General features: G+C 41.9%; 32 protein-coding genes and 1 tRNA gene. 10 read left to right on the top strand and 23 right to left on the bottom strand.

What is annotated here, in order from left to right; all coding sequences use genetic code 11:
- The 11 genes from AB6T38_RS18800 to AB6T38_RS18750 all read right to left on the bottom strand — a co-directional run.
- Positions 1-108: GTP-binding protein (locus AB6T38_RS18800; protein ID WP_208454991.1), on the bottom strand; the 108-nt coding region annotated here is incomplete at its 3' end.
- A 63-nt stretch (positions 109-171) separates the two neighbouring features.
- On the bottom strand, positions 172-2,274 hold the full coding sequence (gene fusA / locus AB6T38_RS18795) for an elongation factor G (RefSeq protein ID WP_372548756.1): 2,103 nt from the start codon (positions 2,272-2,274) through the stop codon (positions 172-174).
- Positions 2,275-2,298: 24 nt separating this feature from the next.
- Entirely contained in the window at positions 2,299-2,769 is a 471-nt protein-coding gene (gene rpsG / locus AB6T38_RS18790; protein ID WP_216049829.1) for a 30S ribosomal protein S7, read from the bottom strand.
- 77 nt (positions 2,770-2,846) lie between these two features.
- Positions 2,847-3,221 (bottom strand): 30S ribosomal protein S12, encoded by a 375-nt coding sequence (gene rpsL, locus AB6T38_RS18785; protein ID WP_008845957.1) that lies wholly within the window; start codon positions 3,219-3,221, stop codon positions 2,847-2,849.
- Between the two features lie 188 nt (positions 3,222-3,409).
- Positions 3,410-7,591, bottom strand: coding sequence for a DNA-directed RNA polymerase subunit beta' (rpoC, locus tag AB6T38_RS18780; protein ID WP_372548755.1), 4,182 nt, complete (start codon positions 7,589-7,591; stop codon positions 3,410-3,412).
- An 88-nt stretch (positions 7,592-7,679) separates the two neighbouring features.
- Entirely contained in the window at positions 7,680-11,714 is a 4,035-nt protein-coding gene (gene rpoB, locus AB6T38_RS18775; protein WP_372548754.1) for a DNA-directed RNA polymerase subunit beta, read from the bottom strand.
- Positions 11,715-11,999: 285 nt separating this feature from the next.
- Positions 12,000-12,371, bottom strand: a complete 372-nt coding sequence (rplL, locus tag AB6T38_RS18770; protein ID WP_372548753.1) for a 50S ribosomal protein L7/L12 — start codon at positions 12,369-12,371, stop codon at positions 12,000-12,002.
- A gap of 57 nt (positions 12,372-12,428) precedes the next feature.
- Positions 12,429-12,947 carry a 50S ribosomal protein L10 gene (gene rplJ / locus AB6T38_RS18765; RefSeq protein WP_372548752.1) on the bottom strand — a complete coding sequence of 173 codons (519 nt, stop codon included), beginning with the start codon at positions 12,945-12,947 and terminating at the stop codon, positions 12,429-12,431.
- A gap of 348 nt (positions 12,948-13,295) precedes the next feature.
- Positions 13,296-13,994, bottom strand: a complete 699-nt coding sequence (rplA, locus tag AB6T38_RS18760) for a 50S ribosomal protein L1 (protein WP_303475513.1) — start codon at positions 13,992-13,994, stop codon at positions 13,296-13,298.
- A 3-nt stretch (positions 13,995-13,997) separates the two neighbouring features.
- Positions 13,998-14,426: a 50S ribosomal protein L11 gene (rplK, locus tag AB6T38_RS18755; RefSeq protein WP_348492444.1), complete on the bottom strand. Its 429-nt coding sequence runs from the start codon at positions 14,424-14,426 to the stop codon at positions 13,998-14,000.
- Between the two features lie 256 nt (positions 14,427-14,682).
- Positions 14,683-15,210: a hypothetical protein gene (locus AB6T38_RS18750; RefSeq protein WP_372548751.1), complete on the bottom strand. Its 528-nt coding sequence runs from the start codon at positions 15,208-15,210 to the stop codon at positions 14,683-14,685.
- 286 nt (positions 15,211-15,496) lie between these two features.
- Here AB6T38_RS18750 and AB6T38_RS18745 point away from each other — a divergent pair, with 286 nt between their 5' ends.
- The 6 genes from AB6T38_RS18745 to AB6T38_RS18720 all read left to right on the top strand — a co-directional run bounded on the left by AB6T38_RS18745 (position 15,497) and on the right by AB6T38_RS18720 (position 24,160).
- Positions 15,497-17,977: a S8 family serine peptidase gene (locus tag AB6T38_RS18745; RefSeq protein WP_372548750.1), complete on the top strand. Its 2,481-nt coding sequence runs from the start codon at positions 15,497-15,499 to the stop codon at positions 17,975-17,977.
- Positions 17,978-18,060: 83 nt separating this feature from the next.
- The gene (locus AB6T38_RS18740) at positions 18,061-18,888 is read left to right on the top strand and encodes a DUF6689 family protein (protein WP_372548749.1); all 828 of its coding nucleotides are present in this window, start codon (positions 18,061-18,063) and stop codon (positions 18,886-18,888) included.
- A 37-nt stretch (positions 18,889-18,925) separates the two neighbouring features.
- A complete protein-coding gene (locus tag AB6T38_RS18735) occupies positions 18,926-19,759 on the top strand; it encodes an FHA domain-containing protein (protein ID WP_372548748.1) in 834 nt (277 codons plus the stop codon).
- Positions 19,760-19,795: 36 nt separating this feature from the next.
- The gene (locus tag AB6T38_RS18730) at positions 19,796-22,843 is read left to right on the top strand and encodes a protein kinase (protein ID WP_372548747.1); all 3,048 of its coding nucleotides are present in this window, start codon (positions 19,796-19,798) and stop codon (positions 22,841-22,843) included.
- On the top strand, positions 22,836-23,531 hold the full coding sequence (locus AB6T38_RS18725) for a sensor histidine kinase (RefSeq protein WP_372548746.1): 696 nt from the start codon (positions 22,836-22,838) through the stop codon (positions 23,529-23,531). Before AB6T38_RS18730 ends, AB6T38_RS18725 begins: the two co-directional genes overlap by 8 nt.
- Positions 23,528-24,160: a response regulator gene (locus AB6T38_RS18720; RefSeq protein ID WP_372548745.1), complete on the top strand. Its 633-nt coding sequence runs from the start codon at positions 23,528-23,530 to the stop codon at positions 24,158-24,160. Before AB6T38_RS18725 ends, AB6T38_RS18720 begins: the two co-directional genes overlap by 4 nt.
- A 6-nt stretch (positions 24,161-24,166) precedes the next feature.
- Here AB6T38_RS18720 and AB6T38_RS18715 read toward each other — a convergent pair whose 3' ends face one another.
- Positions 24,167-26,623: a S8 family serine peptidase gene (locus AB6T38_RS18715; RefSeq protein WP_372548744.1), complete on the bottom strand. Its 2,457-nt coding sequence runs from the start codon at positions 26,621-26,623 to the stop codon at positions 24,167-24,169.
- A 181-nt stretch (positions 26,624-26,804) separates the two neighbouring features.
- Positions 26,805-27,311, bottom strand: a complete 507-nt coding sequence (locus AB6T38_RS18710; RefSeq protein ID WP_372548743.1) for a hypothetical protein — start codon at positions 27,309-27,311, stop codon at positions 26,805-26,807.
- 499 nt (positions 27,312-27,810) lie between these two features.
- Here AB6T38_RS18710 and AB6T38_RS18705 point away from each other — a divergent pair, with 499 nt between their 5' ends.
- The gene (locus tag AB6T38_RS18705) at positions 27,811-29,496 is read left to right on the top strand and encodes a glucan biosynthesis protein (protein WP_372548742.1); all 1,686 of its coding nucleotides are present in this window, start codon (positions 27,811-27,813) and stop codon (positions 29,494-29,496) included.
- A 19-nt stretch (positions 29,497-29,515) separates the two neighbouring features.
- Positions 29,516-31,450, top strand: a complete 1,935-nt coding sequence (gene mdoH, locus AB6T38_RS18700) for a glucans biosynthesis glucosyltransferase MdoH (RefSeq protein WP_372548758.1) — start codon at positions 29,516-29,518, stop codon at positions 31,448-31,450.
- Positions 31,451-31,981: 531 nt separating this feature from the next.
- Here mdoH and nusG read toward each other — a convergent pair.
- The 6 genes from nusG to AB6T38_RS18670 all read right to left on the bottom strand — a co-directional run bounded on the left by nusG (position 31,982) and on the right by AB6T38_RS18670 (position 36,418).
- Positions 31,982-32,518 (bottom strand): transcription termination/antitermination protein NusG, encoded by a 537-nt coding sequence (gene nusG, locus AB6T38_RS18695; RefSeq protein ID WP_348492440.1) that lies wholly within the window; start codon positions 32,516-32,518, stop codon positions 31,982-31,984.
- Between the two features lie 3 nt (positions 32,519-32,521).
- Positions 32,522-32,899: a preprotein translocase subunit SecE gene (secE, locus tag AB6T38_RS18690; protein WP_372548741.1), complete on the bottom strand. Its 378-nt coding sequence runs from the start codon at positions 32,897-32,899 to the stop codon at positions 32,522-32,524.
- Positions 32,900-32,986: 87 nt separating this feature from the next.
- Positions 32,987-33,063: transfer RNA gene (locus AB6T38_RS18685), tRNA-Trp, on the bottom strand.
- Between the two features lie 438 nt (positions 33,064-33,501).
- Entirely contained in the window at positions 33,502-35,343 is a 1,842-nt protein-coding gene (locus AB6T38_RS18680) for an ABC transporter ATP-binding protein (RefSeq protein WP_372548740.1), read from the bottom strand.
- Between the two features lie 18 nt (positions 35,344-35,361).
- Entirely contained in the window at positions 35,362-35,973 is a 612-nt protein-coding gene (locus tag AB6T38_RS18675; protein WP_372548739.1) for an RraA family protein, read from the bottom strand.
- Positions 35,974-36,001: 28 nt separating this feature from the next.
- Complete coding sequence (locus AB6T38_RS18670) at positions 36,002-36,418, bottom strand: MAPEG family protein (protein WP_372548738.1); 417 nt, start codon at positions 36,416-36,418, stop codon at positions 36,002-36,004.
- Positions 36,419-36,725: 307 nt separating this feature from the next.
- Between AB6T38_RS18670 and AB6T38_RS18665 the strand changes: the two genes are divergently transcribed.
- The gene (locus AB6T38_RS18665) at positions 36,726-38,948 is read left to right on the top strand and encodes a M13-type metalloendopeptidase (RefSeq protein WP_372548737.1); all 2,223 of its coding nucleotides are present in this window, start codon (positions 36,726-36,728) and stop codon (positions 38,946-38,948) included.
- Between the two features lie 56 nt (positions 38,949-39,004).
- On the opposite strand, the gene dbpA is transcribed toward AB6T38_RS18665, so the two are convergent.
- From dbpA to pyrC, 4 genes are read right to left on the bottom strand one after another with little or no spacing between them, the layout of a single operon-like run.
- Positions 39,005-40,381 (bottom strand): ATP-dependent RNA helicase DbpA, encoded by a 1,377-nt coding sequence (gene dbpA, locus AB6T38_RS18660; RefSeq protein WP_372548736.1) that lies wholly within the window; start codon positions 40,379-40,381, stop codon positions 39,005-39,007.
- Between the two features lie 35 nt (positions 40,382-40,416).
- The gene (locus AB6T38_RS18655) at positions 40,417-41,106 is read right to left on the bottom strand and encodes a crotonase/enoyl-CoA hydratase family protein (RefSeq protein WP_372548735.1); all 690 of its coding nucleotides are present in this window, start codon (positions 41,104-41,106) and stop codon (positions 40,417-40,419) included.
- Positions 41,107-41,118: 12 nt separating this feature from the next.
- Positions 41,119-41,916 (bottom strand): substrate-binding periplasmic protein, encoded by a 798-nt coding sequence (locus AB6T38_RS18650; RefSeq protein WP_372548734.1) that lies wholly within the window; start codon positions 41,914-41,916, stop codon positions 41,119-41,121.
- Positions 41,917-41,966: 50 nt separating this feature from the next.
- Positions 41,967-43,004, bottom strand: a complete 1,038-nt coding sequence (gene pyrC, locus AB6T38_RS18645; RefSeq protein WP_372548733.1) for a dihydroorotase — start codon at positions 43,002-43,004, stop codon at positions 41,967-41,969.
- A gap of 151 nt (positions 43,005-43,155) precedes the next feature.
- Here pyrC and AB6T38_RS18640 point away from each other — a divergent pair, with 151 nt between their 5' ends.
- Entirely contained in the window at positions 43,156-44,883 is a 1,728-nt protein-coding gene (locus AB6T38_RS18640) for a lysophospholipid acyltransferase family protein (protein WP_372548757.1), read from the top strand.
- Positions 44,884-44,914 lie beyond the last annotated feature (31 nt).

Raw genomic sequence — 44,914 nt, 5'->3', positions numbered from 1 at the left:
AAGAACTGTAGTGATTGCAGCTGTTAGCGTGGTTTTACCATGGTCAACGTGACCAATTGTACCAACGTTTACATGGGGTTTCGTACGTTCAAACTTTTCTTTAGCCATTTTTCTCGTTTCCTAATTTAAAAGTCCGACCCTGTAACAGACCGGACCGAACCTTCATTTAGATTAATTTCTTGCTTCAACTATTGCTTTAGTCACATTATTGGGTGCTTCAGCATAATTAAAGAATTCCATAGAATATGAAGCTCGCCCCTGCGTTGCGCTTCGCAATGCAGTAGCATAGCCAAACATTTCAGAAAGAGGAACCTTAGCACGTACAATTTTTATACCCGCCACACCTTCATCCATGCCATCAATTACGCCGCGACGACGATTTAAGTCACCAACGACATCACCCATCCAATCTTCTGGAGTGGTGACTTCAACTTTCATAGTCGGCTCAAGCAATACAGGATTCGCAATTTCTACGCCTTCCCTAAAGCCCATTGAACCGGCTATCTTAAACGCCATTTCTGAAGAGTCAACATCATGGAATGACCCATCAAACAAAGTGACTTTGACATCTAGCACGGGATACCCAGCTAAAACACCATTTTGCATTTGTTCTTGGATACCCTTATCTACTGATGGAATATACTCTTTAGGAACGATACCGCCCACTATTTCATTCACAAACTCGTAGCCCGCACCTTCTTCATTTGGCTCGATCTTCAACCAAACATGCCCATATTGGCCACGTCCACCTGATTGACGAACAAATTTACCTTCCACTTCCACACTTTTGCGAATTGTCTCTCGATATGCAACCTGAGGTTTACCCACATTACATTCAACATTAAATTCACGCTTCATGCGGTCAACAATGATGTCCAAATGCAATTCTCCCATTCCTGAGATAATTGTTTGTCCAGACTCTTCATCAGTTTTTACGCGGAAAGAAGGATCTTCTGCGGCAAGTTTACCCAAAGCAACACTCATTTTATCTTGGTCAGCTTGAGAACGAGGCTCAACCGCAATGGAAATTACCGGTTCAGGGAATTCCATACGTTCAAGGGTAATAATGTGGTTAGGATCACACAAAGTATCTCCAGTCGTCACATCTTTCATTCCAATTGCTGCTGCGATATCACCAGCGCGCACTTCTTTTAACTCTTCGCGGTCTTTAGCATGCATCTGCACGATTCGACCAAAGCGTTCACGTTTACCTTTTACAGCGTTGTAAACAGCATCACCTGTATTTACCACACCGGAATAACAACGGAAGAACGTTAATGTGCCAACAAATGGGTCAGTGGCAATTTTAAATGCTAAGGCAGAAAACGGTTCGCTATCGTCTGCATGACGTTCAGCTTCTGTTTCATTCTTATCACTAAGTACACCAGTGATTGCAGGAACATCAACAGGTGCGGGCAAAAACTCGATTACAGAATCAAGAACTGCCTGAACACCTTTATTTTTAAATGCTGAACCACAGGTCGCCACCACAATTTCATTGTTAAGTGTACGAATTCGTAATCCAGTTTTAATTTCTTCCTCGGAAAGCTCTTCGCCTTCCAAATATTTATTCATCAGTTCATCAGAAGCTTCCGCAGCTGCTTCAACCATTTCAGTGCGAAGTTCATTCGCCCGATCCAGTAAATCTGCAGGAACGTCTTCATATAAGAACGTCATACCTTGATCAGCTTCATTCCAATTAATGGCTTTCATCTTGATCAGATCAATAACGCCTTTGAAGTTCTCTTCAGCACCAATGTTCAATTGAATAGGTACGCAAGTGGCCCCTAAACGATTGTTAATTTGCTCAACTACACGATCGAAGTCAGCACCTGTACGGTCCATTTTGTTGACAAATACCATGCGCGGAACACGGTACTTATCAGCTTGGCGCCATACAGTCTCAGATTGGGGTTCAACACCCGATGAGCCACAAAATACAACCACTGCGCCATCTAATACTCGTAATGAGCGTTCAACTTCAATGGTGAAGTCTACGTGCCCAGGCGTATCGATGATATTGATTCTGTGCTGATCATACTGTTTTTGCATGCCAGACCAGAAACAAGTGGTTGCTGCGGAGGTAATTGTAATCCCCCGCTCTTGCTCTTGCTCCATCCAATCCATGGTAGCAGCGCCATCATGGACTTCACCAATCTTGTGAGACAAGCCGGTATAAAACAAAACGCGCTCAGTCGTCGTCGTTTTGCCCGCGTCAACGTGAGCAACGATTCCGATATTACGATAGCGTTCAATAGGATGTTTACGAGCCATTTAGTCCTCTCTAAGACGCTTTGACTACCAACGGTAGTGTGCGAACGCTTTGTTCGCTTCAGCCATACGGTGAACGTCTTCACGTTTCTTAACCGCAGAGCCTCTGTTCTCAGACGCATCTAGCATTTCAGCTGCTAGGCGTTGAGCCATTGATTTCTCACCACGTTTACGTGCTGCATCAACCATCCAACGCATACCTAATGCATTACGACGTACAGGACGAACTTCTACTGGTACTTGGTACGTAGAACCACCAACACGACGAGACTTAACTTCGACTGTAGGGCGGATGTTGTCCAATGCTTCTTCGAATACATCTAGGTGAGCTTTACTGGTTTTTTCAGCAACGATGTCTAACGCACCGTAAACAATTTTTTCAGCAGTAGATTTTTTACCATCCAACATGACAACGTTCATGAATTTGGCAAGTAATTGTGATCCGAACTTAGGATCTGGTAGGATTTTTCGTTGACCTACAACTCGTCTTCTTGGCATCTTAATATTCTCCGTGGGAATTCAGGTATAACCCAAAACTCAAAATTTAATAGTTTGGCCTTACTAACGGAGAACCGTTAAGACTTAGGCCTTTTTGCGCCGTATTTAGAACGGGCTTGTCTACGGTCGTTTACGCCTGCGCAGTCTAAAGTACCGCGAACAGTGTGGTAACGAACACCTGGTAAATCTTTAACACGACCACCACGAATAAGAACAACACTGTGCTCTTGTAGGTTGTGACCTTCACCACCGATGTATGAAGAAACTTCAAAACCGTTGGTTAAACGAACACGGCATACTTTACGTAAAGCTGAGTTCGGCTTCTTAGGCGTGGTGGTATATACGCGAGTACATACGCCACGTTTCTGTGGGCAAGCCTGTAAGGCAGCGACGTTGCTTTTTTCAACGGGCTTCTTACGAGGAGAGCGCACTAACTGGTTAACTGTTGCCATTAACTAGGGCTCCTGGTTAATAAAAAACTACTATTTTGCCCGTTTTACCGAGCGCTGAAAGCGAAAAATCCGCGACCAAAATATTGCATTAGCAAATTTCGGGTCGCGGAATTCTATAGATCATAAAACAAACTGTCAAGAAAAGTCTTTGACTAACCGTAGCTAGCCAAAGAAATTCTTAAATATTGTTACTCGTCGCTAGAACTATTACCAGCTTCTGCGTTTAGCGCTTCAGTTAGGGCAAGCTCTGCTTCAGAGGCTGATACTGAGGTTTCTTCAACCATCATAGCAGCTTGTTTCATTTTCGCTCGGTTCTGGTGGTATGAGAAACCGGTTCCTGCTGGAATCAAACGACCAACAATAACGTTTTCTTTCAGACCACGTAACTCATCTTCTTTACCTTGCACTGCTGCTTCGGTAAGAACACGAGTTGTTTCTTGGAACGAGGCTGCTGAAATGAATGATTCAGTAGATAGTGAAGCTTTGGTAATACCAAGCAGCTGTGTCTCATACTGAGCAGGGATTTTGCCCTGTTTCTCAATTTCACGGTTAGCAACTCTAACGTTCGCAACTTCAACTTGCTCGCCTTCAAGGAACTGAGTATCACCTGGGTGAGTAATCAAACACTTACGCAACATCTGACGAATAACAACTTCGATGTGCTTATCGTTAATTTTAACCCCTTGTAGACGGTAAACTTCTTGAACTTCGTTAACAATGTAGTTAGCTACTGCACTGATACCACGAAGACGCAAGATGTCATGTGGTGACTCTGGACCATCGGCGATAACTTCGCCTTTCTCCACAGATTCACCTTCAAACACATTAAGCTGACGCCATTTAGGGATCATTTCTTCGTAATGATCGCCTTCTTTAGGTGTGATAACTAAACGCTTCTTACCTTTAGTTTCTTTACCGAAGCCGATAGTACCGGAAACTTCAGCAAGAATTGCAGGCTCTTTAGGCTTACGTGCTTCGAACAAGTCAGCAACACGCGGCAGACCACCGGTGATGTCTCGAGTTTTCGAACTTTCCTGAGGTATACGTGCTAACACGTCACCTTCACGGGCCGCCATACCATCTGATGCTTCGATTGTAGTAAAGCTAGGCAGACGAATTTCCTGCAAACCAACTTCATCACTTTCTAGGATAAGTTTAGGCTCTTTCGCATTCGCTTTGGTCAAATCTTTAACCACGATACGCGTTAGACCGGTTAACTCATCTTGTTGCATTTCGGTATTCGAATCATCAACATCAGCAAAGCTAATTTTCGCTTTACGTTCAGTGATAATTGGATGCGAATGCGGATCCCAGTTAGCGATAATATCGCCAGCACTAATTGCCGCGTTATCGTCAACAGAAAGGATTGCACCGTAAGGCACTTTATAACGTTCTTTTTCACGACCTTGGTCGTCAATTACAGTTAATTCAGTTGAACGTGAAACGATAACAACTTTGTCGTCAGCGTTACGTACATACTTAGCATTATGTAATTTCAATGTACCTGTAGTTTTAACTTGTACACTGTTCTCAGCAGATGCTCTAGATGCAGCTCCACCGATATGGAACGTACGCATGGTTAACTGTGTACCAGGTTCACCGATAGACTGTGCGGCGATAACACCCACAGATTCACCGAAGCCAACCATGTGTCCACGAGCCAAGTCACGTCCGTAACATCTTGCACAAACACCGAAGTCGTTGTCACAAGTGATTACTGAGCGAACCAAAATTTGGTCAACTGAGTTCACTTCTAGCATGTCAACCAAACCTTCATCTAGCAGAGTATTACGCTCTACTAAGACATCGTTAGTGCCTGGTTTAATAACATCTTCTGCTACAACACGACCCAATACGCGTTCGCGCAATGGTTCTACAACGTCACCACCTTCGATAAGAGGAGTCATTTTCACCCCGTCGAATGTGCCACAGTCTTCAGTGTTGATAACTAAATCTTGTGCAACATCAACCAAACGACGAGTTAAGTAACCCGAGTTAGCTGTTTTCAATGCCGTATCGGCCAAACCTTTACGAGCACCGTGAGTAGAGATAAAGTACTGAAGTACGTTTAGACCTTCACGGAAGTTCGCGGTAATTGGCGTTTCAATGATTGAACCATCTGGTTTCGCCATCAGACCACGCATACCCGCCAACTGACGAATCTGAGCGGCACTACCACGAGCACCAGAGTCAGCCATCATAAACACTGAGTTGAAAGAGTCTTGCTCTTCCATTTCACCGTCACGATTTTTAACTGATTCTTTAGATAGGTTCGACATCATCGCTTTAGCAACGTCTTCGTTTGCACGAGACCAAATATCGATAACTTTGTTGTAACGCTCACCAGCTGTAACTAGACCTGATTGGAACTGTTCTTGAATTTCGAACACTTCTTCTTCAGCGGCTTCAATGATGTCTTTCTTAGCATCAGGGATAACCATATCATCGATACCAACAGATGCACCCGCGATCATCGCGTAGTGGAAACCGGTATACATGATTTGGTCAGCAGCGATTACGGTATCTTTCAATCCAAGCACACGGTAACAAGCGTTCAACAAACGTGAAATCTGCTTTTTACCCATAGGTTGGTTGATAATTTCGAAAGGCAAACCTTTAGGCAAAATCAATGAGAAAATCGCGCGACCAACTGTGGTATCAGTCAGAGTCACTTTTTCTTTCTTGCTACCATCAGAATCTACATCATATTCAGTGATACGTACTTTAACGCGAGCATGAAGTTCAGCATTACCAGTACGGTAAGCTTTTTCAGCTTCGTGTGGGCTGGTGAATACCATGCCTTCACCCAAACCATTTACACGGTCACGAGTAAGGTAGTACAAACCTAATACAACATCCTGTGAAGGAACGATGATTGGCTCACCATTAGCAGGAGACAAAATGTTATTGGTAGACATCATCAAGGCACGAGCTTCAAGCTGTGCTTCGATTGTCAACGGTACGTGTACCGCCATTTGGTCACCATCGAAGTCAGCGTTGTACGCCGCACACACTAGTGGGTGCAACTGTATCGCTTTACCTTCGATCAAAATTGGTTCGAACGCCTGTATACCCAAACGGTGAAGAGTAGGTGCACGGTTAAGTAGAACTGGATGTTCACGGATAACGTCATCTAGAACGTCCCATACTTCCGGTGCTTCACGCTCTACTAATTTCTTAGCCGCTTTAATCGTTGTTGCAAGACCACGGCCTTCTAATTTTCCATAGATGAACGGCTTGAACAATTCCAATGCCATTTTTTTAGGAAGTCCACACTGATGTAGACGAAGAGTAGGACCAACGGTAATTACAGAACGACCAGAGTAGTCAACACGTTTACCGAGTAAGTTCTGACGGAAACGACCTTGTTTACCTTTGATCATATCTGCCAAAGATTTAAGAGGACGTTTGTTAGAACCGGTAATAGCACGGCCACGACGACCATTATCAAGAAGTGCATCAACCGCTTCTTGTAACATACGTTTTTCGTTGCGCACAATGATATCAGGTGCAGCAAGGTCTAGAAGACGCTTCAAACGGTTGTTACGGTTGATAACACGACGGTATAAATCGTTCAAATCTGAAGTCGCAAAACGACCGCCATCTAGTGGTACCAATGGACGCAAATCCGGTGGTAAAACTGGCAGTACTGTCATGATCATCCACTCAGGCTTGTTACCTGATTGTTGGAATGACTCTAACAACTTCAAACGTTTAGTAATTTTCTTACGCTTAGTTTCAGAATTGATACTTGGCAATTCTTCTCGCATCGCAGCAACATCAGCGTCAACATCAAGTACTTTAAGCAATTCGAAAACCGCTTCTGCACCCATTTTAGCTTCAAACTCATCGCCATGCTCTTCTAACGAGTCAAGGTACTCTTCTTCAGTAAGAAGTTGAGAACGCTCAAGGGTCGTCATACCAGGTTCGGTAACAACATAGGATTCGAAATAAAGCACACGCTCGATATCACGCAATGTCATGTCTAACATCAAACCGATGCGAGACGGCAATGATTTTAGGAACCAAATGTGGGCAACTGGGCTAGCCAGTTCAATGTGACCCATACGCTCACGACGTACTTTGGTCAATGTCACTTCTACGCCACATTTTTCACAAATCACACCACGGTGTTTAAGGCGTTTGTATTTACCACACAAACACTCATAGTCTTTAACCGGACCAAAGATGCGGGCACAGAAAAGGCCATCGCGCTCTGGTTTAAACGTACGATAGTTAATGGTTTCAGGTTTTTTAACCTCACCAAAAGACCACGAACGGACCATGTCCGGAGAAGCAAGACCGATTCGAATATTATCGAATTCTTCGGTTTTGTTCTGTTGCTTAAGAAACTTTAATAAGTCTTTCACTTTTTTCTCCCAGCGGAGTGGTGTTACAAAACCTGACTAGCCAGTTTAGCTAGTCAGGCTCTCTTTTCTTTCGATCAATCAGAGTTAACTAATCGTTTTGCTCTTCTAATTCGATGTTGATACCTAGAGAGCGGATTTCTTTCAACAATACGTTGAAGGATTCCGGCATACCAGGTTCCATACGGTGATCACCATCCACAATGTTTTTATACATTTTGGTACGGCCATTCACGTCATCGGATTTCACAGTTAGCATTTCTTGCAAGGTATAAGCAGCACCGTATGCTTCTAGTGCCCACACTTCCATCTCTCCGAAACGCTGTCCACCAAATTGAGCTTTACCACCCAATGGTTGCTGTGTAACCAAGCTGTAAGAACCCGTTGAACGTGCATGCATTTTGTCATCAACCAAGTGGTTAAGTTTCAGCATGTACATGTAACCTACAGTTACAGGACGTTCAAACGAACGGCCAGTACGGCCATCAAACAACGTGATCTGTCCACTTTCTGGAATATCAGCCAACAGTAACAAGTCTTTAATTTCTCGTTCAGTTGCACCATCGAACACAGGTGTTGCAATTGGAACACCCTTACGTAAGTTTTCAGCAAGACGTTTGACTTCTTCATCAGTGAAGTTATCAATATCAACCTCTTGGTGAGACTTACCTGAGCTATAAACTTCTTTCAAGAAGCTTCTTAACTTAGCTAATTCTTCGTGCTCTTTAACCATACGGTCAATCTTCACACCCAAACCATGAGCAGCCATGCCCAAGTGGGTTTCTAGAATCTGACCGATGTTCATCCGCGAAGGTACACCAAGTGGGTTAAGTACGATGTCAACAGGAGTACCGTTTGCATCATAAGGCATATCTTCCACTGGTTGGATAGTCGAGATAACACCTTTGTTACCGTGACGACCAGCCATTTTATCACCAGGCTGGATATGACGCTTAACCGCCAAATAAACTTTAACAATCTTCAACACGCCCGGCGCAAGATCATCACCTTGGGTGATTTTGCGACGTTTGATTTCAAACTTGTTATCGAAATCAAGTTTAATTTCACTGTGTTGTTCAGCGATTTGATCAAGTTCTAATTGTGCGTCTTCGTCTTGTAACGTTAGATCAAACCACTTTTCACGAGGCATGCTGTCAAGTTTAGCTTGCTCAATACCACTGCGTAGTAATAGGTTTGTCGCACGAGCAAAGATACCATCGGCTAAAATACCGAACTCATCACCCAAGTCTTTTTTGACTTGACGTAATTGCATATCTTCGATTTCAAGAGCACGTTTATCTTTTTCAACACCATCACGGGTGAAAACTTGAACGTCAATAACAGTACCGTGAACAGAGTTAGGTACACGCAAAGAAGTATCTTTAACGTCTGACGCTTTTTCACCAAAAATGGCTCTTAGTAGTTTTTCTTCTGGAGTCAGTTGGGTTTCGCCTTTAGGCGTCACTTTACCAACTAAGATGTCGCCACCTTTAACTTCAGCACCAATATAAACCACACCAGACTCATCCAGCTTACCAAGCGCAGATTCACCAACATTAGGTATATCAGCACTGATTTCTTCTGGACCAAGCTTAGTATCACGAGCAATACAGCTAAGTTCTTGTATGTGGATAGTAGTGAAGCGATCTTCTTGGGCTACACGCTCAGAAATAAGGATAGAATCCTCAAAGTTATAACCATTCCAAGGCATAAATGCGATACGCATATTTTGACCTAACGCCAACTCACCTAAATCGGTAGAAGGGCCATCGGCCAACACGTCACCCGTAACAATAGGATCACCTACGTTACAAGTTGGTTTTTGGTTAATACAAGTATTCTGGTTAGAACGGGTGTATTTAGTTAGGTTGTAGATATCAATACCTGCTTCGCCAGCAGCCATTTCTTCTTCATTTACCTTAATTACTATGCGACTCGCGTCAACATAGTCAACTGTACCACCACGTTTAGCGATAATAGTTACACCTGAATCAACAGCAACTGTTTTCTCCATACCTGTACCAACTAAAGGCTTATCAGCTTTTAGCGTAGGTACTGCTTGACGTTGCATGTTAGCACCCATCAATGCGCGGTTAGCATCATCGTGTTCTAGGAACGGGATAATTGACGCCGCTACAGATACGATTTGCTGTGGAGAAACGTCCATGTACTTGATGTCTTCAATTTGCATCAAAGTAGTCTCACCACGGTAGCGGCAAGGGATAAGCTCTTCAGTTAGTTTACCATCATCGTCTAATACAACGTTTGCCTGTGCTATTGCAAATTGACCTTCTTCAATAGCAGAAAGGTAATCGATATCGTCAGTAACAACGCCGTCAACAATTTTACGATACGGAGTTTCAAGGAAACCAAAGTCATTGGTACGGGCAAAACTCGAAAGAGAGTTGATCAAACCGATGTTTGGACCTTCAGGAGTTTCAATTGGACAAACACGACCATAATGAGTCGGGTGTACGTCACGTACTTCGAAACCTGCGCGTTCACGTGTCAAACCACCCGGGCCTAATGCAGAAATACGACGTTTGTGCGTCACTTCTGAAAGCGGGTTGTTTTGATCCATAAACTGAGACAATTGGCTTGAACCAAAGAACTCTTTAACCGCTGCCGAAATTGGCTTAGCGTTTATCAAATCCTGAGGCATGATAGCGTCAAGATCACCTAAACTTAGGCGCTCTTTAACAGCACGTTCAACACGTACTAAACCAACTCGGAATTGGTTTTCAGCCATTTCACCAACAGAACGGATACGACGGTTACCTAAGTGGTCGATATCATCCACTTCATCTTTACCATCACGGATGGTAATCAATTGCTTCATTACAGCAATGATATCTTCTTTATCTAGTGTACCTTCGCCGATCAACTCTTCGCGACCAAGACGACGGTTGAACTTCATTCTACCTACAGCAGACAAGTCATAACGATCATCTGAGAAGAATAAGTTACCAAACAAGGTTTCAGCGGCATCTTTAGTTGGTGGCTCACCAGGACGCATCATGCGATAAATTTCAACTAAGGCTTCAAGGCGATTAGTTGAGCTATCAATACGTAGGGTGTCTGAAATATATGCACCGTGATCTAACTCATTAATGTAAAGTGTATCGAATGAGGTAAGGTCTGAGGCTAATAACGCTTCAAGTGATTCCACTGTCAGTTCGTCATTCGCAGCAACAATTACTTCACCGGTTTCTTCATTAATGTAGTCTTTAGCGATTACACGACCTACAAGGAACTCAGCAGGTACTTCTAATTCAGTCACTTTAGCTTTTTCAAGAGCACGAGTATGACGAGCAGAAATACGACGACCGGTTTCTACTAGAACATTTCCTTCGCCATCTAAGATGTCAAACTGAGCAGTTTCACCACGCAGACGCTCAGGAACAATGTCCATCATGAATTTATCATCCACTATCTTGATAAGATCTTTTTCAAAGAACACATCAAGAATTTCTTCAGTGGGCATTTCCAATGCACGTAACATGATAGTCGCAGGTAATTTACGGCGACGATCGATACGAACATATAAATTATCTTTCGGGTCAAATTCGAAGTCTAACCAAGAGCCACGGTAAGGAATAACACGTGCGTTATAAAGCACTTTACCTGATGAGTGTGTTTTTCCTTTATCATGATCGAAGAACACACCAGGTGAACGGTGAAGTTGAGACACGATTACGCGCTCAGTTCCATTGATCACAAAAGTACCGTTTTCGGTCATGAGTGGTATTTCACCCATGTAAACTTCTTGCTCTTTGATATCCTTAACCGTTCCAGGAGCGGCTTCTTTATCGAACAATACTAGACGGAGTTTTACCCTTAGTGGCGCAGAAAAAGTGACACCGCGGATTTGACATTCTTTAACGTCAAAAACTGGCTCACCTAACCGGTAGCTCACATATTGTAATTCAGAATTACCTGAATAACTTTTTATGGGGAAAACTGATCTAAAAGCAGCTTCTAGTCCATAATGACCGTCAACATCGATATCGATAAACTTCTTAAAAGAATCGAGCTGGATTGAAAGAAGGTAAGGTATCTCTAATACCTGCGGGCGTTTGCCAAAATCCTTACGGATACGTTTCTTTTCGCTATTGGAGTAAACCATGGGTTCCTCAGCATTCTGATTTTTGACCCAACTTGCTTAGTAAAGCGCTTTTACTAAACAAACTTCAAGCACCCTTTGCGGCGTGATTTTCAAGCATACACCAATTTTTCTAAAGTTTTAACACTTAACTTATTGGTTTTATGTCACTTTTCAAACACGTTTGCGCATCAAATCGAAGGATAGTTCTAAAGGGTATAAATGCCCTATCCTACAGCGCAAAAAGGCTGGTGATTAAATAATCACCAGCCCGAGCCTTTTCAGGCAAGTAATCTGTCAACAGACAAATTACTTAAGTTCCACTTCTGCGCCAGCTGCTTCAAGTTCAGCTTTAAGTGCTTCAGCTTCTTCTTTAGCCAAACCTTCTTTGATAGCTTTAGGTGCTGATTCAACAACATCTTTAGCTTCTTTAAGACCTAGGCCAGTTGCGCCACGTACTGCTTTGATAACAGCAACTTTATTGCCACCGAAAGAAGTCATTACAACGTCAAATTCTGTTTGCTCTGCAGCAGCTTCAGCAGCTACAGCAGGACCAGCAACAGCAACAGCTGCTGCAGCAGAAACGTTAAATTTTTCTTCAGCTGCTTCGATTAACTCAACCAATTCCATAACTGGCATTTCAGCAATCGCGTTTAATATATCATCTTTAGTTAGAGCCATTTTCTCTAAACTCCTGGGGTTAAATGTTAAAAAATTTGTTAATGCCAAACACGAAAATTATTTTTCGTCTTTGATCGCCGCCAATACACGCACAAACTTGCCTGGAACTTCGTTGATTGTACGAACGAATTTCTCGGCAGGTGCTTTGAAGGTAGCAAGTAATTTTGCTAGTGCTTCGTCGCGAGTTGGAAGTGAAGCAACTGCATCCAATTTTTCTGGACCCAATAAACCACTACCAATTGAAAGCGCTGTTACTTTAAGCTTGTCATTTTCTTTAGCGAAATCTTTAAATAGACGTGCTGCACCGCCAGGTGCGTCTAAAGAGAATCCGTAAATCAAAGGACCAGTTAAAGCTTCATCTAGATCAGAAAACTTACTGTCTGCTAAACCACGTTTTGCAAGTGTATTACGTACAACTTTAAGAAATACGCCTTGCTCACGAGCTTTAACACGCAGGTCAGTTAGTTCTGAAACTTCCATCCCACGGTATTCAGCGACGGCAACGGATAGAGCTTGAGATGCAACTTCACTTACTTCTGCTACGATCTCTTTTTTTGCTGCTAAACCTAGTGCCACTGAGTTCACCTCTTGTTAACTGAATGCAATATCATCATGATTTCACATCCAGAGTTCCAGATTGATAAACCGTTGAATATTGCCAAACAATATTCGCTGACTTACCGCTCTACGGTGTTCGTTTCCCCAGAGAGTCTGAGTCGAAATCACCGTCTGCGCAGGCATTTTACGTATTAAGCGAAATATTTAATGTAAGTGCTCTCTTACTTCACCTACTATTTCGCACCTGCGGTCTTGGACGGGAGCATGTATTTAACTTAGTTAAAAACAGCTCCAACCCATAACCTTTAGAGAGATGAGCAATTGCTCATAAGCCAATTACGATAAACGAGTTATCAAATTGGTAATTTATTTCAAGCCTAGGCTAACTGGATCAAGTGTTACACCAGCACCCATAGTGGTACTTAGGCTAACTTTCTTGAAGAATGTACCTTTAGCAGAAGAAGGCTTAGCTTTCTTCAATGCTTCTAGCAATGCATCAAGGTTTTCTTGAATCTGATTTGCTTCAAACGCAATTTTACCAATGCTTGCATGGATAATTCCGTTTTTGTCGTTTCTGTAACGAACCTGACCAGCTTTAGCATTTTTAACAGCTGTTGCTACGTCTGGTGTTACTGTGCCAGTTTTAGGGTTAGGCATAAGTCCACGAGGACCTAAGATTTGACCTAACTGACCAACAACGCGCATTGCATCTGGAGAAGCAACAACTACGTCAAAGTTCATTTCGCCTTTCTTAACTAGGTCAGCAAGATCTTCCATACCAACGATGTCAGCACCAGCTTCTTTAGCTGCTTCTGCGTTAGCGCCTTGAGTAAATACTGCAACGCGTACTTCTTTACCAGTACCGTTTGGAAGCACTGTAGCGCCACGAACGTTTTGGTCAGATTTACGAGCATCAATACCCAGGTTAACTGAAACATCTACACTTTCAGCAAACTTTGCAGTAGCTAATTCTTTTAACAAAGCAACTGCTTCATTAATTTCGTATTCTTTAGTTGCGTCAACTTTCTCGCGAATAGTGCGCATACGTTTAGTTAATTTAGCCATGTCTTATCCCTCTACTACCAAGCCCATGCTGCGTGCAGAGCCAGCGATGGTACGAACAGCTGCATCAAGATCGGCTGCAGTCAGGTCAGGTTCTTTAGTTTTCGCAATTTCTTCTAATTGCGCGCGCGTCACTTTACCCACTTTCTCAGTGTTAGGACGGCCAGAACCACTCTTAATACCGGCTGCTTTCTTCAATAAGAAAGATGCAGGTGGAGTTTTGGTTTCAAAGGTAAATGAACGGTCTTCATAAACAGTGATAACTACAGGTACTGGAGCACCTTTTTCAAGGCTATCTGTAGATGCGTTAAACGCTTTACAGAATTCCATGATGTTAACACCTTTAGCACCTAATGCAGGACCAACTGGTGGACTAGGGTTAGCAGAACCAGCTGCAACCTGAAGCTTAATTAAGCCTGTGATTTTCTTAGCCATTTTCTCTCTCTCAAATTTGGGTCTATCGCCTCGCAAAACATAGAGATTGTTTGCTCAATCGGCTTCCCATAAAAATTAACGGTCGCGAATTATAGATTACATATTTACACTACGCAACCCTTAATTAAAGTTTTAAGTAAATTATATGGCTTCGTGTTGATTGCTATGAAAACCCATCAGTATTTACTAGCTTTAGTACTATTTAATTCTCTAGCAAGGAATTGTTTAATCACACCTAGTGAATAATAAAAACCGGCTATTCACCTTTTATACCTTGCTGTTTAGAAAAGTAGACTTGTTTTGCTTGATACATCTCGAGTAGCCGCTGCTTCAGTTCCGGATTACTTTCAATTAATTTTTCAGCGTAAGCCAATGACGCTTTCTTTTCTTGTTGAACTTGCATGGCAACATCATCATCCGATGGTAAAGCGACTCGGGCTCGCATGGCAATCTCTGTCAATTTTGACTTTCTGGCTAAAAAATATTGCGGATAACAGGCTCTTTGGGTAATTCTTCCAGCCCCTTCTCTTGGTATATTTTTACACTTAACTTTAAATTTAGGATCTTCTACCAAGTCGTTAAAAGCATCGTAAAAATCAAGTTCGGTTTTGGCCATTTGCTGTCTGTAATAATATAATGGCTTGGTCCCAACCACTTCAACCTTTTCAACCTCTTCTTGTAGCTCTTTATCTTTGCTGTGTTGCTCCGCTAAAGAAGGCAAAGCCATTATCAGCAGCCCCACCAACATAGATAATGATTTAAAGTTCACCTTGTGGCTCAACATTCATTTATTCCTTTAACGTTTACCCTGGTTGAGCCTGTAACCCCATCCCACCAAACTATCTCTGCAACCTAGTTTATATAAGGATGCTATTTATTTTTCATCAATGCTATTGGATGTTAATGACAGCGTCAAATTGCCTACTCAAGTTTGCTTTTTCTAAACTCTAGCCCCTAGGTGTTTTTTTCAATTTATAGGGTGAACCCCCTATTTTCGTTCAATTAACAAACGGTCAAGATGAATACATCGTCATTCATGTGGAATGACTAGCCTTTTGTTGGAGAATAATATGAAAAAGTACACACTCACGGCTATAGCAACAGCGATGTTAAGTTTATCTGCAAATTCGGTAAAAGCTGAGGCCTTAATAGGGGAACAATTAACAGACTCTCTTATTACCTTAACTGAAAACCAAAGTATTATGGCGGTCGTTACCTTTGACCAATTGGACCCAGTGACGGAAAGCCAACTAAATCAAATATTGTCCCTCGGCATTACTGATGGCGTGCAGTTTAAATCATTACCTATCATGGGTGTGGTTGCTACCAAGGCTCAAATTGAGCAATTGGCCCAACTAGATAATGTAGTTTCTATTTTTGCCAACCGTAAAATGCAATATTACAACGCAGATGCTAGACAAATTACTAGCGTTGCCGACCTACAAACCACAGATTTTGAACAACGTAATGGCATTACCTACACAGGTAAAGGTGTCACTATTATGGTCAACGATTCAGGAGTCGACGCCTCTCACCAAGACATCTTCTTTGGTGATACCGTAGTAGAAAATGTACAAGCGTTAACCCATTCATCAGTCATCAGTGTTACCGGCGTAACCGATGGAACCACCCTTAAAGGTCAAATCAATACCGACACTAACTCTGGGCACGGTACACACGTAGCTGGGACAATTGCCGGTAATGGTGTGATGTCTGGTGGTAAATATGTTGGCGCAGCTCCGGATGCAGACATCATCGGCTATGGTTCAGGCGGGGGTCTCTTCTTGCTTGACACTATTGGTGGTTTCGATTTCGCAATTAGCAATATTTATAGCTATGACAACCCAATCAAAATCGTTAGTAACTCTTGGGGATCAAGCGGCAAATATGAACCACTTGGACCTGTTTCTGTCGCCACCTATAAAGCCCACAAACTAGGCATAATGAGCGTGTTCGCAGCAGGTAACAGTGGCTCAGGTGAAGATACCAATAACCCTTACGCGCAAATTCCTTGGGGTTTATCAGTGGGTGCCGGTGATAAATTTGGCAAACTTGCTGACTTTTCATCAAGAGGCTTTAAGGGCGAAAGTGGCGAATTTACCATGCCTGATGGAGAAACTTGGACATATAATAATGAAGTTTCCATCGTTGCCCCAGGTGTAGATATAATCTCTACTCGCGCTGTAACTAACTTAGCGGCGAATGGCGGAGATGCTGACCTTGAAGCCATCGAAACTGAGTACCTACCTTTTTATACAATGATTTCTGGTACGTCCATGGCCACTCCTCACGTATCCGGTATTATTGCTCTAATGTTAGAGGCTAACCCTAACTTAGATAACCTAGAAATCATCAAAATTTTACAAGAAACCGCTACAAATATGCCTGGGCACGAGCGTTGGGAAGTGGGCGGTGGTTATATCAATGCACGTTCAGCCGTTGCAGCTGCTTTAGATTACGATATGAATCACAGTGTGACAGTGAACAACTTAGTAGACAAAACCTTTAACGCCAACGCAAATGTGGCGGTTAGCGACAGAACAGAACAAGTTGAGTTATTTTATGCACCTGTGGGTGACCCAGATATTCAGTATTTTGAAGTCTACCCTGGCACCTCCATTGTCAAAGCTAGTGCAAGCACAGCGGCAAACTTAACCAAATTAGTATTAGTTGCGCCAGATGGAACCGAGTATTTCGGTAATTTGACCACCCCAGTATTAGAAGAAAACATGCGTGTATCAGCGCCAGGTGTAGCAGGAACATGGGGCATATATGCCTATGGCTTAACCTCACTGTCAGGTGTAGATGCTGATCCACTGGACGTTACCAATGGCCCAGGTATCCCAGAGTTTTTTGATGTGGAAGTTGCCTTCGAAATGAGTGGTGGTTATGACGGTCTTGACGATATTGATGGTCATCCCCAACAAGGGGCCATTGAATTTGCCATTAGCGAGCGTTTGATGGACAGCATTAGCGATGATCGTTTTTACCCAGATAGTGCACTGAAAAGAAAAGACTTTGCACGTTATGCAGTAATGGGCGGTGCAGTACGTCAATATCGCGATTTATTGAATGAACCAACCCTAGGAGTAAGCGGTGTATCTTCGTTAGATAAACCTTACATGGCGTCGGTAATGGCTGACGGTGGCGCTTTGAAAGACAATTTGCGCACTCAAAGTCCAATCTTGCTGTCTAAATCTGGTAATGCTGCGCCTTATTCCAAAGTTGAAAAACTAGATATGGCTTATGCCTTAGTACAGATGTTGGGATTACAATCTGAAGCTGAAGCTTTTGATCCAGAGCAAGAAATTGTTGTTGATTACCAAGGTCAACAAGTTGTCTTAGCAGACCAAGATGAGATAGCTGATGAGATGAAAGGTTATGTGCAATTAGCAATTAACCTATCTTTGGTTAATGTCTCATTTGGGATTGAACAAGATCCATTTGACCTAGAACCCACTTTAACGGCTCAATTCAACCCAACGACGACAATAACTAGAGCCCATTATGCTGAACTTACATCAAGATTGTATCTAAACTACTTCTTATAAGTGCATTGGTTGGTGGTCAGCAATTGTGCAGGCCACCAATTTCAGATAATGTAGGGATTCAGTAATTTTCGAGGAATTTTGTTATGCGAGTTAGTCATATATACCGAGTTGTTATGGTATGGGTTATGGTTTGTTTTGCTTGCACTAGCTTAGCGCAAACTGTCACTCCAATTTCAACAAGCGTTGATGGGGATACGTTAAAGGCAAAATTACAGGTAACATCTCAGATAGAGATTGATCTAACCCTGGAGTTTGAAAAAAGCGTAGGCCTAAGTAGTGACAATATAGACATTAGCGCCACTTTAGTTAACGTTAATGACCTTAATATTCTTAACCGCTTGCCAATAAACGATGTTTCAATTTTTTCTTCTTTTCCTGTAGTGGTCTCGATTTCACCCAAAACCCAAGAAGGCTTTGCCTTTGAAGGACTAGCCAGTGTTGAACTATACACTAAAGCAATCAGTTATCAGTCTTCTATGCCTGCTAGATTGTTTACCTCACATGATGGCGGTGATTTTGAAGATATTACCTCTATGGTTTCAGCGGGAAGTATTCGTGCTCGTGGCAATACTGGACGCTTTTCTGAGTTTATGATTTTGTTAGACGAACGTGATAACGATGACATCATCGCCGATAAGCTAACTCAATTGGAAGATACCCTAGATGATAACCAGAGTAGTTTGAGTGGCGTATTGTTGTCTAGTCTGCAAACCAGCATTGCTAGTTTAGATAATGCTGTGATGCTAGAAAACTACAGTTCAGCGTTAACTTTAGTGGAAAGTTTAATTGCGACGGTAGAACAAGCAGACAGTATCTCTAGTGTTTGGCGTTCATCTAATGACTTAGTTAACTTAAAGGGCGAATTGTTAACCCATTTAGTCGCCTTACGTTACAGCTTACGAGTACTTTAAGCTGACAATATAAGTCCGCAACAAAGGAATTATAACCATGCCACTGCAAGTGAATATATCTACTCAATCTGGCTGGGTGAAAGAACACATCCTGTTTGAGGGTAAGGACTATTCAATTGGCCGCTCAGATGATGCCGATGTGATTGTAGAACACCCTCAGGTTTCTCGTAATCATGCGAGACTATCCTCAAGTGAGGACAACCAATGGGTATTTCAAGACACCAGCAGCAGTGGCAGTTTTTATCTCGGTAAGCAAGTTAACTCGTTGCAGTTAGATTCCGAAAACGTCATCCAATTAGGGCCAGCGGCCTGTCGATTTAAGAAATTGACGCACCAACAACTTACAGCCCTAAACAGTCAATCGGAATGGCGCAAGAATCAACTTCAACATTTAAGTAAACAATTTAGTAATTGTGCCAATAGCCAAGATTTATTGCAGACCACCCAACATTGTTTGATTCAAACCCTAGGTTGTGAGCGAGCTGCACTAATTTTAATTAATGAAGACAAAAGTTTACAACAATGTTTAGGCTTTGAAGCCTGGATGCAGAACAAAGACTTCAGTGGTAGTAGAAGCATTATTGAACGCTGTCTTGAACGACGCGAACCATTAGCCATTGGTACCGTACAAGATGACCAACACCTCTCTCAGCAGTACAGTGTAATTAAAAATAATATACAAGCTGCCATGTGTGTCCCAGTTTATATTAGCGAAAACATTCAAGCCGTTTTATACGCCGACAACACCACTGGTAAACAGTATTTTACGCAAACAGATATCACTTTAATTGAATCTTTTGCAAATTTATTATCTTTACGTTTGTTATTTCAGTCTATAGAACATAATATTTCACTAGCACGTAACCACTAATCCTTATTCAAGAGGGTTCTCTACTGGAGTGGCTAGTTGACTGAACGCAGCATTCAGAACGCAAATAATCTGGACACCCAGCCTTTTTCCGCCGCGCCCAAAATAAATAAAGGTGAGCTACTCGCGAACCGATTTAGCATTATAAAATCATTGGGGAATGGCGCCCAAGCTGATGTCTATCTAGCTTTTGACCAATTACTTGAGATTGAAGTCGCGATTAAAGTCGTGGAGTCTGCCGTCCAAGATCCACTCACCTTAAATACCGTTAGAAATGAAGTTCTAATTGCCAGGAAACTACAGCACCCTAATATCATTCAGGTATTCGATGTATTTGAAGACTGTGGTTTATTATTTTTCACCATGGAATACATTGAGGGCGAAGCTTTATTTAAACGGTTAACCCAGCCAATTAGTGAGTCTTTGTTTGAACAATGGAGCTTACAACTATTTCAAGCGCTGTTTATCTGCCAACAAGCGAATGTCAAACACGGTGATATCAAACCTGATAATATACTAATCGATGCACAAAACCAGTTAAGACTCATCGATTTTGGAATTGGTCAAAGTCACGATAGTCAATTGCAAACCAGTGGCCACAAAGAATATTCAGCACCGGAAGTCATTCATACAGGCCAATCTAGTACCCAATCTGAAATTTTCAGTGCCGGTAAAGTAGTAGCGGCTATGTTATCTGCCGTGCAACCTGAAAGTGCTGACAAAAAAGCCCGTAAATGGACGCAAATACAACAGAAGTTTATTGAAAAATTAACTCATCTACATCCTCAAAAGCGACCGACAATAGATCTTGCCATTGCTTTCTACGAAGGTAAAAATACCAAATCAGCTATAGCCAACAAATCGATAAAATATTCTATCCTGTCAATAATCGTTATTTGCTCACTCTTATTATTGTCACAATTATTGCCAGAAAAGGTGTCATTACCGGATAAAGTGATACAACTGGCCGTTGTAAATGAGGATAATTCGGAATTATTAGACAAATTTACACAGTTATTGATATTACCTCTTAAGGCTGAGCCAACACTGGCGTTGAGTTCGAATTATCATACCCAAAAAGTCATAGGTAATTTATCCCTTCACCCTACAAGTACACCGGAAGACAGGGTGGAGTTAGCCACTACCTTAGGTTTAGACGCAATGATATTATTGTCTATTGCCACTATTGAAAACGACGACTTTTTAATTACCGCTAGGGTTTCCGTCTACCCTGAAGATATCTCCTTGTTTGAAGTAACCCAATCAGTCAACGCCGACTCATTGCCAGAGGATTTTGCATTTTTTTCTCAGCGCATCCATAAACAACTGTCTAGCTATTTAAGCAGCGCCAGTTCATTTGATAACAATCAACAGGATACCGCTGCTGGAACCTATTATTTAGCCGCCGAAAAAGCTTTCTATGATTTCGACATTGAGAATACCCGAGAAAACCTTAACCGCCTGTTTGATTTATCTGGCAAAGATCAATATTGGCGTCTCAAAGGCCGGTTGTTAGAAGCTGAATTAAATGAAGACTTAATGCTTGCGCAACAAAGCATTGAGAAACTAGTTGAACTGTTCCCCGATAGAGCCGATTTACTCGCCAAAAGAGCGGATATTTATCAATGGGCAGATCAAAATGGTTTGGCAATTCAAGACTACCAGTCAGCACTGCAAATAACCCCCAATGACGGCCAACTTTGGTTTGAATTGGCCAAACTTAAAGTTATCACTGGGCATATACGCTCAGCCATTAAAAATGAGCTAACCCGAGCGTTAATAACCTACCGACTAACCGGAGACAAAGCGGGTGAAGCTTTGGTGCTCAATGCGTATGGTGTCGCCCACCTAAGGTTATCTGAGTACGATGTCGCACAACGTTATTTCGAAGACTCATTGCTCATCCGAGACGCTAAAAACTTCCCCATGGAAAGAGCTAATACCTTAGCCAATTTTGCCAATGCAGCAGCCATAAACGGACAGTTTCAAGTCGCTAAAGGTGCCTTAGAAGAAGCCTCAAGATTACTTGAACAAACAGGAAATGTAACTGAACAAGCGCATATTTTTGATACCCTAGGTTTTTTGCATGAAGAGCAAGGTATATATTATGAAGCCCTTAAATACTACAAATCAGGCTTAGACTTAAGGGTGTCCAAAAGCACCAGCATCGAACAAGCAGAAAGTATGAGTAATGTCGCCTACATGCACTTTTTAACTGGCGAGTTCTCCTTAGCTGACATTTATTGGCAGCAAGCCAGTGCTTTATTTGGTAAAAGTAAAAACTTCTCCCATCAAATGCGGACTTGGCAAAACCTTGCTCAGCTGAGTCTAGCAAAAGGCGATAATCTTGCGGCAAAACGTTATCTGCAACTCGTGTCCGAAAAGAGCGACGCTGGCAGCCAACAAGAGCTTATGATTAATAGCTTGTTATACAGCTATTATCTATTTGCCAATGGCGACCTTAGCGGCGCAATTGAAAAAACCATCCTGGCCAAAGATATTGCAAAGTTAACGGATGATAGTCGTGCTTTGACGGAACTATTCTTGTGGCAAGGAGAGATTTGTTTAAAAATTGCAGATGCAAAGTGTTTGCAAGAACAACTCACCCAGGCGAAGTCAATTGTGTCTGAAAGTATGTTGGAACAACAAGCTGTACTCATATGGCTTGAGTTTGGCTTGGCGACATTCAATTCCGATTTAGCACCAAGTGAACCAAAGCAACTACTCGACCAGCTAAATCAAATATCTATACCAATTATTACCGAAATGAAAATATTGCTGGATATTCAAGAACGGCTTAAACTTCCTAAAAATAGTCAAATCATGCAAAAATTAGAAGCCATGATTAAGCCCATTTATTATCAACAATATATGAATTTGTTATACATTCAGGCGCGATTTGGCGAAAATAAAAATTCACTGAAGCAACAACTCGTTTCCCATCCAAATTATTGGCGAAATCATTTATATTATTCGCAGATTGAGGGCAAACAAGCACAGCAAAAATACCAAGAGCTAACCGAAAAATGGCTGTCTCAATTAACCGAAGAGCAGGCACAAGCCTATCAGGAATACTACCTTGAGTGATGAAAGCCTAGTTAAACTACTGAATAAAATACAACAACAACAGCAGTTGTTACAAAACCAGCTTAACAACGAACAGCAATCCTTAAGCCAACTAGCAAAGCGCCTTTGGGCACAGCAAGAATCTGAAAAAGCCCGTTTATCACGGGAACTACACGACGGCGTTGGACAATTATTAACGGGCCTAACAAGGCGCTTGCAAGGGTTATCTCAACAGTACCCTGAACTCCTCGAGTTAATCGAGATATCCGAATTGGCACTTTCAGACGTCAGGCAGCTCTCTCGCTTAATGAGCCCCACGATCCTCGACGACCTAGGGCTCATTCCAGCAATAAAATGGTTAAGTCGAAGCCTGTTTGAACATGAAAATATTGATATTGAATTGCAATTGCCAGAAAAAGTCACCGCGAGTAAAGACGTAAATATTTTAATTTATAGAATTATTCAAGAGTCCTTTGTCAATACCATAAAACATGCTGAAGCCAATCAGGTCACCCTGCATATATCTTGTCACCATAAAATTTTGCGACTGGATATTGTTGACAATGGTCACGGTTTTGAGCATAACAGTATTATCCAAGGTCTCGGCTTAAATAGCATGCAAGACAGAGCTCGTGCCTTCAACGCCGAACTTTCTGTTAATAGCGGACTAAATAAGGGAACCAGAATTTCACTTACGGTAGCAATATGAGTATTTCGTTCGTAATCGCAGATGATCACGTGTTAATGCGACAGGGACTCGTTCAATTGCTTAGTTCAGACCCAGATTTAGTTGTCTTGGGCGAATGTGGCGATGGTATAGCGTTAATTGAGTTAGTTTTAAAGCTTGACCCTGACGTGATTGTAATGGATATATCTATGCCGCATATGAGCGGACTAGTGGCAATTGATAAACTTTTAGCACAACGCTCAAATAGCAAAGTTTTGGTGCTCTCGATGCATGACGAACTGGAATATATAGAAGCAATGCGGGGTGCTGGCGCTAAAGGTTATATTCTTAAGGAGTCATCCGGTGAAAGTTTAATCGCTGCGATAAAATCTGTTGCCGCAGGAAAAACCTCATTCCCAGACACCACTAATCAAGAATTTGAACCCAATAGTTCAACCAAATACCTCAATCCGGTCACGGTATTAACGAGGCGAGAAAGAGAGGTGTTTTTTTTAGTTGTGGCGGGCAATACCAGTAAAAAAATTGCAGAAATGCTGTCGATGAGCTTAAAAACCGCTGAAAACCATCGAAGTAATATCTATAAAAAATTGCAAGTAAGTAGTTCGTCAGAGTTGGTAAGATTGGCCGGCAAAGCCGGCCTTTTAGAGTAACTTAACTTATAGATTATCTAATTGGCTTAAGGTTAAGGCTAACTCGCCACGTGTCACTGTTTGCTCCGGGTTAAAGGATGCTGTAATCGTAGGTTCTAAATCAAATGGCCCCTGTTCAATTGCCACACTTACCGGTATTAGACCTAGTGTTAGAGCTTGTTGCACATAGCCTTTTAGCTCAGTCGTGATGTCCTCGCTATCAGCAACCTCTACAGCTTCACCAAAAACGATGGCGACAACTGGGCTTTCACTATCAAAGCTTTGTGCTTCACTCTGCAAACCAAGGGACTGCACAATAGTGTAAGCCATTTGTTGTTTTGAAATGTTTTCACTTGCTCCAAAGTCACTTCCCTGGGCAATAATCAAAGGCGCTTCTGAGCGTTCTAAGTCATCTAAACGAATGCCCGTTGTAGTTACTGAGTTTACAGAAGCGGCTTCAGCCCCTCTCACATCTGTGAAGTCTGATTGATTGCCATCTAATGTCTGACGAAGACTGGCTGCCAAGGTCATGGTTTTTGCTAAATCTAATCGGGTAACCAAATCATCAGGTTTGAATCCATCTGCTTTTGCATCCATTAACTGGCGACCAACTACGTACTCGATATAAGATTGTGCAGGATGGTCAGCTATGTCGTCTAGCCCTTCATAACCAGCACTTTGTAAAGTTCTAATACTCACGTCAATATCCATGGGTACACCAATACCGTTGGTCACGCCCACTGGATCGACCGACACACCACTAATGCTGCCAATTCCGCTGGCATATACCTTCCAAGTACCTGCAACGCCCGGTGCCACTGTACCCACACTTGAACCTAAAGCGATTAGGCCAATTCCAGAACCGTAACGATTACCCAGTGGATCTTCTAATACAAAAGCTATCCCAGTTTCGATTGTGGCAGAGGCTAATACCAAAGTATCTTCTACAAAAACTTCAAAGGTTTCTGCAGGTGGCTCACCCACGGGTACATATGAAACAGTACGAGAAAGTTCACGACCTTCCTCCACTAGCGCTTCAGCGTTAAAGTCACGGTTTAGTTTTACCGTGTCACCAAAGGCCTCTGCTCCGTCGATTACCGCTTTAACTGCAGCATGGGCATTAATATAACCCGCTCCGGCTTCCCATGGCTCATATCCAGACATAGGTGTAGCCGTTAATTGCACAATGGATTTAACTTCACGCCAAGTAAGGGTGGGATCGGCTTCCAGTATCAATGAAACAATTCCTGATACATGGGGTGCAGCCATTGAAGTACCGCTAGATACAGTATAGTAAGCTAGGTTTTGCGGTTCTATCATTTCCGCATCATCTTGGGCACTTAATCCACCTAAGCTAGAAGTTGATGCACGGGCAGAGATAACATCGACACCTGGAGCAGTGATCGTAGGTCTGTCTTCCCAAGTGAATACTTCACCGTCAACTGTCACTTCTTTGGGTTCGCCACCTTTTACCCCTCGAGAACTAAAATCGGCTAAATTGCCTTCTTTGTCCCCAGCGGCAACTGTAATGACCCAAGGTGCTTTTTTAAAGTTACCGGTAATTGTTGACTCACCAGAGCCAGAGTTACCTGCAGAAAATACCGTGATAATACCGTTATCAGCCAGGGCTTTGGTGGCAATATTAGTCGGATCATCTGGGGCAAAGTCAGTACCAACATCACCAGTATTACCAAACGAGTTAGAAATCACTCGGATATTGTAGGTATATTGATGGGTCAACGCATAATCAAACCCACCTAAGGTATCCAAAATAAAGAGCGCAGCTCCAGAACCATAACCAATGATATCGGCGCCAGGTGCTACACCTGCATGTTTGCCAGAACTCATTGCGCCATTACCACCAACAGTGCCAGCTACGTGAGTACCATGACCTCCTCCGATATCGGTATTAGGCGTATCTTCTTGGTAAGTAATAGGTAATAGGTCGCTAAAACTATGCAGGTTTGTTTGTGCTAAAACATTTTGTTTTACATGGGATGGAAACATTAAGTCACTGTGTAGGCCGTCCACACCAGAATCATTAATAACAACACCAATACCACGTCCGGAATACGGAATCCCGTTGTTGCGTAGACTTTGGTCTGCCCTAAGATCCTGAACCCCTGTAATTTGTGTAGATTCATAATTTTCTAAGGTTAGTTGATCATTGTTCCAAACCGAAACTACATCATCACGGGCATAAATAGCGTCAATTTGCTGTTTGGTCGCTAACACACCAGCGATAGGTAATCGCTGTAAGCTAACTCCGGTAGTTACCCCCAATGCTTCCAATGCAGACAATTGATCTACGCTAGGACCGCCTGTTGAATTAAAGGTTACAATAACTTGGTGTAACTCCAACGCATCACTTTGAGCAATGTTTAGAGCCAAGTCTGGGTCAAAGGTTTTTGCACTGATATAAGATGCGGGCAGCGCAATTGCTACTGCTAAAGAAAGTCTTTTTATATTTTTTATAAGTTTCATGATTTTTCGCTCTTAGTAATGAATACCCCTTAAGTATTAACGAATGAATTTCGAGCGAAAATGGGGAGTTCCCCCTAGCTAAGCAAAAACTTTCAATCATTTTACTAAACAACAACTAAGAAAGTGGCTTACCCACAGGCAAAAAAAGAGCCCTTAAAAGGGCTAAAGTATAAAGGAACTGTTAACGTCGACGATAGCGTATTGAAAGACCAACAAGCATGCCTATAAAAATAAGTAAGAATGGTGCAGGCTCATTGATGGCATTTGCGTTTGTTGCGCTTTGCTCGAAACTAAAAAGACCGGCATCACAAAACTGAATGAAACTTGCATCTTCGTAGCAGGTATCTTCAGCACCTAAGCCGTAGAGTCCTGTGGCTAGAAAAATATCATCTTTAAATAACTGAAATCCTTCACTGTCATCATCGCCAAAAATAAAGTTGTCAAAACTTATTGAAAATGCATCTGGGCTAGTTAAATCTGCCAAGCTGAATTCCACTTCTAGTTCTGGTCCCCACAACAAAATAGAGAGGTTGCTTAGGGCGTCTCTATCCGTGTCGTAAATAAACTCTCCTGTAACGGTTTGCTCGTTCTCAAACCGCAAAGTATCAAATTCATAGGTAATTAATGCAGCATTAACTGAAGTTGAAAAAATTACACAGATGAATATCAAATTTGCTAGCCGGTACATACAGTTTCTCCGAATCGTTTTGTTAAAATTACCTTGCAAATGAACTGAACACTATGGGGATTTACCCCTAGAAAGGGCATTTTTGTTGATTTTATGCCCTTCAGCCCCCTTCTGTTTCAAATTAGATACACCTGCTAAAGAGTACGATTTCTTGATGTTTTTAAGGAATGCAGCGAGGAAGAGCAACTGATGTATTTAAAAACAGACAGTTATCATATAACTAAGATTATAAATTGCCTTATTCGAGTTACTAAAATTTCAACTGGGATTTGACGCCCCATAAATAAATTTTATTTTTCTATAAATATCAACAATATAAGAGTTAACCTTTAGTGGCAGTTAATTTTTAGCGGAGCTTGTTATCCACTTGGCTTGTTTTCTGCTTAGGTACCTACAGAAGGCTTTATTCCCCCAAGCCGTAAGGTCAATCATTAAGTACCTAGGCCGCTTCATAATAAAAATTAAATACGGTAAGAATTAACTATAGGTAGGTTTAAAAATGCAAAAACTGGCAACTCGTAGCACCATGCAGGATTTTGGTCAACGGATATCCAAAAAGCTCCCTTTAGTGTTTTGGGTAGGGGTAATGTTGTCGAGTTCTTTGTTATTGCCTTCGCAACTGGCAACCGCTCAACAAAATGTAAATTCAGAAAGCACTGACAAAACCAATAACGCCGAGCCCCCCAAAAGCAACATGCAAAAACCAAATGTGGATAAGATCACCTTTGAAATGTTGAAGGGGCAGGCAAAAAAGCTGGCAGCCGAAGAATATAAAAAGCCATCGACCACATTACCCAAAGAGTTAGCGGAGATGACCTACAGCGAATATCGCAATATTCGATTTAATCCTCAAAAGGCAATTTGGAAAGACAAGTCGAATTTCGAACTACAACTCTTTCATCCAGGCTTTCTTTACAAAAATCCGGTGATGGTACGCCTAGTTGATAGCAATGCAGGAAGCAACACAGTTACCTTTAAGGGTGATAAATTTATATATGAAAATGAAGCGTTACCGTTACAAGGTATTGCTCCACCTGACGCGGGTTTTGCCGGATTTCGTGTTCACTACCCGTTAAATACACCTAACTATAAAGATGAACTTGCAGTATTTCTTGGTGCGTCCTACTTTCGGATAGTTGGACCGGGTCAAGTTTACGGGATTTCAGCTAGAGGTCTCGCTATTAATACAGCCCACGCTTCCGGGGAGGAGTTTCCAGAATTTACTCGATTTTGGGTAATTGAGCCTGAAGAAGACGCTGAAAACCTGATTATTTACGCATTATTGGAAAGCGAGTCTGTGACAGGTGCATACCGTTTCGAACTTGCTGCAGGACTTACCACTGAAGTAAAAGTGAACAGTCAAATCTACGCTAGAACAGACGTTGAAAAGCTGGGTATTGCTCCACTTACAAGCATGTTGCTATCAAGCGAGACCACAACCAAATATTTCGATGATTTTAGACCTGAAGTGCACGATTCAGACGGGTTGTTAATGATCAACTCTCAAGGGGAGCAAATTTGGCGTCAACTGAATAACCCTAAAACATTGCAAGTGACCTCGATGCAAGACACTCAACCTCAAGGGTTTGGTTTATTGCAACGCGATCTAGAGTTTGCTCATTATTCAGATATAGAAGCCAACTACCATAATCGCCCCGGTATTTGGGTAAAACCTAACAACGATTGGGGTAAGGGGCGATTAGAACTAGTGGAAATCCCAACCAACTCTGAAACTAACGATAATATCGTTAGTTATTGGGTTCCTGATGAACCTTTCAAAAAAGGTCAAACTAGAGAGTTTAATTACACCTTAAGCACGGTTTCTGGAGACTTAAAACAGAATAATCTAGCGACTGTTATACGCGCAAAAAATAGCTGGGCAGCATTACCTGGAGAAGATAATCCAGCTGAGAAAACCGTAAGAAAAATTATCGTAGATTTCTCCGCCAATCAATTAACCAATTTAAACCAAAACGTTCCAATCGAAGCCAATTTGCAAGTCAATGGTGGTCAGTTTAATGAGTTAGTTGTTCGTCAATTGCCCGACAAAAAGAGTTGGAGAGTTTCTTACACTCTCAATGCTGATCAAGATAGAGCGGTTGATATGAGACTTTCATTAAGCCTAAGAGGCAAAACAATTAGTGAAGTCTGGAATTACGTTTGGAACAAAAATGAAATCGAATAATCAACAAGAGGGAGTTCAAATGTCTACTGTAACGAATGAACACTTTATAAAAGCATCAGCAAAGACGGCTCGTAAATATGCCTACGGCTTTTTTGTTCTCATTACGGCAATTACCGGCAGTTGGGCAATGACAGATATATTTTCCGTAGATGGATTTACGTCTATAGAAATTGTTCTTCTCTTTCTATTTACCCTCACTTTTTTATGGATCTCTGCGGCGTTCTGGAGCGCTATCATCGGATTTACTTTGCTTATGTTGCGACGTGACCCTGTCACCCTGCAAAAAGCCATAAATAAAGCTCAGACTGGTCAACTAGATACTCGTCAGCGGCAAGCCATCATAATGCCAGTATATAACGAAGATACTAACCGCATCATGTCAGGGTTCGAAGCCTGCATTAAAGAAATCGAAAAATCGGGACACTTGAGCAATTTCGATTTCTATATGTTAAGTGATACGCAACAAAAACCACTTATAGAAGCTGAACTAGTTGCTTGGAACAAGCTTATTGCAAGAATGGGTAGCGATACTGCTGCACACATGTTTTATCGTCGTAGAGAGAAGAACACGGACCGAAAAGTCGGCAATGTTAAAGATTTTTGTGAACGTTGGGGAACCAATTACCAATCGATGATCGTGTTAGATGCTGACAGCTTAATGACCGCGGATAGCATGCTAACTTTAGTTAAAACACTGCAAAGCAACCCCAAAGCAGGTCTTATTCAAACAGTCCCGATTCCAATCAGACAGAACACCCTATTTGGTCGATTTTTACAATTCGCCTCTAGTTTATATTGTCCAACCTTGGCTGCTGGCCAAGCGTTTTGGCAAACTGATACCGCCAACTATTGGGGACACAACGCGATAATACGAATTGACGCCTTTATGGCTTCATGCGGCTTGCCTCATCTTCCAGGCGATGTACCATTTGGTGGTGAAATCTTAAGTCATGATTTTGTCGAAGCGGCTTTATTGAGACGAGCTGGCTGGCATGTGTATTTGTTAGCTGATCTCGAAGGCAGCTACGAAGAAGTTCCAAGTAATATCATTGATTATGCAACACGTGATAGACGCTGGGTTCAAGGTAATCTGCAACATCTGGGGTTACTTAAAACAGAAGGATTGCAAAACATTAGTAAACTACACTTCGTGTTAGGTGCATTTGCTTATGTATCCTCCTTGGTTTGGTTTGTTTTATTACTGTTAAGTACCATTGACGCGACAGTTCGCGCTGCTTCTGAAGACGTGTTTTTCACTGCCGCTCACCAGCTATTCCCAGCATGGCCAGTAGACAAGTCGGATTCCATTTTCGCGTTACTTTCCGCAACAGCAGTATTGCTTATAGGTCCAAAATTTCTAAGTTTAATCCACGCTTTAGTGTATCGAAGTTATGAGTTTGGGGGAGCTTCTAAATTAATTGCGAGCACGTTAATCGAAATCATCGTTGCCATCGTAATAGCTCCATTGATGATGGCATATCATGCTTATTTTGTACTCAACGCATTGGCTGGAAAAAATGTCAGTTGGAATGCTCAAAGCCGTGAAGGCCGAACAGTACCCTGGTCAGAGGCGTTGAAACGTACATTGGCTGCCACGACCTTAGCTATTTTATGGGGTGCATTAACATGGTATCTAACCCCACTCTTGTTTTGGTGGTTAGCGCCAGTATTAATCGGCCTAATATTGGGTGCGCCCATTATCCATTACTCGAGCAGCTTGAAGCTGGGGGTTTTATCTCGTAAGTACGGCATTTTTATCTGCCCATGTGAAGTTATTGAACAGCCTGTAACTAAGAGTCTGAGGTTAAGCCTTAACAACTTAGATAAACAAAGCAGATATAACAAAACGGTCCCCGAGTTACCGCCAGAAAAATGGACAGGTATGCCTATACAAATGCTAAAACCATCCGAAAAAGCATCACTAAAACATGGGCAATCTATTACTAACGAATAACCTCTTTGAAACTTATTGTGAGTTTCTCCCCACAAACTTAACTGTTGTGGGTTTTTTTTATTTGTTGCCTAGCAACACCTCCACGGGCTAAAGCCCGTGCTACAAGAGCGTTCGACCTTACATTTCACCTGTAGGCGGGCGCTTTAGTCCCGTAAGAACTCCATGGCCTAAAGGCCATGCTACAAAAACCTTCGATTCTACATTTCACCTGTAGGCGGGCGCTTTAGCCCCGTAAGAACTCCATGGCCTAAAGGCCATGCTACAAAAACCTTCGATTCTACATTTCACCTGTAGGCGGGTGCTTAAGCCCCGCAAGAACTCCATGGCCTAAAGGCCATGCTACACAGGCAAAAAAAAAGATGCCTATTTAGGCATCTTTTTTTTAATTTCTACGAAGCTAAAAATCCTGGGAATATTAAACTAAAAAAGACGACCTTAAGTCGTCTCTTCGTGCACATCCTGTGGCTGGATTCCAGCCCGACATCCATGTCGGTCGTTCAGCAAGCTACGAAACTTCGTTTCGGTCTTGCTTTACCCTTTTTCGACTTGGCCGAACTCTAGTTCTACTGGTGTTGAGCGACCAAAGATAAGTACTGATACTTTCAAGCGGCTTTTTTCGTAGTCCACTTCTTCGACCACACCATTGAAGTCTGCGAAAGGACCATCGGTAACACGAACAACTTCGCCTGGTTCGAACAAAGTTTTTGGTTTTGGCTTGTCTACTGACTCTTCCAAGCGGTTGAGGATCGCGTCTGCTTCTTTCTTAGAAATAGGCATAGGACGATCTGAAGTCCCACCAATGAAACCTAAAACTCTAGGAACGCTTTTCACTAAATGCCATGACTCTTCGTTCATTTCCATTTCAACAAGCACGTAGCCCGGGAAAAATTTCCGTTCACTTTTACGCTTTTGACCAGCGCGCATTTCCACAACTTCTTCGGTAGGTACAAGTATCTCACCAAAGTAGTCTTCCATACCGTTCATTTTGATATGTTCAACTAACGTTTTTTGAACACGACCTTCATAACCAGAAAATGCTTGTACTACATACCACTTTTTGTCAGACATGATTTACACTCCTAAACCGGTTACGAACGATACGATTTCCACAATACCCATATCCAAAAGATAAAGTACGATAGACATAAAAGCAGTTGCCGCTAACACGATTAAAGTTGTTGTCGTTGCTTCCTGCCTTGTTGGCCAAACAACTTTGCGAACTTCTACGCGAGATTCTTTTGCAAAAGTTAAGAATGAACTACCTTTTACCGTGCTGCTGGCAATAAAACCAGCAATCGCCACCAATGCTACTGCAGCAAGTGCACGATAAAGCACAGAAATTTCTTGATAATAGGTGTTTGCGGCTATTACTCCGCCCAAGATCAAGACGATTACCAACCATTTGAGCATATCCAATGAATTGGATGGTGATTCTGCTTTTTCGCTCATATTCTTACTTCCGTAATAAATACTGGCCATTTGTAATTCAAGTAAACCAGTATGTTTAAATTCAAATTTATGTGATTTGACAAAAATTGGCAGGGGTGGAGGGATTCGAACCCCCAACCATCGGTTTTGGAGACCGCTGTTCTACCAATTGGAACTACACCCCTAACAAATTTCAGTTACACCAACCTTGTGATTTGAACCAATTTTTTATTGGAAAATTTGGAGTCACACAAGGAGGGACGCGTATTATACTCATTGAGCCGCGCTATTCAAGTAAAAATGAATTTCCACAGCGTAAATTAGTCGTGCCAAAGTCACTTTCCGGGAAAGTATGTTTTTATACTATGGCGTCAGTCCCGCACGAACTATGTGAGAATAGTCTTTCGTTTGAAAAATAAAGAAAACAATAAGCTAGGAAAGTATTAATTTTTGCATACTCTATGAGTAACGGAAGTTTTTTAATTATCAGTCTTCACACCCAACGCAACTAACTAGAAAAACAGCAGCCCTTTAGGTGCGATTGTTTGCAAACAATCATAGAAACAAAAGCTCCCAGTGCAAAACACTGGGAGTGATGAGTTTCACTTAGTAGATACTAAAAACTAATCCACACCAATAAAACCACCTGTTTGATGGGACCAAAGTTTGGCGTAAATACCATTTTGAGCCAACAGTTCACTATGACTCCCGGATTCGACGATCTTCCCTTGCTCTAACACTAACAAGCGATCCATCTGCGCAATGGTGGATAACCTATGGGCAATAGCAAGCACCGTTTTATTTACCATCACTTTGTTCAAACATTGTTGAATTGCTGCTTCTACTTCTGAATCTAGGGCTGAAGTAGCCTCATCTAATATTAAAATTGGTGCGTCTTTCAACATGACTCTAGCAATTGCGATTCTTTGCCTTTGACCGCCTGATAATTTTACGCCTCGCTCTCCAACTTGAGCGTCATAACCAACATTGCCGTTCAAATCAGAAAGCTGTTGAATAAACTCATCAGCCTCTGCTTGTTTAGCAGCTGTCTTCATTTGCTCTTCAGTGGCTGAAGCGCGGCCATAAACAATATTTTCTCTCACCGAGCGGTGTAATAGAGAGGTATCTTGGGTCACCATGCTAATATTTGCGCGTAAGCTTTCTTGCTTAACCTGTTTAATCTCTTGCCCGTCGATGAGTATATTGCCATTTTGAACGTCGTAGAACCTTAATAAAAGGTTCACCAAGGTAGATTTACCCGCCCCAGAACGTCCAACTAAACCAACTTTTTCACCAGGCTTTATGGACAGGTTTAACTGTTTAAAAACATCAATGGGCTTGCCTTCAGGACCGGCATAACCAAAGTCGACATTTTTAAATTCAATTGCCCCACCATTCACCTTCAAGTTAGGTGCATCAGGCAAATCTGTCACGCTAACTTCATTGGCAAGGGTGTTAATTCCATCTTGTACCGTTCCGATATTTTCAAATAACGAAGAAACTTCCCACATAATCCATTGCGCCATGCCGTTGAGTCTTAAACACAAGCTGATAGCTACCGCTAAATCACCAGGCGTTACTAAATGATTTAACCACAAGTAAATTGACAGTGCGCTAACAGTAAAAACGAGTAAGGCGTTAGAAAACCACACACATCCATAAAGTGTAGTGACAAGTCGCATTTGTGGATAAACGGTATGTAAAAATCCACTCATTCCCTCTTTAGCGTATTCGGATTCACGCTGACTATGGGAAAAGAGTTTCACCGTCATGATATTGGTATAGCTATCGACGATTCTGCCGGTCATAATTGAGCGAGCATCAGCTTGCTTTTGAGACACTTTTTTAAGGCGAGGAACAAAGGTTCGCAAAATAATAATGTAGGCGAGTAACCAAACGAGTAAAGGCACACTTAAGCGCCAATCAATGGAAAAGACCAACACCACAATACTGATAAAATAGACACTCACATAAACGAAAATATCCAATGACTTCATCACCGCTTCACGAACCGCCAACGCGGTTTGCATCACTTTGGTAGCAACCCGTCCAGCAAATTCGTTTTGGAAAAAGCCGATACTTTGCCCCAATAGATACCGATGTGCTTGCCAGCGTATTTTCATGGGGTAATTCCCCAGTAAAGTTTGATGGGTGAGTAAGGACTGCAACACCACTAAACAAGGCAAGATCACCAAAATAATCAGTCCCATCCGAATTAAGCTGCCACTTTCTTGTTCGATAAAGGTATCCGGATTCCGTTCTGACAACCAATCAACAAGCTGGCCGACATAAGCGAATAATGAGACCTCTAAAGCGGCAACAGACGCGGCTAAAAGCGATACCGTGAAAATTACCGGCCACATACCTTTAGTATAATGACGACAAAAAGCGATAAGCGTTTTAGGTGGGGTTGTTGGGTGCTCAACAGGGAACGGTTGAGTCAACCGTTCGAAAAATGAAAACATGCAAGATCCAATTAGAGTTTATTTAAGTTTCGAAATAATATTGTCAATATTACGTTTATGATTATCTTGCCATTGCTGTAATGTTGTTTGTGCATCTTTGTCGGTGCGAGCTTTTGCAATTTCGTATGCTGATTCAGCTTGGTCTTTGGGTACAACAGCAATACCCTCTTCGTCGGCAATGATGATATCCCCTGGGTTAACGGTTACTCCACCACACTCAATGGTCTGATTTAACGGTGAATACGCTTTTTTTGAACCAGGAAAAGGAATTACGCCACGGGCAAAAACAGGAAACTGAATATCACGGGTTTCAGCTAGGTCTCGAATAACCCCATCAATCACAAAACCAGCAATCCCTCTTTCCTTTGCAATTGCACACACATTTCCACCTGCGGCGGCAAATTGTGGGTCAGATTTCACTACAATGATATCTCCAGGAGAGGCTTCATATATTGCCGCATGCAACATTAAATGGTCGCCCGGCTGGCAAAATACAGTGAAGGCGGGGCCAGCTATACGAGGAGGCTGAGGCCAAAGGCTTGAAATAGAGTAATCAATAAATTGCTCCCGAGGTAAAGCATCAGCATATTCACAGGGGGAAATTTGTTTGAATAAATTCATATCGAGCATAAATAATCACCTTATTATAATTTAAATATTAAAACGCAAATTTGCTTATTAACTTAAACAGCCAATAAGCACAGATCCCCACCTGAATGAGAAAAAACGCAAATCGAATCTGCACGGCAAGCACAGAGGTTGAAACTAGATGAACAATGGATTGTCCTAATCTTGCTGCCAGCAAATAATACGCCAATGTATTAGTGATGGCTGAAGCGTTAGTAGCCAAAGCCGTAAGCATAGTGCCACCAATGAATACAAAACTTTCTGCACAATTAAGGTGAGCCCGAGTGAGTCGTTGCCCAAAATCAGGTGAATCAGAACCGTCCGCTTTGAACTGATTGGGTAATCGTTGTTTCTGGCTAACTAAAATAGTTCGATAAGAAGCCAATAGGATAAGTAAAAGTAACGTCCAACTAATGTATCCAAGCAGAGCGATAATAGTTGCATTCATTAATATTCCTTTGTACGGAAATAGACAGTAACAATAAGTTACCGCAAATAGTGAATAATTAGAAATAAGTTCCGGTTGAAAATAACTTTAACTAAGCTGAGTAAATATTAATGCTAGATTAGCTCTACAAATGCTAAGCTTACACTGGTAAATTTATGTGAAGTGCAAACGCCCCCAGTCTGACACTTCAGGGGAAAATATTGATCGATGCAGTTATCAATTAAGTAAAAAACGATTAACTGAAACCCACATTCAATTCAAATGTACATTTTTTAGTAAACAACATAACGCACACAAAGAGAGTTTAATGAAAGTTTATAGTTTAATGCTCGCGGTTATTGTTTTTCTCTGGGGATGCTCCGATCCTGCCCCAACTGACGTCGTTGAAGAAGACAAAACTCAGCAAGAGGCACCGCTGATAGAAAATCCCCCCGTTGAATTGCCAAAAACAGAACCCCCTGTAGAGGTCGCTCCTGAAACCCCGACCGTTGAAACTCCCCCTGTTGTAGTTCAACCTAAAGTAGAGCAACCTGTTACTGACACACCTCCTCCTAAAGAGCCGGAAACCGCCTCCATTCTCCCCAATTCCGGAATTAAGTTAGATAGTATTGATAAAACAGTTAAACCCGGAGATAATTTTTATCGATTTGCTAATGGCAAATGGTTAGATAAGGCGAAAATCCCAGCAGATAAAACCGGCTTAGATTCCTTTCAATTGCTCGCTGATAAAGCCCAAGAAAATGTAATGAAAATCATCCAGAATGCTTCTCAGGGTGACTTTAAAGAAGGCAGTAATGAGCAAAAAGTGGGGGATTTATATTCCTCTTATACAAACATGGAAGCACGAGACAAAATAGGGCTTGCGCCACTTTCACCTGAATTTAGCAAAATAGATGCAATTGAGAACCAGCAGCAATTGGCCGCCTATTTTGCCTATGCCAACATACACAGTTTTGGTACCCCTTTCGCCATCGATCAATATATCGATTTAAAAAAACCAAATGTTTATATGATTTACTCTTGGCAGGCTGGTTTGGGCTTACCGGACCAAGAGTACTACACAAGCAGCAAGGGCTCTTATCAGGAAATTAAAAGTAAATATCGAAGACATATAATCAAAATGTTCGAATTAGTGGGCATTGAAGACGCTAAAAAAAGCGCAAAAATGATTTTAGATTTAGAAACAAAGCTCGCCTCTAAACATATGGAAAAAGAAAAAACCCGAGATATGGTGGCGCTGTATACCAAAATACCTGTAACTAAATTATCTGAGTTAATGCCTAACTTTGATTGGCCAACGATGTTAGAAGAACTCGGCCTTTCGGACTTAGATGGTTTAGTGGTCACGCAAACGGATTACATGCGAGCGGTAGACAGTATTATTGCTAAAACCCCGTTATCAACCTGGAAGATTTACCTTAAATGGATGGTAATCAATCAAACCGCCAGCAATTTAACCACTGAGTTAGATCAAGCAAATTTCGAGTTTTTCAGCAAAGTACTTTACGGAGTTGAAGAACAGCAACCAAGATGGCGTAGAGGCGTTAATCTAGTGAATAAGCATTTAGGTGAAGTGGTTGGCGAAGTTTATGTAAAACAACATTTTTCGCCTGCGGCGAAAACACGTATGTTGGATATGGTTAATAATCTATTAGCAGCTTATGAAGTGAGTATCAAAGAGCTAGACTGGATGTCTGATGCCACCAAAACAGAAGCCCTTGATAAATTATCTAAATTTACCGTCAAAATTGGTTACCCCGATAAATGGAAAGACTATTCGCAACTGCAAATTTCAAAATCAGACTTGATTGGCAACATCAAACACTCTGAAGAACTGCAATGGCAGCAACTACTTGAGAAGCAAACTAGCCCAGTTCAGAAGCACGAATGGAATTTAACCCCGCAAACCGTAAATGCCTATTACAATCCCCCAGCTAATGAAATTGTGTTTCCAGCGGGCATACTACAACCGCCATTTTTTAACATGGACGCCGATGATGCCGTGAATTACGGCGGTATTGGAGCGGTAATTGGACATGAAATAGGGCATGGATTCGATGATGCCGGCAGCACCTTTGATGGTGATGGAGCACTGCGTAATTGGTGGACCGAGACCGACAAACAAGAGTTTAAAAAGCGTACTAAACAGTTGATTAAACAATACAGTAAATTTAAACCCTTCAAAGATTTGAATGTAAATGGTGAATTTACCCTTGGCGAAAATATTGGTGATTTGGGGGGGCTAAGCATTGCACTGAAGGCATATGAGTCAACATTATCAAATAATGAAGCGCCAATACTTGATGGTTACACCGGTCAACAACGAGTTTTATTAGGCTATGCTCAAATTTGGGCCGCAGTTTTGCGAGATGAAACCTTGCGCAACCTAATCAATACAGATCCCCACTCCCCTCCTGAATACAGAGTGAATGGCGTAATGCCGAATATTCCAGAGTTTTATTCTGCATTTGATGTCAAAAAAGGAGATGCACTCTATTTAGCCCCGAAAGAGCGAGTGAAGATTTGGTAGTGCGATATACATGAAGTAATAAAGAGTGCCTAGGCACTCTTTATTAAAGGAAGTGATTAACGTAATTTTCTAGCTTTAAACTTACGGCCTTTCATTTTTCCTTCGTTAAACTGTTTCAAACTGCGTCTAACACTACGAATTTTTACCGCCACATAGCTGTGCGTAGCCGTTACTTTAATTTTACCTATATCTTCTCCGGATACGTCCGCATCTTTAGTTAATGCTCCCAAAATATCACCAGGGCGTAATTTGGCTTTTTTACCACCATCAATACATATTGTTTGATATTCTGGCTGCACAATGCGATTAGCATGAAATCGAAGCGCTTGAACTCCTTTCCACTCTACTTTTCTTTGTTCATAATCTTCAATGGCGTTGGCCCGCCCCATTTCTTTAGGCGCACACAAGGTTAAGGCTAGGCCTTCTGCGTCCGCACGACCGGTACGACCGATCCGATGAATGTGGACTTCCGGATCAGGCGTGATTTGATAGTTAATCACAGCGCCCACGCCTTTAACGTCTAAGCCTCTAGAGGCAACGTCGGTGGCAATGAGCACAGATAAACTCTTATTGGCAAAGCGCACTAAAACTTGATTACGGTCTTTTTGTTCTAAATCACCGTGCAACGCATCCACTGAGAAGCCCATTTCAGTAAGGGCTTCTAACAGCTCATGGCAGGCTATTTTAGTATTACAGAATATAATCGCCGACTCTGGTTGAAACTCAGTCAACAAGGCCGCTGCCGTCTTAGTTCTGTGGGGCTCTTCTACTTCATAAAAAAGTTGTTTTATTTTACTTGTGTCATGGGTTGACTCCACCGTAATTTCGATGGGATTGCGCTGTATTTTTAAACTTATTTGTTTTATTTGATCAGGGTAAGTAGCAGAAAATAGTAAGGTCTGTCGGTCAGTTGGCACAGCTCGAATGACAGTTTCCATTTCTTCTTCGAAGCCCATATCTAACATACGATCGGCTTCATCCAATACCAAGGTATTTACTTCAGACACATTGAGGCGGCCTTTAGACAAGTGATCCATAATACGCCCTGGGGTACCGACGATAATATGCGCGCCATGGGAAAGAGAGCCAATTTGTGGCCCCATTGGGCTGCCACCACAAAGAGTAAGTACTTTCATATTCTCAATCATCCGCCCAACACGACGAATTTCTTCAGCAACTTGCTCCGCCAACTCTCGTGTAGGACACATGACCAATGCTTGTACTCTGAAACGCTCCACATTAAGTCGATTTAGCAAACCCAATGCAAAAGCGACGGTTTTACCACTACCGGTTTTTGCTTTTGCGACGACGTCCTTGCCTGCCAGAATTTTCGGTAGACTTTGTTGTTGAATTTCGGTCATCCCCTCAAATCCAAGGGTTTCCAAATTACTAACAAGTTCAGGTTTTAATGGCAAAGAAGAAAATTGGGTCACTAATGTGCTCTCTTTAAAATAAGTGTTATAAATAGTTACAATGAACTGTTGAGATCTATCTCAATAGCGCTTTCTAAGTTCGCTAAATGTTCAGCTCTTGCTTTTAGTTTAGTTGCTCGATGGGATTTTAGATCTAATGAAGCCATGGCAAAGGCAACTTTATTAACGGTTTTTTCGAATTTTTTGGGTTTCACGACCAAGTCTAAAAACCCAGCTTCTAGTGCCTGTCCAGGGTTAAAGATTTCCGCATTAATGACAGAACGATTAAAATAACGAGGGGTTAATCGATTGCGCGCCAGCTCGATACCCACTTGGTGCATGGTCATTCCAATAGCCACCTCATTCAAACCTATTTTAAAATCGCCATCGATTCCAATACGATAATCGGTTGATAATAAAAGAAATGCTCCCTTAGCCACCGCATGGCCAGAGCAGGCCGCTATGACCGGAGTAGGAAAGGACAATAACCGTTTTGACAGCAATGAGCCCCTCTTCACAAGCTCCACGGCTGACTCATGACTGTGTTTCATCACACTTAAATCAAAACCCGCACAGAACATACCTGCTTTGCCAGTTAACACCACTACTTTTTGATTTTTCTCTGCTTTATCTAAACACAAATTAATTTGCTCAATGACATCAGGAGAAAGCGCATTGGGCTTGCCATTATCAATAGTGATTAGGGCATAAGATTCTTGATTTTGATAACTAACAAGTTTACTCATAGTCAGGTCCGATTATTTATTCCACAAATTAAGTACACCGTCTTCCATATGCATAGGAATAGGCAAGTTTTGGTATTGCTTTAGCCAATTTTTAGAAATTAGTTTAAATGCGTCTGAGCGCTTATAGTGATTTGCCGCTCTTTTCAATCTATTTACCAACTCTGAATTTGTCCCCACTTTTGATAAGGTGAGATAAGTTACAGTTTTTCCATACATAAATACACGCTCAAACTGATTGCAGCCTTTCCCTTGCTCGCGGCAAAAATACTGCATTCCTGCGTCGGAAAAAAATATCGCGCTGGATTGTTTATTTACAACGCTATCAATTGCATCTGACCAGTTTGAATATACATGTATATTTTTGGCATTTTGCGCCTGCAGTATTTTGTGACGAACATCATTCTCCAATACCGCTATGGAGTCAAACTCTGATAATTGTTCAAGACTATTTAAAGGTTTAAGTTGTTTGTGCGGACTATAAACTGAATACACATTGGCAGTAAGAGGGGTTATCCAGTGATAACTATCTTCCCTCTCGATTGTACGAGTTAACGCAAAAGCCAAAACATTAGCTTTCACCTTTGCTTCTTGCTCAAGACGTTTCCACGGGGCAAGAAGAATTTGCTGTCTAATCCCCGCGGTCGCCAAAATTCCATTCACTTCATCAACCAATAAGCCTGTTACCTGTCCTTTTTCCGTCTGTTCGATAAAAGGCGGTTCAGGATAAGCTAACACCCAAAATTCTTTTGAGGATTGGGCAAACAACGCACTGCTACTCAAACTAAATAACAATATTAAAATTCTATTCATTGTTATCGAGAGTACGTTTAATGAACAGAGTGCTCGTGTTAATCGCATCGCTACACGTTTTCTAATTTCCAATCAACCGTTTGTCCTGCAAAAAACGGTACGATTGGGTTTCCATTGGGAAGGATTATTTGTTCAGGAATTTGCCACTTTTCTTTGACTAGAGTAACCGTTTGGGTGTTACGTGCTAGCCCATAGAAATCAGCACCATAATGGCTACTAAAACCTTCGAGCTTATCAATGGCTCCCAAGTCATCAAAAATTTGTGCGTATAATTCTAGCGCGCTCCAAGCACTGTAACAGCCTGCGCATCCGCATGCTGACTCTTTTCTATGTTTTTCGTGGGGTGCAGAGTCCGTACCTAAAAAGAACTTTTTAGAACCACTCGCTACGACCTTTCTAAGGGCCTGCTGATGAGTATTACGCTTAAGTACCGGTAGACAGAAGTTATGAGGACGAACACCGCCCACTAGCAAATCATTTCTGTTCAACAATAAATGTTGCGGGGTAATGGTTGCTGCAACATTCTCAGAACTTTGCAATACAAATGCTGCAGCGTCGGAGGTAGTAATATGTTCAAATACTATTTTTAAGTGGGCAAAGCGTTCAACAATTTTTGTAAGATGTTGGTCGATAAACTCTTTTTCCCGGTCGAAAATGTCCACGTGGTCCTGTGTGACTTCACCATGGATTAACAAAAGCATTTTCTGCTGAGCCATTTCTTCGAAAACCGGATACAAAGCTTCAATGCCAGCAACGGCTGAGTCAGAATTGGTCGTAGCACCGGCGGGATACAGTTTAGCTGCCACTACACCGGCGTTTTTAGCGTCAATAATATCTTGCTTGCTGGTTTCGTTGGTTAAGAAAAGCACCATGAGTGGTTGAAAATCACTACCTTCAGGTCGAGCTGCGAGAATACGTGATTTATAATCCATTGCCATTTTAGCGGTGATTATAGGCGGCACTAAATTCGGCATCGCAATCGCGCGTTTAAAACACCTAGCGGTGGCAGGAACCGTTTCCCCTAACATGTCATAATCACGGAAATGCAAGTGCCAATCATCTGGGGCAGTTATCGTAATTTTATTCATCATTGGCCTGTAGTCAGAGTTTAAGCTAAATCTTCCCCCTATTATGCCCGAAAAATAGTAAAAATAATCTTTTGCATTGCATAAATAGCTTCTGTTATAAGGTAAAGATTAATTGTCGTTGTTGAGAATAACTGAAAATATGCAGCATCAGGTGTCGACATCTATTAGTCTTGCTAACCTTGTTGAGCAAAAAAAAGGCCCGCTCACCCTAACTTTAAAAATGTTAGACCACATTGTGGGCGTCAAGAAAATGGATGCGCTTTATAAGCGTCATCAAATGCAAGGCCTTGAAAAATCAGAATTTGCCGAAAAATTACTACAGATACTCAATATTGAAGTATTGGGTGGCGACTCTGTTCAAAAAAACATTCCTCACTCCGGACCATTAGTTATTGCGAGCAATCACCCTTTCGGCGGTATAGAAGGTGTAATATTGTGTTTACTAATTGGTCAAATCCGTCCAGATCTTCAGGTTTTGGCCAATCAAGGGTTAAAACTTTTTCCGGAGTTGAAGGACTATTTTATATTCACCAACCCTTTGTCTGAGCGCGATCCGCGAAATGGCCCCTCCATTCGAAAAAGTATAAAACACGTTAAGCAAGGTGGTGCTGTTTTGATCTTCCCTGCCGGACGTGTGGCTTACTATCAAGGTGACAAAAAGCGCATTAGTGAGCATTCTTGGAATCGCATTGTTGGTAAACTCATTGATTCATCGAAGGCACAATTTCTACCGATCTTTGTCAGCGGTCAAAACAGCCCTTTGTTTTATCGTTTAGGTCGAGTCTATTTTCGGTTTAGGCTGTTCATGTTGGCGCGAGAATTACTGAATAAAAACAACACTAAAATAAAAGTTAGTTGTGGTTCACTAGTAAAACCTAACACCTATAAAGTTGCCAATAGCAAACAGCACGCAGCACTGTGCAGAATTCAAAGCTACTCCCAAGATCCTTTATGGAGTATGACCTGGCCTGAAGATCAAAGTGTGCAACTCGCACCATTAGCTAAGCAAACACCTTGGCAAGACATTGCGCAGGAGTTAGAAGTACTTCCTAAAGAACAATGTTTGTTGGTTCACAAAGAGTATTCAGTTTATTACGGCTATCAACAACAACTTCCCAAAACCGTATTTGAAATAGCAAGATTACGAGAGTTAGTGTTCCGTCAGCACAATGAAGGCAGCGGAGAACCGATAGATACAGATGAGTTTGATGCCACTTATACCCAGTTATTTGTTATCAACAATAAAAGCCAAAAAATTATTGGTGCATATAGAATGGGGCAAACCGATAAACTTCTTGAGCACGGTGATATATCGCAGTTGTATTTGGCACGTATGTTTAACTTTTCTTCGGAGTTTGTGAACCAGCAGCAGCCTTGCCTTGAATTGGGCAGATCATTTTTAATACCTGAATATCAAAAAAGCTTTCAAGGACTATTTTTATTATGGCGAGGGATTGGCGCTTTTGTTTGTAAGTTTCCTCATTACCGCACGTTATATGGCACAGTTTCCTTGAGTAAATTATACAACCCTCGCTCGGTTGCATTAATTGAGGAGGCCTTAGTCACGCCAACCGATAAAGTCACACCCCACAAAAAATTCGACTTTGCTCCTCACCCGGAAATTTTGGATTTTGCAAAAGAACATGATTTATCGACACATTTAACCACACTTTTGGCGGCAATCGAGAGTGATGGAAAAGACATTCCAATTTTAGCCAAGCATTACTTAAAGCTCGGCGCAAAATTTCACTGTTTGGGGATAGATGGAAATTTCAATGATACACCAGGGTTACTATTGAGTGTTGAATTACCCAAAGCCCCTGAAAAGTTGTTAAAGCTATATTTAGGCGACAACTGGAAACAATATACAGCTAACTAATATTGTCCACGGCATAAATGCCGTGCTACAA

The sequence above is a fragment of the Aliiglaciecola sp. SL4 genome, from assembly GCF_041538045.1.
Taxonomy (GTDB): domain Bacteria; phylum Pseudomonadota; class Gammaproteobacteria; order Enterobacterales; family Alteromonadaceae; genus Aliiglaciecola.
Note: the sequence above shows the minus strand (reverse complement) of the source record. Positions and strands in the feature narration are given on the sequence as shown.

What these genes read in the sequence shown, in the direction of transcription:
- fusA (WP_372548756.1), bottom strand. Translation starts at nt 2,274, where the DNA reads ATGGCTCGTAAACATCCTATTGAACGCTATCGTAATATCGGAATCGTT.
- rpsG (WP_216049829.1), bottom strand. Translation starts at nt 2,769, where the DNA reads ATGCCAAGAAGACGAGTTGTAGGTCAACGAAAAATCCTACCAGATCCT.
- rpsL (WP_008845957.1), bottom strand. Translation starts at nt 3,221, where the DNA reads ATGGCAACAGTTAACCAGTTAGTGCGCTCTCCTCGTAAGAAGCCCGTT.
- rpoB (WP_372548754.1), bottom strand. Translation starts at nt 11,714, where the DNA reads ATGGTTTACTCCAATAGCGAAAAGAAACGTATCCGTAAGGATTTTGGC.
- rplL (WP_372548753.1), bottom strand. Translation starts at nt 12,371, where the DNA reads ATGGCTCTAACTAAAGATGATATATTAAACGCGATTGCTGAAATGCCA.
- rplA (WP_303475513.1), bottom strand. Translation starts at nt 13,994, where the DNA reads ATGGCTAAATTAACTAAACGTATGCGCACTATTCGCGAGAAAGTTGAC.
- rplK (WP_348492444.1), bottom strand. Translation starts at nt 14,426, where the DNA reads ATGGCTAAGAAAATCACAGGCTTAATTAAGCTTCAGGTTGCAGCTGGT.
- AB6T38_RS18750 (WP_372548751.1), bottom strand. Translation starts at nt 15,210, where the DNA reads ATGTTGAGCCACAAGGTGAACTTTAAATCATTATCTATGTTGGTGGGG.
- AB6T38_RS18745 (WP_372548750.1), top strand. Translation starts at nt 15,497, where the DNA reads ATGAAAAAGTACACACTCACGGCTATAGCAACAGCGATGTTAAGTTTA.
- AB6T38_RS18740 (WP_372548749.1), top strand. Translation starts at nt 18,061, where the DNA reads ATGCGAGTTAGTCATATATACCGAGTTGTTATGGTATGGGTTATGGTT.
- AB6T38_RS18735 (WP_372548748.1), top strand. Translation starts at nt 18,926, where the DNA reads ATGCCACTGCAAGTGAATATATCTACTCAATCTGGCTGGGTGAAAGAA.
- AB6T38_RS18720 (WP_372548745.1), top strand. Translation starts at nt 23,528, where the DNA reads ATGAGTATTTCGTTCGTAATCGCAGATGATCACGTGTTAATGCGACAG.
- AB6T38_RS18715 (WP_372548744.1), bottom strand. Translation starts at nt 26,623, where the DNA reads ATGAAACTTATAAAAAATATAAAAAGACTTTCTTTAGCAGTAGCAATT.
- AB6T38_RS18710 (WP_372548743.1), bottom strand. Translation starts at nt 27,311, where the DNA reads ATGTACCGGCTAGCAAATTTGATATTCATCTGTGTAATTTTTTCAACT.
- AB6T38_RS18705 (WP_372548742.1), top strand. Translation starts at nt 27,811, where the DNA reads ATGCAAAAACTGGCAACTCGTAGCACCATGCAGGATTTTGGTCAACGG.
- mdoH (WP_372548758.1), top strand. Translation starts at nt 29,516, where the DNA reads ATGTCTACTGTAACGAATGAACACTTTATAAAAGCATCAGCAAAGACG.
- nusG (WP_348492440.1), bottom strand. Translation starts at nt 32,518, where the DNA reads ATGTCTGACAAAAAGTGGTATGTAGTACAAGCATTTTCTGGTTATGAA.
- secE (WP_372548741.1), bottom strand. Translation starts at nt 32,899, where the DNA reads ATGAGCGAAAAAGCAGAATCACCATCCAATTCATTGGATATGCTCAAA.
- AB6T38_RS18680 (WP_372548740.1), bottom strand. Translation starts at nt 35,343, where the DNA reads ATGTTTTCATTTTTCGAACGGTTGACTCAACCGTTCCCTGTTGAGCAC.
- AB6T38_RS18675 (WP_372548739.1), bottom strand. Translation starts at nt 35,973, where the DNA reads ATGCTCGATATGAATTTATTCAAACAAATTTCCCCCTGTGAATATGCT.
- AB6T38_RS18670 (WP_372548738.1), bottom strand. Translation starts at nt 36,418, where the DNA reads ATGAATGCAACTATTATCGCTCTGCTTGGATACATTAGTTGGACGTTA.
- AB6T38_RS18665 (WP_372548737.1), top strand. Translation starts at nt 36,726, where the DNA reads ATGAAAGTTTATAGTTTAATGCTCGCGGTTATTGTTTTTCTCTGGGGA.
- AB6T38_RS18655 (WP_372548735.1), bottom strand. Translation starts at nt 41,106, where the DNA reads ATGAGTAAACTTGTTAGTTATCAAAATCAAGAATCTTATGCCCTAATC.
- AB6T38_RS18650 (WP_372548734.1), bottom strand. Translation starts at nt 41,916, where the DNA reads ATGAATAGAATTTTAATATTGTTATTTAGTTTGAGTAGCAGTGCGTTG.
- pyrC (WP_372548733.1), bottom strand. Translation starts at nt 43,004, where the DNA reads ATGAATAAAATTACGATAACTGCCCCAGATGATTGGCACTTGCATTTC.